Source organism: Streptomyces sp. NPDC026672, assembly GCF_040638185.1.
GTDB lineage: Bacteria > Actinomycetota > Actinomycetes > Streptomycetales > Streptomycetaceae > Streptomyces.
On record NZ_JBEZXS010000020.1, the window covers coordinates 55086 to 108568 of the forward strand.

Genomic DNA, 53483 nt, shown 5'->3' on the forward strand with positions numbered 1-53483 from the left:
GCCCGCGGAGATCGAACGTTTACTCACCCGCTGGCGGACCTCACGCGGCACCGGGACCCGGGTCTCCCGGACCGACCGCACGAGGACCCGTCGTCGCTGACGACCCCCTCACCGCGACCGTTCAGGCGTACCCCGGCCCGCTCGCGGTCCTCGGCCGGCCCGGTGGGCGTGGCCGGAACGCTACCGTCGGGTTCATGACTGACGCCCGCGAATTCCAGGACCTTCCGACCACCACCCTCGCCGACCTCCTCGGCCGCGCGCAGGTCATGGACATCGGCGTCCGGCCGCTGTGGGACCCGGTCCCGCGCGTGGCCGGTCCGGCGTTCACCGTGAGCTGCCCGCCCGGCGACAACCTGATGCTGCACGCCGCGATCCACCGCGCCGGACCCGGTTCGGTGATCGTCGTCGAGTCGGGCGACCTGGAGTACGCGCTGGCCGGCGGCAACGTGTGCGCGGTGGCCCAGCGGCGCGGGGTCGCCGGGTTCGTCCTCGACGGCACCATCCGCGACCTGCCCGAGGTGCGCGAGATGCGCTTCCCCGTGTTCGCGCGCGGCGCCGTCCCGATCCCGGGCGTGAAGAAGGCCGTACGCCCGCTGAACGAGCCGGTGCGCTGCGGGGGCGTGCGGATCGAGCCGGGGGACGTGGTGGTGGCCGACGAGGAGGGCGTCGTGGTGGTACCGGCGGCGCGCACGACGGAAACGGCGGCGTCGGCGCGCGCGGTCCTGGCGGAGGAGGCCGCCGAGACGCTCGACGCGTGGGAGTCGGCCCACCGGGCGCGCATCGACGGCATCCTCGCCGCGAGCGGCTTCGCGGACTGAACCGGCCGTGTGATGCTGCTCTTCCTCGACATCGACGGGACGCTGCTCCCGTTCGGGGCGGTGGAGCCGTACCGCGAGTACGAGCCCCTTCCCGGCCCGCCGCCCGACGCGGGCGCGCATCCGCTGCTGACCCGGATCGACCCGGCGCTCGGCCCCCGTCTCGCGGCGCTGGGCTGCGAGCTGGTGTGGGCGACGACCTGGATGGACGACGCGAACACGGTCGTCGCGCCGTGGCTCGGACTGCCGCCGCTGCCGGTCGTGGAGTGGCCGGACGAGGAGGCGCCACCGGCGCTGCTGCACTGGAAGACCCGGCCCCTCGTCGCCTGGGCCGCCGGCCGCCCGTTCGTCTGGATCGACGACGAACTCACCGAGGCGGACCGGGCCTGGGTCGCCGCCCACCACACCCCACCCGCCCTCCTGCACCGGGTGGAGCACCAGTACGGCATCACGGACACCGACGTCACGAACGTACGGGACTGGCTGCGGGCCCATACGGCACCGCGGAACCGGTGACCCGGCCGCCACCGGACGTACGAGGGGCGGGGTCTCCCGGGTCGGCTACGTGCGGTCCGTGACCGGTCCGGCCGTGTCGTCCGCGGGTGCGGCCGTCTTCGAGTGGAGGACCTCGCGGGCCTGTTCGGCGGCGCGGGCGATGCTCTCGGAGACGAAGTCGACGAAGCGGGCGATGTTCTCCAGGCGGGTGGCGGCCGGGGTGCCGGGGCCGAGGACGCCGACGCCCTGCCGCGCGGTGTCGCCGAGGTGGGCGGTGGCGCGGGCGCTGGCCATCGTGGACTGGTACATCACGTCGTCGTCGACGACGTAGCGCTCACGGCGGCGTTCGTCGCGTTCGCGGCGCACGAGGCCCTGGCTCTCCAGGAACGCGATGGCCTTGGAGACGGTCGCCGGGCTGACCTGGAGGCGCCCGACGAGTTCGGACGCGGTGAGGCTGCCCGCGTCGGTGGTGTAGAGGCAGACCAGCACCCGGGCCGTCATCCTCGGCAGGCCCGACTGCATGAAGACGGTGGTCAGCAGCTCCTCGTACGCGCGTACGGCCTCGGCGTCGCGCCCGTGGGGCTGCGGGGACGTGTCCGCGTCCCGGGGCGTGGCCCGCCTGCGGCGGTGGGCGCGGTGCTCGGTGGCGCGGTGGGCGAGGTCGGCGCGGTAGGCGGTGGGGCCGCCGTTGCGCAGCACCTCGCGGGTGATCGTCGAGGTCGGACGGTCGAGGCGTCTGGCGATCTCGGCGTAGGCGAGGCCGTCGGCCAGTCCCAGCGCGATCTGCTGGCGTTCCTGCTGGGTGAGCCTGCCTCCCGGCATCGCGGTCTCCTTCGTGGTGGTCCGTGGGTGACTCCAGCATAGCGTTCGACTTTCATCCATTGCAACGAACGACTTCCACGACTGTTGCGTTAGATTCAGACTCGTTGCAACGATTTATCGGTGTCTACCTGCACTGATGGAAGTTGCATGCAACGAAGTTGTTGCCGGATCTATGAACGCAACGTAGCGTTTCCTGTGTCGGAAACAACGAGCACCAGCGAGCACAGGAGAGTGCGATGCAGAAGTTCACCACCCCCGCCCCGATCTCCGCCGTCCTCGACATCCCCGCGGGACGCATCCGGTTCATCGCCGCCGACCGCACCGACACCGTGGTCGAGGTCCTGCCCGCGGACGCCTCGAAGGGCCGCGACGTGACGGCGGCCGAGCGGATCGAGGTCGTCCACGACGACGGCGTCCTGCGGATCGGCGCCCCGGCGGCGAAGAACCGCGTCCTCGGCCCCTCCGGGTCGGTCGAGGTGACGGTCCGGCTGCCCGCGGGCTCCCGCGTCGAGGCCAAGGCGGCCAGTGCCGAGTTCCGCGGCGTCGGCCGGCTCGGCGACGTCGCCTTCGAGGGCCAGCAGGCCACGGTCAAGCTCGACGAGGCCGACGGCGCCCTCCTCACCGTCCTCGCGGGCGACATCTCGGTCGGCCGCCTGGGCGGGTCCGCGGAGATCAGCACCCAGAAGGGCGACATCCGCGTTGCCGAGGCCGTACGCGGCACGGTCACGCTGCGCACCGAGCACGGCGAGATCTCGCTCGGCGCCGCCCACGGGGTCTCCGCCTCCCTGGACGCCGGCACCGCCCACGGCCGGATCCGCAACACGCTCAAGAACGCCGACGGCGCCGCCGCCGGCCTGACCGTCCGGGCGACCACCGCCTACGGCGACATCACCGCCCACAGCCTGTGAATCGGCGGCCGAACCCGTGGCTGAACCCGCAGCCGAAGCCGCTGCGGGTTCAGCCACCGCCGAAGCGGCAGCCGCAGCCGCGACCGAACCCGCGGCTCAATCCGTAGCCGAACCCGTAGCCCTCCGGCCGATCGCCGAGTACCAGCCCTTCACCCTGGCCATCGAAACCCTGCGCGGCCTGCTCCTCGGCACCGGCATCGGCCACAACGGCTGGCTCACCGTGGCCTGGTGCCTGTCCCTCACGATCCTCGGCCACCTCTGGACAACCAGGAAATTCACCCAGGCCCCGAGGTGACGAGCGGCAGCTGTCTTTGGAGATCTCTAGGGTGTGTGCGGCGGAAGTCCACTGGTCGGCCGGAGGTGCCATGTCCCTGCAGATGAAGTTGGCCGCGATAACGCTCGACTGCCCTGACCCGCTCACTCTGGCGGCGTTCTACCGGCAGGCCACCGGTCTCGAACCGCATCCGAAGTCGGACGCGGACTTCGCGGGTCTCAAGCGTGAGGACGGCCTCTTCATCGGATTCCAACGGGTCGACGACTACCGGGCCCCGCACTGGCCCGAGCAGACGGTCCCCCAACAACTGCACCTCTGCTTCGACGTCCCGGACCTGGACGAGGCCGAGGCCCGACTGCTGGAACTGGGGGCGAACAAACCCGACCACCAGCCTCACGACGCCACCAGAGCACGGGTACTCACCGACCCCGCCGGCCACCCTTTCTGCATCTGTCGAGCCTGACGCACCGGACTGGCGGCACGGCCCCTGCGGCAACCCCCCGATTGGGGCGAGCGGAAGGCCGGCATCGTCGGCCAGGCGTACATACGTTTTGGGAATCCGCCCCCAGGTCGTGGCCTGTGCCCGGTCGGTGGACGTACCGACATCAAGGTTTTCATCGGGCTGCAAGGTGTTCAGGAAGGTCCGGAACTCGTCATCGGTGAGGTCGGCGGCGAGCGCTCGCTTGAACGCGGCGAGCGCTGCCGGGTCGGCGGTGCGGAAGTTGGTCCGGAGCAGACCGAGTTCGGCCGGGTTCCCGACGAGCGTGGCAGCGAAGACTCCCGCGTCGACGTCCGCCATCTCCGGCTGGGCGTAGTAGTCGCTCACGTCCAGGTCGACGGGGCACCAGGCGGCGACGTAAGCGATCCGGTCGATCAGCTCGGGCCGGGCGTTGGCGACGGCGGTGGTCGTGATGCCGCCCCGGCTGTGGGCGACGAGGATGGTGGGCCCGTTCCGCTTGGCCCGTTCGAGGATTTCGATCACGCGGGCGACGTTCCGCGGCGAGTGCGTCGAGATCCTGAGGAGCCTGGTAGGTCGCGGGGAAGGTCGCCTCGAATCCGTGCCCCGGAAGGTCGACCGCGGCCGAGCGGTGCCCGAGTAAGGCGAGCTCGGCCTGCAGCGGTGCATCGGGAAGCGGCGGTAGAAGCGCCGTGACCGCCGTACCCCCACAAGACCGGAACTCTCCAGAACTTGCCTACACACGACCGGGACAGCCGCGCATGCCCACAGAAGAGCGGGGCTGCCTGCACATCGCAGAGACAGGACGGCCGAGGAGGTGGCGGGATGGGCCGGGGGTGTGGTGGGGTGCACTGTTGCAAGCGGGGTGCTTGCAATTGTTAGCGGGGGTGGGGCAAGGTGGAGACATGGCATCGCTCAACGTCGGCAATCTCGGTGAGTACCTGCGTGAGCAGCGGCGCAACGCGCAGCTCTCGCTCAGGCAGCTCGCCGACGCCGCCGGGGTGTCCAATCCGTATCTGAGCCAGATCGAGCGCGGGCTGCGCAAGCCGAGCGCCGAGGTGCTGCAACAGGTCGCCAAGGCCCTGCGCATCTCCGCGGAGACGCTGTACGTCCGGGCCGGCATCCTCGACGCGGAGCGCGAACTCGACGAGGTCGAGACGCGCGCCGTCATCCTCGCCGACCCCACGCTCAACGAGCGGCAGAAGCAGGTGCTGCTCCAGATCTACGAGTCCTTCCGCAAGGAGAACGGATTCGGCGGCGACGGTACGGAGACCTCCCGGCCCGACGACGACACCGCCGAGCCCGGCACCCGCACGGAGGCCGACGGCGCGGCACACGGCGTCACCACAACAGAACACGGCACCGGCTCCGGGCGCAGACCCGGCGTCGGCGCCTGACCCGGCGCCGTGGACCCCGCTCCGCGGCGGACGGCCGGTCCAACCGGACCAGGGCAGCCGGCCGGCCACCACGGACCACACACACCCTCAGCCGAACGTGAATCCGGGAGGACTCTCACCATGGACATCAGTAACGACCTGCGCAAGACCCTCAGCGACCCGACCCCGCTCTACTTCGCCGCCGGCACCGCCGACCTCGCCCTCCAGCAGGCCCGCAAGGTCCCCGCGCTGGTCGAGCAGCTGCGCTCCGAGGCCCCCGCCCGGATCGAGGCCGTGCGCCACACCGACCCGAAGGCCGTGCAGGAGCGGGCCGCCGCCCGCGCCAAGGAGGCGCAGCAGACCCTCCAGTCCAAGGTCAACGAGTTCTTCGGCACCATCGACGGCGACCTCAAGAAGCTCGGCGAGTCCGCCCAGGACCTCGCCCTGCGCGGGGTCGGCGTCGCCGCCGAGTACGCCGTCAAGGCCCGCGAGACGTACGAGAAGGTCGCCGAGCACGGCGAGCTGACCGTGCGGAGCTGGCGCGGCGAGGCCGCCGAGGGCATCGAGGACATCGCCGTCGCGGTCGAGCCCAAGGCGGAGCCGGTCGAGGTGAAGGAGGAGGCCAAGGCGGCGCCGAAGCCTGCCCCGACCGTCACCTCCACCCCGCCCGCCGCTTCCGTCCCCACCGCCGCTTCCGCCCCGACCGTCGCCCCCACCCCGGCCGATGTCGAGGCGGCTGACAGGCCCAGCGCGAAGAAGCCCCCGGTGCGCAAGCCCACCGCGAAGAAGACGACCCCGCCCGCCAAGTAGGGTGACGCGGATACGGAACGGGCCGGGCACCCTTGGGGTGCCCGGCCCGTTCTATGGGTACGGTGGCGGCGTAGGAGTCGGAGAGTACGGGCGGTGGACAGCATGCTGATGTTGGGCTTCACGGGCTTCCTGGGACTGTTGAAGATCGTCATGATGGCGCTCTCCGCGTTCGGGCTGGTCGACGCGGTGTTCCGCAGGGAGGACGCCTTCCGCGCGGCGGACAAGCAGAACAAGATCTTCTGGCTGATCATCCTGGCGATCGCGCTGGTGGTCAGCTACCTGTTCTCGATCCTGTCGATCCTGCCGATCGCCGGCGTGATCGCGAGCATCGTCTACATCGTGGACGTCCGCCCCGCCGTCAAGCAGGTCTCCGGCGGCAGCGGCTGGCGCCGCGGCCGGGGCGGCAGCAGCAGCGACGGCCCCTACGGCCCCTACAACGGCGGCCGCTGACCCCACCGCCCCGGGCTTACTGCCCGGCCGCCGACTGTCCGGCCGCCGCCCGAGGCAGCCTGGCGCTCGGCCCCGACCCGCCGCTCAGTCCCGGCCCGGCCCACTACCGGGCCCTGGTTCCCGGCCACTGCCCGGCCCCGCCCGTCCCGTCGCCGCCCGAGGCGGCCCGGCGCTCGTCCCGGCGTCCAGCCTGGCCCGCCGCTCAGTCCCGGCCTGGCCCGCTGCCCGGCCTGGTTCCCGGCCGCCGCCCGGCCCTGGCTGTCCGGTCGCCGCCCGAGGCGGCCCGGCGCTCGTCCCGGCGTCCAGCCTGGCCCCCCGCTCAGCCCCGGCCCGGCCCACTGCCTGGCCCTGGTTTCCGGCCACTGCCCGGCCGCCGCCCGGGGTGGCCCGGCGCTCAGTCCGGGCCCGGCCCACTGGCCCGGCCCCGGCCGTCCGGCCGCCGCCCGAGGCAGCCCGGCACTCAGCTCCGACCCGCCGCTCAGTCCCGGCCCGGCCCGCTGTCGGGCCCTGGCCCCCGGCCACTGCCTGGCGTCCAGCCCGCCTCGTCGCTCAGTCCCGTTCCGGTACGCGGTTCAGTAGGACCACCGCCACGTCGTCCGTCAGCTCGCCGCCGTTGAGTTCCCGGACCTCGTGCACCGCCGCGCGCAGCAGGTGCTCGCCGCGCATGCCCTGCGCGAGCTGCCGGCGGACCATCTCCAGCATCCCGTCCTCGCCCAGTCGCTCCCCGCCGATGCCGGTCCGCCCCTCGATCAGGCCGTCCGTGTACAGCATCAGGCCCCACTCGGCGCCCAGCTCCACCCGCATCCGCGGCCAGCGCGCGTCGGCGAGCAGACCGAGCGCGGGGCCGTTGTTGTCGTACGGCAGCAGCTCCGCGTCCCGGCCCGGCCGGGTGAGCAGCGGCGCCGGATGACCGGCCAGGTACAGGTCGGCGCGGTCGCCCTCCGGGGAGATGTCGACCGTGCACAGCGTCGCGAAGATCTCCTCGTCCGCGCGCTCGTGCTCCAGGACCTGCTGGAGCGTGGCGAGCAGCCGGTCCCCGCACAGTCCCGCCAGGGTCAGCGCGCGCCACGCGATCCGCAGCTCCACACCGAGCGCGGCCTCGTCGGGGCCGTGCCCGCAGACGTCGCCGATCATGGCGTGCACGGTGCCGTCGGGCGTGCGCACGGTGTCGTAGAAGTCGCCCCCGAGCAGCGCCCGCGAGCGGCCGGGCCGGTAGCGGGCGGCGAACCGCAGCGAGGAGCCTTCCAGCAGCGGCGTGGGCAGCAGCCCCCGCTCCAGCCGGCGGTTCTCCTGCGCGCGCACCCGGCCCTCGGCGAGACGCCGCTCCGCCGTGTCGGAACGTTTCCGCTCCACGGCGTAGCGAATTGCCCGGCTCAGCAGCCGTCCGTCCAGCTCATCGCGGAAGAGATAGTCCTGGGCGCCCACGCGCACGGCCTCGGCGCCCCGCTCGGCGTCGCCCGACGCGGTCAGCGCGAGCACGGCGTGCCGGGGCGCGAGCTCCAGCACGTGCTTGAGCACGGCCAGCTCGTCGTCGTCCCCGTCGTCGCCGCGCGCGGAGGCCGGCAGCGTGAGGTCGAGCAGGATGCAGTGCACGTCGTCGGTGAGCAGCCGCTCGGCCTCGGTGAGGTTGCGGGCGGTGCGCACGCGGATCTGCGTGCCGGACGGGTCCAGCAGCTCGGGCACCATCGGGGCACCGGCCGGGTCGTCCTCGATCAGCAGCAGCGTGAGCGTGACACCGGCTGCGCCGTGGTGGTGGGTGGCGACGTCCGTGCGGGGGGCCTCTTCCTTCTTGAGGGGGCCGCCGACTGCGGACGCGGCCTGCGCCTGACCACTCTCCACGGCCGGGATGGCTCTCTGCCGCGGTACGGGTACGGGCATCGTGACGGTTTCCTTCCCTCCCCCCGAGGGCACGGCGGGGCGAAGGACCTCGACCCACCGACGGGGACCATAGCGGTACTGGCCACCGCAACGGAATGGTGTGAGCCGCGTCGCTCCGACTCAGGCCACTGTCATATGCCGTTTGCCGCACCGCAGTTGGGCGGGCCGACGCTCGGGAGGGGATGACGAACGTCACGTCCGGCCCTGGTTTCGCGGAGGGTTGGCCGTGCGCTGGGTCACACCACCGCCGCTCCTGGGGGCGGGCTCAGGCGCCGGGCCGTACGGCACCGAGGATGGGCATGGTGCCCGCGCCCGTGATCGTCACCGTGCGCCCCGGCCGCGGGGCGTGCACGATCCTGCCGTCGCCCACGTACATCCCGACGTGGCTCGCGTCGTCGAAGTAGATGATCAGGTCGCCGGGCCGCATGTCCTCGACGGGGACGTGCCTGAGCCGCTTCCACTGCTCCTGCGAGGTGCGCGGCACGGGCTGTCCGGCGCTCGCCCACGCCTGCGAGGTCAGCCCCGAGCAGTCGTACGTCTTCGGGCCCTCCGCGCCCCATTCGTACGGCTTCCCGAGCTGGGCCGTGGCGTACGCGACCGCCTTCCTGCCCTCCGGGGTCTCCTCGTCCGCGGTCCCCTTCAGGATGCCGGTGCCGAGCCAGGCGGTCTGCGCGCGGCGGGCCGCCTCCTTCTCCAGCTCGGCGAGGCGCCGCTTCTGCCGCTCCGCCAGCCGGGACTCCAGCTTCTCGGCGGCCGCGATCCGGCCCTTGATCTCCTTGCTCGCGGCGGCCTTCGCCTTGCGGGTGGCCTCCAGCTCCTGCCACTGCGCGTCGGCGTCCGCGGCGTACTGCTCCAAGTCCTGCTGGGTGCGGGACAGTTCGTCGATCAGGCCCTTGGTGGCGCGGTGGCCCTCCAGGACGCGGCCGGCGCCGTCGAGGAAGTGCTGGGGGTCGTCGCTCAGCAGGAACGCGGCCTCGGGCGGGATGCCGCCCGTGCGGTACTGCCCCCGGGCGGCGGCGCCCGCGCGCTCCTTCAGCCCGGCGAGCTTCGCCTGGCCCTCGGCGACCTTCACGGCCAGCGCGGCGATCTCGCCGGACTGGGTGCCGACCTTTTCCTCGGCGGCGTTGTAGGCGTCGGTGGCCACGGCCGCGTCGTGGTACAGCGTGTCCAACTGCCGGCGGACCGCCTCCAGTTCCTCGTCCTCGGGGGTGGTCGGGGCCGGGTCGGCGGACGGGGCGGGAGGAGCGGAGGCGGAGGGGGGAGCGGAATCGGCCGGGGTCGGGGGCGGTGCCGGGCTCGCGAACGCCGTGCCGGGCGCCGCCAGGACGGTGACCGCGCAGACGACGGTCACGGCTGTCGCGATCAGGCCGCGTCTGCCCGTACGCATACGACTCCCCAACTGATGGTCCGTCAGAAATGTGTCGTGCCCGGAGGATCGTGCCATGTCACCGCGGAGAGCGACAGAGGGTGCCGCTCGCCGCCTATGTGACGAACGGCCCACGGAGATCGTTCCCCGGCGGTCGGCGACGGAAGGTGTCAGATGGTGCGGGGCGCCAACGCCCCCCAGGCCACGGTGACTTCGCCCTGCCGCCAGCGGGCGGGCGAGTCCGTCACCGGCCAGTCGGCCGTCAGCGACCGCACCGCGCGCTGCCAGCGCTGGCGGGCGCCGTAGGAGGCGTAGGGCGCGGCGGCGGCCCAGGCGCGGTCGAAGTCGCGCAGGAAGGCGTGCACCGGTTCGCCGGGTACGTTGCGGTGGATGAGCGCCTTGGGGAGGCGTTCGGCGAGGTCGGAGGGGCGCTCCAGGGAGCCGAGCCGGGTGGCGAAGGTGACCGTGCGCGGGCCCTCGGGGCCGAGCGCCACCCAGACGTGGCGGCGGCCGATCTCGTCGCAGGTCCCCTCGACGAGCAGGCCGCCGCGCGAGGTGCCGTCGGCCGGGGCGAGCCGGGCGCACAGCCGTTCCCAGACGGCCGCGACCTCGCTCTCGCCGTACTGGCGCAGGACGTTGGCGGCGCGCACCAGGTGCGGGCGCCGGGGGACGGGCAGTTCGAAGCCGCCGTGCCGGAAGACCAGCCCGTCGCGTTCGTACGGCCGTGCCGCGGCCACCCGGGCGGGTTCGATCTCGACGCCGACCACCCGGGTGCGCGGCGCGGCGGTCCGCAGTCGGCCGAGCAGTTCGACGGCCGTCCAGGGCGCGGCCCCGTACCCGAGGTCGACCGCGACGGCGTCACCGGCCCGGCGCAGCTCACCGCCGTGCGTGGCCACGATCCACCGGTCCATGCGGCGCAGCCGATTGGGGTTGGTGGTGCCCCGCGTCACCGTCCCCACGACGGGGGTGCCCCCGCGCGGGCGAAGCCGCGGGTGGGGGAGGGCGGCTTCGCGGGCTGACATGCCTACGAGGGTAGCCGGGCCGCGGGAGCCTACGCCGTTCCGCCTCGAACGGTTGAGCGAGAATCGGCAATGATTCGGTAAAGTCCCACTACTGGGAAATGGAGTTGACACCTCCGCTGTTGCACCACCTTGGAGGGCCCCGCACGTCCTCCGTCAGGCATGCCCGCAGTGAGGAGGAACGCCAGGTGAGCCAGTACGTGAGCAGGCTCGGGCGGCGTTCCCCGGCCGCCTCCGCCCGGCTGCGGCTGCACCGCAGGCCCCGCCGGGTGGCGATGCTCTCCGTGCACACCTCACCGCTCCACCAGCCCGGCACCGGCGACGCCGGCGGCATGAACGTCTACATCGTGGAGCTCGCGCAGCGCCTCGCCGCCATCAACATCGAGGTCGAGATCTTCACCCGCGCCACCTCGGGCGGCCTCCCCCCGACCGTCCAGCTGGCCCCCGGTGTCCTCGTCCGCCACGTCGACGCCGGCCCCTACGAGGGGCTAGCCAAGGAGGAGCTGCCGGCCCAGCTGTGCGCCTTCACGCACGGTGTGATGCAGGCGTGGGCCGGCCACCGCCCCGGTTACTACGACCTCGTCCACTCGCACTACTGGCTCTCCGGCCACGTGGGCTGGCTCGCCGCCCAGCGCTGGGGCGTCCCCCTGGTGCACGCCATGCACACCATGGCCAAGGTCAAGAACGCCAACCTGGCCGACGGCGACACCCCCGAGCCCGCCGCCCGTGTCATCGGCGAGACCCAGATCGTCGCCGCCGCCGACCGGCTGATCGCCAACACGGCGGAGGAGGCGGCCGAACTCGTCCGCCACTACGCCGCCGAGCCCGCCAAGGTCGCCGTCGTCCACCCCGGCGTGAACCTCGACCGCTTCCGCCCCGCCGACGGCCGCGCCGCCGCGCGCGCCCGGCTCGGTCTGCCGCAGGACGCGCTGATCCCGCTGTTCGCGGGCCGCATCCAGCCCCTCAAGGCCCCCGACGTGCTGCTGCGCGCCGTGGCCGTGCTGCTCGACGAGTGCCCGCAACTGCGCTCGCGCATCGTCGTACCGGTCGTCGGCGGCCCCAGCGGCAGCGGCCTCGCCAAGCCGGAAGGTCTGCAGAAGCTCGCCGCGCGCCTCGGTGTCGCGGACGTCGTGCGGTTCCGTCCGCCCGTCGGGCAGGCGCAGCTCGCGGACTGGTTCCGGGCCGCGTCCGTGCTGGTCATGCCGTCCTACAGCGAATCGTTCGGCCTGGTCGCCATAGAGGCGCAGGCGGCCGGCACCCCGGTCCTCGCGGCCTCGGTGGGCGGTCTGCCGGTGGCCGTGCGGGACGGGGAGACGGGGTTCCTCGTCCAGGGGCACGAGCCGGCCGCGTACGCGCGGGTGCTGCGGCGGTTCGCCGAGGACCCGTCGCTGTGCGCCACGATGGGCGGGGCCGCCGCGCGACACGCGGGGTCCTTCGGCTGGGACGCCGCTGCCGCCGCCACCGCCGACGTGTACGCGGCCGCGACCCAGTCCCACCGGCGTCGCGTACGCTCGGCCCATGGCTGATGCACAGCGGGCCGCGGCGCAGGTCATCGAGGACGTCCTCCGGGACGCCGAACTCGACTGGGAGAGCCCCGGGTCCGGCAGCTTCGTGGTGAAGCTCCCCGGGACCCGCAAGCTGTCGACGACGGTCTCCCTGATCGTCGGCCGCCACTCGCTGTCGCTGAACGCCTTCGTCATCCGCCACCCCGACGAGAACGAGGCGGCCGTCCACCGCTGGCTCCTGGAGCGCAACCTCAAGCTGTACGGCGTGGGGTACGCCGTCGACCCGCTCGGCGACATCTACGTCGCCTCCCGCCTCCCGCTGGCCTCCGTCACCCCCGAGGAGACCGACCGGCTGCTCGGCCAGGTGCTGGAGGCCGCCGACGGCAGCTTCAACACCCTCCTCGAACTCGGCTTCGCCTCCGCGATCCGCAAGGAGTACGCCTGGCGGGTGTCGCGCGGCGAGTCGACCCGCAACCTCGACGCGTTCACCCACCTGATCGAGCGCCCGTCCGATCCGGCGGCCGGCTGACCCCAGTACCCCCAGTACCCCCCCCGTACGACCCCTTCCCTGGGCGAGGGTTCTGATGGCATGCTCACCGCCAACGCACTCCTGAACGTCGTTCACATCCATGAAATCCGCATGGGAGGACGGGCGAATGAGCACACCGCGCCTCAGCAGACGGGCCCTGCTCGGCGGGGCCACGGCCGTCGCGCTCGGCGCGGCCACCGCACCCACCGCGACCGCCGCCGCAGCGGAAACCCCCACGATCTGGCGGGAGTTCACCCGGAACCCCTTCACCCACCCGCAGATCCCCTACGTCGGCCGGGCCGGACAGCGCGCCGGTACCGCGCGCCTGCCCCGCCACCGGGTCGTGGCCGACGTGACCGACTTCGGCGCCGTGGCCGACGGCACCACCGACTCGGCCCCCGCGATCAACCGTGCCGTCGCCGCAGCCGGACGGGCCGGCGGCGGCACGGTCACCATCCCGCCCGGCACCTTCCGGATCGACGACCTCATCCGCATCGGGCACTCGAACGTCGTCCTGCGCGGCGCCGGCAGCGGCCGCACCACCCTCTACGCGACGAAGAACCTCACCGAGCTGATCGGCCCCTACGGCTCCCGCTACGGCGGCGACAAGTCGTCCTGGTCCTGGGCCGGCGGCCTCATCTGGCTGGCCCCCAGGGCCCGTTGGAACTCCCTCGTCACCGCCATCCGCGAACGGGCCTGGCCCTTCGAGGGCTGGACCGGCAACACCCGCGACGAGTGGACCACCCTCACCACCGTCGAACCGGCCCGCCGCGGCTCCTGGACGGTCACCGTCGCCGACCCCACGCGGCTGCGCCCCGGCGCCCTCGTCCTGCTGCGCCTCGCCGACGACGCCGACCACACCCTCCTGGAGCACATGTCCGGCGGCGGCCCCGGCCCCGAGGCGTACGTCTGGGACGACAAGACCAAGCTGACCTCGTACGTCCCCTACGAGTGGCCCGTGCGCGTCACCCGCGTCCACGGCCGCCGCGTCACCCTCGAACGCCCGCTCCCGCTCGACGTACGCCCCGAATGGGACCCCCGGTTCACCACGCACGTACCGGAGTTGACCGGCTCCGGCGTCGAGGGGCTGACCCTGGAGGCCGTCGAGACCCCGCAGGCCCCGCACCTGCTCGACAAGGGCCACAACGGGGTCGTCCTCCAATGCGCCTACGACTGCTGGGTGGACGACGTCACCGTCCGCCACGTCGACAACGGCTTCGGCCTGGTCGCCGCCTCCGCCTGCACCCTGCGCCGCACCCGGGTCGCCGGACGCGGCTCGCACCACCCGTACTTCTGCCGCGAGGGTTCCCACGACAACCTGGTCGAGGACTTCACGATCGAGGACCGCACGGTCCCCGCACCGGCGAACACCCAGCTCCACGGCATCAACGTCGAGGGCCTGTCCTCGTACAATGTCTGGTCGCGCGGCGACATGCGCATGGGCACCTTCGACAGCCACCGCGGACTGCCCTTCGCCGACGTGCGCACCGACATCACCGTGCACAACAACGGCCGCCACGGCGGCGACGCGAGCGCCGGCCCGCTGTTCGGCGCGCGGTTCACCCACTGGAACATCCGGGTCACCAACGGACGCGCCGGCCTGATGAGACTCGACGGCCTCGCGCCCTACTCCGCGACCGTCGGCCTCAACACGGTCACCGAGTTCGACCAGATCGACGTCCCCGACTTCACCGGCGACCTGCACACCCGCCTGGAGCTGTACGGCACGACGGACGCCGTACGGCCCCGCAACCTCTACGAGGCGCAGCGCGGACTCCAGGGCCCCTCGGGGCCACGGCGGTCACGGTCGGCGCCGCTGTCCCGGTAGCGCCCCGGTGTCACCCCCACCAACTTCTTGAAGTGCCGGGTGAGATGGGCCTGGTCGAAGAACCCCGTCACCGCCGCCACCTCGCCCGGCGCCCTCCCCTCCAACAGCAGCCCGCGCGCCCGGCCGACCCGGCGGGACATCAGGTACTGGTGCGGGGCGATGCCGTAGGCCGCGCCGAACGCCCGTACCAGATGGGCGGGATGGGCGTTCAGCAGCTTCCCGGCCTCGGCCAGGCCGAGGCCGTCCGTGATCCGCTCGTCGAGGAGTTCGCGCAGCGCGCGGGCGAGCGCCGGACCGGTGCGGGGTGCCGACTCGTCGTCCCCGGCCCGCAGATGGGCGCGCAGCCGCTGCCCGATCAGCGTCAGCCTGCTCTCCGCCTCCAGCTCGTCCCCGGGACGCGCGAGCGCGCCGTGCAACTGGCCCACGCGCCGCCGCAGTACGGGATCGCGCAGGTCCGGGGTGTCGACCGCCGGGCCGATCAGGTCCTCGCCGAGGCGGGTGGCGTCGAGGTAGAGGACCCGCTTGCGGAAGCCGTGCGGGGTGGCCGGGGAGCCGTTGTGCGGCACGTGCGGCGGCAGCAGGGAGACCGTGTCGTGCGGGGTGCCGTGCTCGTGCCGGTCGAGGTCGTAGCGCACGGCCCCGTCGTCCACGATCAGCAGCGTCCACGCCTCGTGGACGTGCATCGGGTACGCGTACTCCGTGAAGTGCGCGTGGAACACCTCCACGACGCCCGGGACGTGCGGGCGCCAGGCGGAGACCTCCGGCTGCGCGGCCATGCAAAGAACGTACAAGACCCCGTCGCGGGCCGCCCGGCAGTCTCACGGCATGAGCACGCAGAGCACCGAGCCCGTCCGCTTCGATACGAAGATCGCCGTCCTGCTGCGCGCGGACCTGGCGTCCTGGCAGCGCCTGAACGTCACCGCGTTCCTGGTCAGCGGGCTGGGCACCGAGCTGCCCGAGGTGATCGGGGAGCCGTACGAGGACGGCGGCGGGGTGTCCTACCTGCCGATGTTCCGCCAGCCCGTGCTGGTCTTCGAGGGGACGAAGGAGGTCCTCGCCGCGGCGCACACCCGGGCCCTGTCACGCGCCCTGCCCCGCGCCGTCTTCACCTCCGACCTGTTCGCCACCGGCCACGACGAGGCCAACCGCGCGGCCGTCGCCGCCGTCCCGACGGCGGACCTGGACCTGGTCGGCCTCGCCGTGCACGGGCCGCGCAACGCGGTGGACAAGGTGCTGAAGGGGGCGCGGATGCATCCGTGAGCGGGGGGCATCGGGCGGTGACCGTGGCACCGGGGCGCTGACCGTGGCTCGTCGCTGACGTGACCGCGGACGGCGTTGGGCGCGTCACGGTGTCAGGCCGTACGGACCTCGGGCTCCGCGTCGGTGGTGGCGGGGCCGTCGGTCGCCGGGGCGGGCCGGTCGTCCGGGAGGCGGCGCATGAGCACCCCGTACCCGAGGGCCGCCACCGTACCGACCACCGCGCACGCCGCCCACAGCCACGCGGCGCCCCACCGGTCGATGACCACACCGGACATCAGCGGCGCGACCAGGGCGGCGACGGACCAGGACAGCGTGTACATGCCCTGGTAGCGGCCGCGCCCGTGGACCGGTGAGAGCCGCACCACCAGCCCGGTCTGGGTCGGCGCGTTGACGATCTCGGCGAGCGTCCACACGCACACCGTCAGCGCGAACACCCCGACCGACCCGGCGAACATGGTGAGTCCGAAGCCGTACCCCGCGAGCAGCGACGAGATCACGAGGAGCCGGCGCGGATCGCGGTGCTCGATGAAGCGGGTCACCGGGATCTGGAGGACGACGATCAGCGCGCCGTTCACGGCGATGGCCATGCCGTAGTCGGCGGGCGAGAACCCGGCGTGGCCCATCGCGACCGGGAGGCCGACCGAGCCCTGCTGGAAGACGAGCGCGACGAGGAACGACAGCCCGACGACGGCCATGTACCGCCCGTCGCGCAGCACGGTGCCGAGGCTCACCGCCGCGTCCTTCTCCCGTTCCTTGGCGACCCGCACGGGCCGGGACTCGGGCAGCTTGGCGAAGACGACGACCGCGCAGACCGCCGTCATCCCCGCCTCGATCAGGAACCCGGCGCGATAGCTGACCTCGGCGATGAACCCGGCGGCCATGGAGGAGACGGCGAACCCGAGGTTGATCGCCCAGTAGTTGAGCGAGAAGGCCCGCACCCGGTCCTCGGGACGCACGATGTCCGCCATCATCGCCTGCACGGCGGGCCGCGAGGCGTTGGAGGCCATGCCGACGAGGAACGCGACGGCGGCGATGGCGACGGGGTCGTGCACGAAGCCGAGCAGCGCGACCGAGGCGGCCGTGCCGGACTGCGCGACGAGCAGGGTGGGCCGCCGCCCGAGCCGGTCGGCCATCACCCCGCCGCCCAGCGAGGACACCACCCCGCCGAGCCCGTGCAGGGAGGCGACGAGACCGGCGTAGGAGGCGCTGTAGCCGCGGTCCAGGGTCAGGTACAGCGCCATGTACGTGGCGACGAACGCGCCGAGCCGGTTGACGAGGGTGCTGGTCCACAGCCACCAGAACTCACGGGGCAGTCCGGAGACGGTCTCGCGGGCGGCACGTCTCAGGGCGGCGGTCGGCATGGGTCCCCCACGGTCGGTGGTCGTGTGCGGCGGTCGTGTGCATGGCGGTCGTACCGTCATGTAAGCGGCTCAAGCGGTATCCGGACCTTACGGTGGTGGGTCGAGGGAGGGCCACTCAATTAACAGAAGCCGTCAACCGTCCGGCCTCCGGGCGCTCGCGCAGGCGCCCGAACGGGTGGATTACGCTCTGGGGCATGGCCGACGCACCGTACAAGCTGATCCTCCTCCGCCACGGCGAGAGCGAGTGGAACGCGAAGAACCTGTTCACCGGCTGGGTGGACGTCAACCTCAACGAGAAGGGCGAGAAGGAGGCGGTCCGCGGCGGTGAGCTGCTCAAGGACGCCGGCCTGCTGCCCGACGTGGTCCACACGTCCCTCCAGAAGCGCGCGATCCGCACCGCGCAGCTCGCGCTGGAGGCCGCGGACCGCCACTGGATCCCGGTCAGCCGCTCCTGGCGCCTGAACGAGCGCCACTACGGCGCCCTCCAGGGCAAGGACAAGGCCCAGACCCTCGCCGAGTTCGGCGAGGAGCAGTTCATGCTGTGGCGCCGGTCGTACGACACCCCGCCGCCGCCGCTGGACGTCGACGCCGAGTTCTCCCAGTTCTCCGACCCGCGCTACGCGACGCTCCCGCCGGAGCTGCGGCCCCGCACGGAGTGCCTGAAGGACGTCGTCGTCCGCATGCTGCCGTACTGGTTCGATGCGATCGTCCCGGACCTGCTGACCGGCCGCACCGTCCTGGTCGCCGCCCACGGCAACAGCCTGCGGGCGCTGGTCAAGCACCTGGACAACATCTCGGACGCCGACATCGCGGGCCTCAACATCCCGACGGGCATCCCCCTCTCCTACGAACTCAACCCCGACTTCACCCCGGTCACCCCCGGCGGCACGTACCTCGACCCGGACGCAGCGGCAGCAGCCATCGAGGCGGTCAAGAACCAGGGCAAGAAGAAGTAGGGTTCGTGATCATGCCCCCGACCTGCGCATACGGCGCGGGGCGGGGGCATTTTCATGCGTTGGAACCTCTCTGGAACCTCGGTCCGTGGGGTCCTGCGGCCGGAGGGCTCGGAGGGGCGCGTCAGGTCGTGCCGCGGCCCTCGCGTTCGGGGGATCCGTGTGGGTAGTCGGTGGGGAGCCATTCGCCGACGCTGAACAGGCGGCTGCGGAGCAGGTCGCTGTCGGGCTTCAGGAGGTGGCTCGGGGTGTGCTCGTCCAGGTCGAGCCAGGAGCGCACCACGCGATTGTCTTCGGGCTGGTTGAGGTTGGCGATGACACAGGTCAGTGCGCCCCGCAGGACGTGAGTGCCGGCGGCGGGGGTCCACACCCTGAGTGTGACGGGGGCGAACAGGGCGACCCGGGTGATGATGTACCGGGACTGCGGCACCGGGTCGTCCCAGTCGAGGTGGCTGTCCCCGAGGGGGTACGGCGGGCCGGTGATCGCCAGTCGTTCCAGCACGGTCCCGGGATCGTGCGCTTCGAGGGCGCACTGGGCCTCGCTGCACAGAAGCTCGAACGGGTTGCCGAGGAATCGGGCGAACAGGTCGAGAGATTTGTATCTGCGGATGAATGCCGCGAAGTGGCCCTCGCTGGCTATCCCGGGGACGTCGTCGGGGGTTTTGGTCATGGTGGGCGGGCTTGTCCTTCCGCCGTGCGAGGGTGCAGGTCACCTGTGAGTGCGGTGGGACGGGGGTGGCCTTCGGCGACTCCGACTGCGGCACCTTCTCACGCCTGATCGTTATGGGCAACGCTGCCGGGAAGGTACGGCTTGCCCCAGGAACGGACTTCCGCGGATCGGGGGACTGGTCGCGGCGGGCGAGTGCTCCAAGTCCACGAGAAGGCGTCGGACGGGGCTATTGGGTCAGAGTTGATCAAAGGGTGGTGCTTCCTTTTCTCTTGTCGTGGAGACTGTTCCGAACTGCCGTCACGTTGGGGGGACATGACCGTCGCCACGCTTCTGAGACCTGCCCTCGCCGCCGCGCTCCTGGCCTCGGTCACCGCCTGTGGCGCGTCGTCCGTGCCGCACGTCGCGGTGAGCACCGCGCCCGCCTCGGAGTCCGCCCAGACGCATGGTTCGGCAGTTCATGAGCCGGTTGCCGCCTCAATGCCCGATGTCACCGGCGGCAACGCCGGGAGGGCGTACGAGCAGATGGGCTCCGAGCTCGACATGACCTTCAAGGACGCGAGCGGACAGGGCCGTCCGGTGGATGATCCCGCCGAGTGGAAGATCTGTGGCTCCCAGCCGCGCCCGTACCAGCAGATCACCGATTACCCGGTGGTCTTCTACGTGGTGAAGGTTCCGGAGAACTGCAAGGACACGACGTCGAAGTGATCCGTCCGGGGGAGTGCATGATCCTGCACGTCAGTGCCTGTAACAACATGCGTCACAGCACGGGGGGATCGACGTGAGGCGTCGATGGGTGAAGGTTCTGGCGATCACGGTGGTGGTGCTCGCCGCGCTGTTCACGACCGCCGACCGGATAGCCGTGCACTTCGCGGACAAGGAGGCCGCGCAACTCGCGAAGGAGAAGTACGGCTACGCGAACACCACCGACGGCTACATGGACGTGGCGATCGAGGGCTTCCCCTTTCTGACCCAGGCGGTCCGCGGCGACTTCGGTCACGTCACGCTGACCGCGGGAAAGTTCTACATCGACACCACGAGCAACACACAGGGCGGCTATCTCAACATCGCCCGTCTCCGCCTCGACCTGCGCGGTGTGAACGTCACGTCGTTGGCAGCGCGCAGCGCTGACGCCAATCTGGCCACCGGCACCCTGACGCTGTCGTACAAGGACCTGTCCGGCGTGGTGACACGGTTGTCGGGCAACGGCGGCCCGCTGCGGGTCTCCCAGGCCCCGGGATCGGACGGCCAGGCGGCACGCGTCAGGGTCTCGGGCACGGTGGGCGGTACGGCGTTGAACAGCACGGGGACGCTCCTGGCGCAGGGGACGGAGCTCACCCTGACCGTTCCCGGCGCCGAACGGGCCGGCTCCGTCTGGCGGGTCGACCTCCCGGCGGGCGTCGGCTTCACCGCAGCACGGGCCACCCCGGACGGCGTCGACATCAGCCTTGTCGGCCACCAGGTGACCCTGGGCTCGTCACGCTACGGCCGGTGAGAGCGAGGACGCCGCAGAGCAACCCGACTCCTCAAGGCCCCGAACCCGATCGCCAGTCGGCGTCGCCGTCATGAACGGAAGCCGGCCCCGTACTCGGCATGGCCGCATGCGAAGTCGTCCGGACGTTCCGTTCTCAGCACCTCGTATCTGGCGGCGAAGACGTCCATGGCCTCGTGGAGCGAACAGCCCAGGTGGTCGCGGAGTGTCTTGATGGCGAGGATGATCTGGCGGCTGAGGATCTGGTCGTCGGCAACGTCGACTGCGGCGCCTTCGTTCATGGCTGCGATCGAAGCCGGTCGGCGGCTCATGGGCAACGAGGTTTGCCGCCGATGGTGGACTCGTCGGGCGGAACGGCTATGAGCTGTTGGCGCGTTGGGAGGCATCCCAGGACTGGCGTTGCCAGAACAGGACGAGGAACAGGGCCAGGACGAGGTCGTCGGACAGGGGCTCGGTCTCGTCGCGCAGGCGCGCGCGAATGGGGCGGGTGCCCAGCCGGTCGTAGGAGATCTCGAGCGGGCCGAGGGTGCGCACACGGCTGCCGGCTCCGTCGTATCCCAGCTCGTACGGCCCGAGCCGCAGCAGACGGGTGCCGAACCTGCTGCCCTCACAGCTCCATCGACCCACGGTGCGCGGCAGGCTGGACCACTTGCGGTAGGTGATGTCAACGTCGCCCACGGAGCGCAGGGTTGTGCCGAACCGCTGGTACTCCAGCGTCCACGGCCCCAGGGCACGCGGCGTACTGTCCAGCCACTCCCGTCGACCGTAGGACACCTCCACGTCGCCGATACTGCGCAGCAGCCCTTTCCTGTACGTCAGCTCGATGTCCATACCGCACCTCATGTACAGGTTATCCCGAATGCGGCCCACCGTCAGAGCGGCCATGACCTGCGGAATCGGGCTCTTCGTGTACCGCTCGTACAGCGGAGACCCGGCCTGTCTACATGCTCATCACGAACCATTGCCCGGTCGACGAACCGCGCAGATACAGGTGCCGTCCTCGCCCGACAGAGGACGCGTACCGCTTGAGCGGCGTGCCGTCGGGACAGGTGAGTCGGGCTTCTTCGATCAGTATGGCTTCGTGTTCCGTCATACGGCAGCGGTGAATCCGGTCGCCCTGCCGATTCCCGCCGAGGAACACGATCTCCTCCCCACGCACGGCCATCCCCGAGGGCGCGGTCACGGGCGACTCACGGATGCGGATCCGCCCGTTCACACGGACCTCCAGCAGCGGGAAGGTCGGGTAGTAGCAGGCCCGGGCCACACCGTCGTCGACGTTGAGGGCATACACCGTATCGATGTGTTCGACGCCCTCGGGAGCCGAGTACCGCCACTCCTGACGGCCACCGCTGTCCCAGCGCACGAGGCCGGCGGAACTGATCGGATCGGTATAGACGCCTTCGTCGAAGTAGGCGCTCCATACGTGGTTGTGTCGGTCCGCCATCATGAACTCGATCGCGGTCCCCATCTCGAAGGCACGTCGAGGTCGGCCGTCCCGGCCGTATATCAGCGCATTGAGCTGTGTTCCGGGTCCTGGTCCATGTCCCTGAAGGATCAACCGCCCGTTGGGCAAGGTGTCCACGCGGCTGACCCGGACACTCACGTCGTGCAGGGTCTGCTCCCGTACGGCGCCGCGGTTGTCGACGACGAGAAGGGCGTCGTAGGGGTATGCGCGGGGCCGGGGGTGGAGCCTGCCGTGTGAACGCGGTCCGAGTTCCGCGTCGGGGCAGATCAGCCAGAGGGCCCGGCCCCAGGCGTCCACCGTGGTCGCCAGGACCCTCCGGTGGTCGTACCGCGGAGGCAACAGTGCGTGGGGACGCAGCGCCACCTGTCTCAAGGGATCACATCACGGGCGAAGGAACCTGACGCACCCATGATCGGCCAGGCTCGTGCCGCACTGGTCCCGCCGGGTGGAGTCAGTCGCAGGAGTCGCAGACCCCCGTTGCCGGGAGTTGCATGAAGCAGGTGGGGCAGACCTGTGGGGGCTTTTCCGTTTGGGCCTGGCGGCGGTCCAGGGCCGCCTGGTGTCTGGGGGAGAGGGCGGGGACCCCGCCGCCGGGCGGGAGCGTCGCGCCGAAGCGGCGGTAGCAGGCCAGCCGGGCCTCGGCCGCGTGGTGTTCGCGGGCCAGTGCGTCCTCCACCGGCGGCTGCCCGGCGACCGCCAGGACTTCCTTGTAACCGTCGCCGACCATGCCGTCGTCGCTGCGGACCACCAGCGCGGTCAGCTGCGGATCACCGCGGCGGTGCGCCTCGTGCACCACACGGCTGAGCACGGAGCCGATCCAGTTGTGCAGAAGTGCCCTGGTACGGATGCCCGTTCGCGCCTGGACCTCCTCGCCCAGCTCCTTGTAGGTGATCACGGCGTGATAGGTGCGGGCCACGCCCACGAGGACCGTGTACGCCTCGTCCGCCCACGCCTCCCGGGCCTGCTGTGCCGACGGCGCCGCCGCCGACCTCGTGGACGCCGTCGAGAGCGCCCCCGCGGACGAACCGTCCTCCGGAGCCGGTACCGCGTTCGTGGATGCCATGTCGTCCCGTCTCCCCCCTGGCACCATGACCGACCGTCACGGCGCCCCTTCCGCATCCTCCCCCACCCCGCCGTCCCCGTACCCGGAACGTCACGGACGCGCGTCGGCGCGTGAGCGAACGGGGCGCGCGGTGTCTCCGGGAGTTCCCGTGTGTCATCGAGTTGTGCGCGATTGATCACCGTTGTGTGTCGGAGAGGGGATCGATAGAACCTGCCCGGGACGCGGTCCGTAGCTGGGGGTGCGACCGCTTCGGAGCTGCCGGGGCGGGCCACCGAACCGATCACCGATCCGACCCCGGGGGTTATCTCGATGTTCCGAACTCGCGCTCGTGTCACCTCGCTCGCCGCTCTCGCCGCCGCCGGCATGCTCCTGCTGTCCGCCTGCAACGGCAGCGACGACGCCGCGGGTGCCGCCGCCACCTCGGGTGCCCCGGCGGCCTCCGCCTCGGCGCCGGCCGCCGCGGGCGCGGGTGCCGCCGCCGCGGGTCTGTCCTTCCAGAGCGGTACCGCCCAGCAGAACAACGCCAAGCCCAACACCGGTGACCTCGCGGCGAACGCCGCGCCCGCGGCCGCCGCCGCGGCGAAGAAGCCCGTGGCCCGCAGCTGGGTGCAGCTGTCCGCGGGCAAGGCCGGCGCGCTCGACCCCGTGGTGATCAACGGCAGCGGCTTCACCCTGTACCGCTTCGACAAGGACACCGCCAAGCCGTCGAAGTCCAACTGCTTCGACGCCTGCGCCACCACCTGGCCGCCCTACCTGGTCGCCAAGGGCGGCAAGGTCTTCATCGACGGCATCCAGAAGTCGGCGATCGGGTTCCTGCCGCGGGACGGCGCCTTCCAGGTGACGATCGGCGGCTGGCCGGTCTACCTGTTCAGCAAGGACACCAAGCCCGGTGACACCAACGGGCAGGGCGTGGGCGGCACGTGGTTCGGCGTGACGCCGGACGGCCAGAAGGCCGGTCAGGGCGCCGCGGCCGGCAACGGCGACACCCCGCAGGTGGCCAACGCGACCAGCGCCACGTTCTTCGACGCCAAGAACTTCGCCGACCCGGCCGAGGGCATCACCGGCCCGGGCTGCAAGCCGGTCCGCTTCTCCGGCTCGCTCCAGATCAGCGGCGCCGCGAAGATCTGGGACGGCCCGAACTGCACCGGGCGGTCGCTTGAGGTCGAGGGTGACGTCAACAACCTGGCCGCGATCGGCTTCCCGTCGGTGAAGTCCATCCGCTTCCTCGGCTGAAGCTGACGCCGTACGCACGGAGGGCCCCGGTGACCATGTCACCGGGGCCCTCCGCCGTCGTACGACGGAACGGGCGTCAGCCGCACTGGCAGGGGCCGCCCGACTGGCAGCCGCAGCCGCAGCCGGAACCGCAGCCGCAGGCGCCGACGAGCGGGAGGCTCGTGAGCTCGGCGGGTGCCTCGCTCGGGCGCTCCTGTGTCGGGTCGGGCGTCGTGCCGGGGGATTCGGCCATGGGTCCTCCTCGTGGCCTGGGGGCTCGAACGTGGTGCTTCCACCCATTCCACGCCCACGGGGCCGGGCGCATCAAGGGCGCACAGATGCGTCCCCACCCAACCGCACCCCCTGCGACCCCATCAAAAAGCTACAAAAGCCATCAAGTCGTAGATGGTCGACGGGGTTCCGGTGCGAGACCCGCCGGCCCCCGGAGGGGTTACGCTCCCTCGACCCCCGTCACCGGCTGGATGTCCGGCTGGAGCTCGTCGGCGTGCTCACCCGTGACCAGGTAGACGACGCGCTTGGCGACCGCCACCGCGTGGTCGGCGTAACGCTCGTAGTAGCGGCCGAGCAGGGTCACGTCGACCGCCGTCTCGATGCCGTGCTTCCAGCGGTGGTCCATCAGGTGCTGGAAGAGCGTGCGGTGCAGCAGGTCCATCTCGTCGTCGTCGCTCTCCAGCTGGAGCGCGAGGTCGACGTCCTTGGTGATGATGACCTCGGCCGCCTTCGCCATCAGACGCTGCGCGAGCTGCCCCATCTCCAGGATCGTGGCGTGCAGGTCGTGGGGGATCGCCCGCTCGGGGAAGCGCAGCCGCGCGAGCTTCGCCACGTGCTGGGCGAGGTCGCCGGAACGCTCCAGGTCGGCCGACATCCGCAGCGACGTCACGACGATCCGCAGATCGGTGGCGACCGGCTGCTGCCGGGCCAGCAGGGCTATCGCGCGGGCCTCCAGGTCGTGCTGGAGTTCGTCGACCCTCTGGTCGCCCTCGATGACGGCCTCGGCCAGCTTCAGGTCGGAGTCGAGGATCGCCGTCGTGGCGCGTCCGATCGCCGACCCGACCAGCCGGGCCATCTCCACCAGACCGTCATTGATCGAATCGAGTTCCTCGTGGTACGCGTCCCGCATCTGGGTTCCCTCTCCTACGTGTCGTTCCGGGTTCCGGGGGCCGGGGCCCGTGGCGAAACCAGCGGTGCGAACCCCACGCTGCCACGTTCCGGCCCGTACGCGTCCGTTTCTGCCACCCCAAATGAATCAATACTGGCTCCAAGGTGAACTCTGGGCGACGAGTGTGAAAGCTCGCACTTCGACGGCTGTGGGGATGTCCTGGCCCATGCCTAACCTGGGTGCATGGACGTGAACGCGGCGGTCGCCGCAGCGGCAGCGATCGCCGGGGTGCTCACCGGCGTCATCGCCGTGCTGGCGTTCCGCTGGAGCGAGCGGGAGCAGAAGCGCCCCACGCGCACCTCCCTGCACACGGACCCGGTGCTGCCGCCCGGCGTGGACACCGTGCTCTCCGTGCTCCGTTCCTCCGCCGTCGTCCTCGACGAGGCCGACGCCGTCGTCAAGGCGAGTTCCGCCGCGTACGCCCTCGGACTGGTCCGGGGCGGCAAACTGGCCGTCGAGCCCATGCTCCAGATGGCCCGGGACACCCGCAGGGACGGCGAGATACGCCAGGTGGAACTCGACCTCCCGCGCCGCGGGACCGGCCGGGGCGAGGCCCTCGCCGTGTCCGCCCGCGTCGCGCCCCTCGGCTCCCGGCTGGTGCTCCTGCTCGTGGAGGACCTGACCGAGGCCCGGCGGATCGAGGCGGTGCGGCGCGACTTCGTCGCGAACGTCAGCCATGAACTCAAGACCCCCGTCGGCGCGCTCTCCCTCCTGTCCGAGGCCGTCATGGACGCCTCGGACGACCCGGAGGCCGTGGAGCGCTTCGCCGGACGCATGCAGATAGAGGCCACGCGCCTGACCAACCTGGTCCAGGAGCTCATCGACCTCTCCCGGGTGCAGAACGACGACCCGCTGGAGGACGCCGAGCCGGTGCGCGTGGACGAACTCGTCGCCGAGGCCGTCGACCGCTGCCGCCACCAGGCCGGCACCAAGCAGATCACCATGGCCGCCGGCGGCACCGCCGACCTGCACGTCTGGGGCAACCGCGGCCAGCTCGCCGCCGCCCTGGGCAACCTCGTCGAGAACGCCGTCAACTACTCCCCGGCCCGCACCCGCGTCGGCATAGCGGCGCGACGGGTCGGAGCGAGCGGCGGCGACATGATCGAGCTGGCCGTGACCGACCAGGGCATCGGCATCTCGGAGAAGGACAAGGAGCGCATCTTCGAGCGCTTCTACCGCGTCGACCCGGCCCGCTCACGGGCCACCGGTGGCACCGGCCTGGGTCTCGCGATCGTCAAGCACGTGGCCGCCTCGCACGGCGGGGAGGTCACGGTGTGGAGCGCCGAAGGCCAGGGCTCCACGTTCACTCTGCGGCTGCCGGAGGCAGGCGCGGCCCGCGACCGCGCTCAGCAGCATCCCGACCTCGACGAGGAGGACGGGCAGATCACCTCCACTTCCCCCGACTCAACCGCGTACGAAACGCTTCCCGCCCCGGAGGTCCTTCCGTGACCCGAGTGCTCGTCGTCGAGGACGAGGAGTCCTTCTCCGACGCCCTGTCGTACATGCTCCGCAAAGAGGGCTTCGAGGTCGCCGTCGCGGCCACGGGCCCCGACGGACTCGACGAGTTCGAGCGCAACGGCGCCGACCTCGTCCTCCTCGACCTGATGCTGCCGGGCCTGCCCGGCACGGAGGTCTGCCGCCAGCTGCGCGGCCGCTCCAACGTCCCGGTGATCATGGTCACCGCCAAGGACAGCGAGATCGACAAGGTCGTCGGCCTGGAAATAGGGGCCGACGACTACGTCACCAAGCCGTTCTCCTCGCGCGAACTCGTCGCCCGCATCCGCGCGGTGCTCCGTCGGCGCGGCGAGCCGGAGGAGGTCACCCCGGCGGCGCTGGAGGCCGGCCCGGTCCGGATGGACGTCGACCGGCACGTGGTCACCGTCTCCGGCTCCAAGGTCGACCTGCCGCTCAAGGAGTTCGACCTCCTGGAGATGCTGCTGCGCAACGCGGGCCGCGTGCTGACCCGTATGCAGCTCATCGACCGGGTCTGGGGCGCCGACTACGTGGGCGACACCAAGACCCTCGACGTCCACGTCAAGCGCCTGCGCGCCAAGATCGAGCCGGACCCGGGTGCCCCGCGCTACCTGGTGACGGTGCGCGGTCTCGGCTACAAGTTCGAGCCGTAGACCGGCCCGGCGACACGGCGAAGGGCGGCTTCCTCGCGGGGGAGCCGCCCTTCGTGTGTGCCGTGGACAGGTCTGTGCCGTACGTCCGCTCAGCCGGCCGGGGTGACCGACGCCGAGGCCGAGTCGCTCGGGGTGGTGCCGGGCGTCGTCGAGGCGGCGTCGCTCGGGGTGCCCGACGGGGTCGCCTCGCCGGAGGGGCTGCCGGACGGCTTGTCGCTCGCGTTCGCGCCCGCGCCTCCGGTGGCCGGCGGCGAGGGCACCTCGCTCGGGCCCCAGGACGCGAAGTAGCTCTCGGCCGGGACGACGAACGCGCGCAGGCTCACGTCACCGGTCTTGCTGAAGGTGAAGGTGATCTTCTGCGCGTTGCCGTCCTGGACGGCCTCGCGGCTGCTCGCCAGCACGGCCGAGGCGTTGTCCTTGCCGCCGAGGATCAGCCGGCCGCCGGCCGGGACCGTCAGCGACTGGCCCTCGGCCGGGCTCAGCGTGGCCGACTTGTTGGTGCCGGCGACGGTGATCGACTGGAGCGTCTGATCGGTCGTGCCGCTGTTGAAGAGGGTCGCGGAGATCACCGCCGGGCCCGTGGACTGGAGGTCGGGCTGGGTGACGACGATGGCGTTCTGCACCTTGATGTCGCCGACGCTGGTCGCCGCGTTGTCCGGCTTGATCTCCAGGGTCTGGGCGTCGTTGCCGGCGGCGCACGCGGCGAGCGAGACGATCGAGAACCCGAGGGCGGAGGCGGCGAGGACGCCGCGTCGAATGCTGCTGCTCACGGCGGCGGCAACTCCTTGAACGCAGGGGCGACCCCTGATAAAGCCGCCCTAAGTGTCTGTCAGCGGCCTTAGGTTACCGAGCCGTTCCCGAGCGCCCGCACCCGACCCTCCCGAAGCCCCGCGCGTCCCTCCCCGAGGGGTACCCAGCGGCGCGCAGGTGACACCCCCGTCACTTTGGCCCCGCACCCGTCCGCCATTCACATAAGCGGGTCCGCAAAATTTCCGTGAAGGAAAACCCGGGCCGTCACAGAATTGATCACACGTCGTTCAGGTGGCCGTCCGTGATCAATTCCGGAAACACCCCGCACCCGCCTCGGGCACACCGAACGGAGTAGCGGAACTCGCACGCCCGGCGGGGGACAAAACGGGATGTTCGACCACTTGGAGGGGGCTCCGGACGTGTGTAACGTACGCGTTTCCCCCTGCCCGGAGAGCCGCTCCGACCTGCGGATACCTGCCTCCGCCGCCCTGTCGAAGCACGTTCCTGTCCGTGTTGTCAAGCCCTGAGATATGCCCTGACCTGCGAAAACGCCATTCAGAAGACGCCGTATCCGTGTTACCCTGGATAGCCACGGAAGGGGTACCTGTCACATGACGTTCAAGGTTGGCGACACCGTGGTCTATCCCCATCACGGGGCCGCGCTGATCGAGGCCATCGAAACTCGCCAGATCAAAGGCGTGGACAAGACCTACTTGGTGCTGAAGGTCGCCCAGGGTGACCTGACGGTACGTGTGCCAGCGGACAATGCGGAGTTCGTCGGCGTGCGTGATGTGGTCGGTCAGGACGGGCTGGACCGGGTCTTCGAGGTGCTGCGCGCGCCGTACGCCGAGGAGCCCACGAACTGGTCGCGTCGATACAAGGCAAATCTGGAGAAGCTCGCCTCCGGCGATGTCATCAAGGTCGCGGAAGTCGTGCGTGACCTGTGGCGTCGTGAGCGCGAGCGTGGACTCTCCGCCGGTGAGAAGCGCATGCTCGCCAAGGCCCGCCAGATCCTGGTGAGCGAGCTCGCCCTCGCGGAGAACACCAACGAGGACAAGGCCGAGGCCCTGCTCGACGAGGTTCTCGCGTCCTGACACGAAGCAGGTGACGCCCGCTCGGTTCAGCACACTGAAATGCCGCGGTGCCCGATGACAGTTCCCCTGTCGCCGGGCGCTGCGGCATGTTCGTCCCCGGACACATGCCCGACGAACGGACCCGGAAGTCCTACGCCCACGGAGGGCATCCCCCGATACTTGGTGTGCCGGGCCCGGGCAGCCGACTCGACCGGTGTCACGGAAGGGTTCCGGTCAAGGCGTCGCGCCCGGCACTCCTCCAGGCCATACCCACGTAGGCCGAGCACACAAACCTGACAGGAACCGATGTCTGACGTACCGCCTCCCGCGCCGTCCGCCCCAGCGGCCCCAGGCGCCCCCCGCGCAGCCGCCACCCCCACCGCGGCCGTGATTCCGGCCGCCGGACGGGGCGTGCGGCTCGGCCCGGGCGCCCCCAAGGCGCTGCGCGCGCTGAACGGCACGCCCATGCTGATCCACGCCGTGCGCGCCCTCGCCGCCTCCCGCGCCGTCTCCCTCGTGGTCGTCGTCGCCCCGCCCGACGGCGCCCCCGAGGTCAAGTCGCTGCTCGACGCGCACGCGCTCCCCGAGCGGACCGACTTCCTCGTCGTCCCCGGCGGCGAGACCCGCCAGGAATCCGTCAGGCTCGGCCTCGACGCCCTGCCCCCCGAGTACGGCATCGTCCTCGTCCACGACGCGGCCCGCCCCCTCGTCCCGGTCGACACGGTCGACGCCGTCATCGACGCCGTGCGCGAGGGCGCCCCCGCCGTCGTCCCCGCCCTGCCCCTCGCCGACACCGTCAAGGAGGTCGAGCCCGCCCCCGGCCACCCCGAACCCGTGCTCGGCACCCCCGAACGGGCCCGGCTGCGCGCCGTCCAGACCCCCCAGGGCTTCGACCGGGCCGTCCTCGTGCGCGCCCACGAGACCGTCACCGACGACGTCACCGACGACGCGAGCATGGTCGAGCAACTCGGACAACCGGTCGTCTGCGTCCCCGGACACGAGGAGGCGTTCAAGGTCACCCGCCCCCTCGACCTCGTGCTCGCCGAGGCCGTCCTCGCCCGCAGGAGGCTCAACGATGGCTTCTGAGACGACCCCGGAGACCCCCGAGATCCCGGAGACCGCCGAGAGGCCCGGGGTTCCCGAGATCCCCCTCCCGCAGGTCGGCATCGGCACCGACGTCCACGGCTTCGAAGAGGGCCGCGACCTGTGGTGCGCCGGCCTCAAGTGGGAGGGCGAGGGCACCGGCCTCGCCGGCCACTCAGACGCCGACGTCGTCGCCCACGCGGCGTGCAACGCCCTGTTCTCCGCGGCCGGCCTCGGCGACCTCGGACAGCACTTCGGCACCGGCCGCCCCGAGTGGTCCGGCGCCTCCGGCGTCACCCTCCTCACCGAGGCCGCCCGGATCGTGCGCGAGGCCGGCTTCCGCATCGGCAACGTCGCCGTCCAGGTCGTCGGACCCCGCCCCAGGATCGGCAGACGCCGAGACGAGGCGCAGAAGATCCTCTCCGAGGCCGCCGGCGCCCCCGTCTCCGTCTCCGGCGCCACCACCGACGGGCTCGGCTTCCCCGGCCGCGGCGAGGGACTGATGGCCGTCGCCACCGCGCTCGTCGTGCGGGTGCGCTGAGGGCGTGCGAGGGTACCGGCAGAGCCCCAGCGCGTGAGGAGGCGCCCATGTCCGCCGTACTGTCCGACCGGCTCAAGACCCTGCTCGACGGCCCCGTCTTCCTGGTCGTCGGCACCATCCAGCCCGACGGCAGCCCGCAGATGTCCCCGGTGTGGGTCAAACGGGACGGCGACGAGCTCCTCTTCTCCACCACGGTCGACCGCCGCAAGAAGTCCAACCTCGACCGCGACCACCGGGTCACCGCGGTCGTCACCGACCCCGACTCCCCCTACGAGTACGCCGAGATCCGCGGCACCGTCGACACCACCACCGACGGCGCCACGGACCTCATCGACGAACTCAGCCTGAAATACACCGGCAAGAGGTACGCCGAGTTCAACCCGGCCTCCGCCCGCGACGCCCAGCGGGTGATCGTCCGCATCACACCCCGCAAGGTCGTCGGCAGCCTCTGAGGAGTCCGGCCGGGGCCAAGCGCGCACGGCACCGCCCCGCGCCCACTACCCTGGAGACGTGACCATTCGCCTGTACGACACCAACGCCCGGCAGATCCGTGACTTCACCCCGCTGCTGCCGGGCTGTGTCTCGATCTACCTGTGTGGCGCCACCGTGCAGGCCGCACCCCACATCGGACACATCCGCTCGGGCCTCAACTTCGACATCATGCGCCGCTGGTTCGCCCACCGCGGCTACGACGTGACGTTCATCCGCAACGTCACCGACATCGACGACAAGATCATCACCAAGGCCCGCGAACAGGGCCGCCCCTGGTGGTCCATCGGCTACGAGAACGAGCGCGCCTTCAACGACGGCTACCAGCAACTCGGCTGCCTGCCGCCCACCTACGAGCCCCGCGCCACCGGCCACGTGTCCGAGATGGTCGAGATGATGCGCGGACTCATCGAACGCGGACACGCCTACGAGGCCGACGGCAACGTCTACTTCGACGTCCGCTCCTTCCCCGGCTACCTCCAGCTGTCCCGCCAGGAACTGGACAACCTGCTCCAGCCCTCCGCCGACAACGAGACCGGCAAGCGGGACCCGCGCGACTTCGCCATGTGGAAGGCCGCCAAGCCCGGCGAACCCACCTGGCCCACCCCCTGGGGACCCGGCCGCCCCGGCTGGCACCTGGAATGCTCGGCCATGGCGCACAAGTACCTGGGCAGCGCCTTCGACATCCACGGCGGCGGACTCGACCTGATCTTCCCGCACCACGAGAACGAGATCGCCCAGGCCAAGGCGTACGGCGACGAATTCGCCCGCTACTGGGTGCACAACGCCTGGGTCACCATGGCCGGCGACAAGATGTCCAAGTCGCTCGGCAACTCCGTCCTCGTCTCCGAGATGGTCAAGCAGTGGCGCCCCATCGTCCTGCGCTACTACCTCGGCACCCCGCACTACCGCTCGATGATCGAATACAGCGAGGAGTCCCTGCGCGAGGCCGAGTCCGCGTTCGCGCGCATCGAGGGCTTCGTACAGCGCGTGGTCGAGAAGGCCGGCGGAGTCGTCGAACCCGCCCCCGAGGTCCCGCCCGCCTTCGCCGAAGCCATGGACGACGACCTCGGTGTCCCACAGGCCCTCGCCGTCGTCCACACCACCGTCCGGCAGGGCAACTCCGCCCTCGGCGCCGACGACAAGGAAGCCGCCGTCGCCCGCCTCGCCGAAGTACGCGCCATGCTCGGCGTGCTCGGCCTCGACCCCCTCGACCCGCACTGGGCCGGCGACGGCGCCGACCGCGGCGAGGACCTGCACGGCGTCGTCGACAGTCTCGTCCGCCTCGTCCTCGACCAGCGCGAGTCCGCCCGCGCCCGCAAGGACTGGGCCACCGCCGACGCCATCCGCGACCAGCTCAACCAGTCCGGACTCGCCATCGAGGACGGTCCCCAGGGCCCCCGCTGGAGCCTCGGCCCCCGCTGAGCACCCCGGCCAACACAAGATCGATTGTGCCGCCCGGCCCTCCGGGCGGCACACTGCATAGACGTCCGCACACACACTTCGATGGAGAACAGGTAAGCCATGGCCGCGAACAACCGCCGCATGTCCGGCAAGAAGGGCGCGCAGGTCGGCAGCGGCGGCCAGCGGCGCCGGGGCCTCGAAGGCAAGGGCCCCACCCCGCCCGCCGAGATGCGCAAGGGCCACGCCAAGCAGCGCGCCGCCGCCTCCAAGGTCCGCCGCGCCCAGGGCCGCCCGCCACAGCGCCGCGGCGGCGGCAGGTCCTCCTCCGAACTCGTCGTCGGCCGCAACCCCGTCGTCGAGGCGCTGCGCGAGGGCGTCCCCGCCTCCACGCTCTACGTCCAGCAGTTCATCGACAACGACGAACGCGTCCGCGAAGCGCTCCAGCTCGCGGCCGAGCGCGGCGGCATCAACCTCATGGAGGCCCCGCGCCCCGAGCTCGACCGCATGACGAACGGCCTCAACCACCAGGGCCTCGTCCTCCAGGTCCCGCCCTACGAGTACGCGCACCCCGAGGACCTCGCCGAAGCCGCCCACGACGAGGGCGAGGACCCGCTGATCGTCGCCCTCGACGGCGTCACCGACCCGCGCAACCTCGGCGCCGTCGTCCGCTCCGTCTCCGCCTTCGGCGGCCACGGTGTCGTCGTGCCCGAGCGCCGCGCCGCCGGCATGACCGCCGGCGCCTGGAAGACCTCGGCCGGCACCGCCGCCCGCACCCCCGTCGCCCGCGCCACCAACCTGACGCGCGCGCTGGAGGCCTACAAGAAGGCCGGGATCACCGTCGTCGGGCTCGCCGCCGACGGAGAGGCCGAACTCGGCGACCTGGACGCCCTCCAGGGACCCGTCGTCATCGTGGTCGGCAGCGAGGGCAAGGGACTGTCCCGACTCGTCGGCGAGACCTGCGACGTCCGGGTCCGCATCCCGATGCCGGGCGGCGCCGAATCCCTCAACGCCGGTGTCGCCGCCGGCATCGTGCTGTACGAGGCGGCCCGACAGCGCGGATGAACGCACGTGCGTCAGTTCTCCCGCACGGGGACATTCGGGCGTCCCGGACAACCTTGACGGGGTCCGGACAGATCCGACGGGTCAAAGCAGTGTCCTAACTCCGTGTCACTCGGTTAGATGAGTGTGGACACCAGAACACCCCGCACACCCACGGGGGACCGCTCGTCGGGATTCGACGACGCTCCCGCGCTGAGCATGGTGAAGGTGCCGAGCGATCCGGCGCAGGTCATCGTCAACCACGCGAGTTTCCGCGTGCAGTTGGGCGCCTCCGCGAGGCGGACCCAACCCCCGCGCCTCGCCGGGCACTTGAGCGCCACCGACGACACCGCCCGCTTCCCCGTCAGCGGCCCGGCGGGCCGGGGCGCACCCCGCAGGCGACCCGTCGTGTGGACCGGCCGGTCCGCCCCCGACGACACCGGCGCCCACCGGCTCCTCCAAGCCGTGCGGGGCGGCAGCGTCCGCCACACCGACGAACCGACCGCCGAACCGGGATCCACCCAGGTCATCCCGCGCATCGGCGCGGACTACGACCGTCCGCGCACGAACCACGACCGCGCAGACACCGGCCACGGCGGCCACCTCGGCCACGACGACCTCGACCGCACCGTCGAAACCCCCGTCGTCCTCGGCCACCAGCGCACCGCGGGATCCGGCGAGACCCGGCTGCTGCCTCCCCTGCGCACCACGGGCAGCGCCTACGACGAATCCGTCTGGGCCGACGACGAGTTCGACGACCCCTACCCACCGGACCACCCACGACCCGGCCGCCGCCACGCCGACGACGACTCCCGGCACGCCTACTACCCCGGCCGCCGACTGAACCTCGGCGTCGTCCTCCTCCCACTGCGCATCTTCCTCGGCTTCATCTCCATCTACGCCGGCATGGGCAAACTCTGCGACCCCGTCTACTTCGACGGCGGCAAACGCGGCTCCATGGTCACCTGGCTCAACACGCTCCACCCTTGGGAAGTCGCCGAACCGCTGCGCCAGTTCGCCCTCCACCACCCCGTCGGCTCCGGACTCGTCATCGCCTTCCTCCAGGTCGTCGTCGGCGTCCTGACCGTCCTCGGCTGCTGGCAGCGCGTCGCCGCCGTCGTCGGAGCCCTGCTCTCCGCCGCGCTCATCGTCACCGTCAGCTGGAAGACCGTCCCCGTCTACGACGCGCCCGACATCATCTACCTCGCCGCCTGGTCCCCCCTGATCATCGCCGGCGCCCCCGTCTACTCCGTCGACGGCCGCCTCGCAGGCAGCGCCTGGCGCACCCTCGGACCCCGCTCCGACATCTGGGAACTGCGACGTTACGTCCTGCGCCGCGGCGCCCTCGTCACCGCCGTCACCGTCGGCCTCACCCTGCTCATCGGCGCGCTGCTCGGCGGCGCGGTCCGCGACTCCAGCCGCGTCGTCGTCCCCGGCCCCGGCGAGGCCCCGCGCAACAACCTGCCCGGCTCACCGCTCCCGGGGGAGCCCGGCCGGCGCACCGGCACCACACCGCCGTCGTCCGGCGCGCCCTCCGGCGACGCCACGGCCGGGGCCGACCCGTCAGGCGAGGCGACCACCCCCGACGCGGCCCACTCGTCGGGCACGGCGACCGGAGGCACGCCCAGCCAGACCCAGGGCACCACGGCGGGCCAGGCCCCGCCGCAGCGCACCGCCCCGGTGAACCAGGCCCCGAGCACCTCGGCGGGCCCGACGTCCGGCGGCGGCACCTCGGGCGGCGGCGCGGGCGACACCGGCACCACCGGCAGCCCCTCCGGCGGCTCGTCCTCCACGGGCCAGCCGGGCCTGGTGGGCGGCCTGCTCGGCTAGCCACCCGCACCCGGCGCAACAGGAAGGGGTCCCGCACACAGAGTGCGGGACCCCTTCTCGCTTCACTGGAGCCCCCTGTCGGATTCGAACCGACGACCCTTCCCTTACAAGGGGAATGCTCTGGCCATCTGAGCTAAGGGGGCACGCGCATCACAAAACCCTGCGCGAAAGCAGCACCACTGTACACAGAGCCTGTTTCCCCGAGCCACGAAGTTCCGCACTTCACCCGGAATCAGGACTGCGCGTAACCAACCGTGCACCCGTTCGTTGATCGATCTGACGTGCTGTTCCGAAGTCGGGGCATGGGGGGCGAACATGGGCGGGGAGACGTCCGCGGTTTTGAGTGGTGAGGACGCGCAGCGCATCAAGCGTGAGGTCCTCGGCATCGGGGGCCGTCGTAAGCACCACAAGCGCGAAGCGACGCGGTTGCGGTCCCATGCCAAGGAGCCGGACTGTCATCACCGGCTGTACCGCTTTCGCTTCTATCCGACCGTGGAGCAGGCCGATCAGCTGACGCGGACGTTCGGCGCCTGCCGGTGGGTCTACAACGAGGGACTGGCGCTGCGGTCGGGTGCGTGGGAGCGGTATCGGGTCCGGGTCGGTTTCGCGGAGACGTGCCGGGCTCTGACGGGGTGGAAGCGGGTGGCGGGGACGGCGTGGTTGAAGGAGGTGTCGTCGACGGTTCTTCAGCAGTCGCTGCGCCATCTGGACCAGGCGTTCGGGCGCTTCTTCAAGGGGGAGGCGAACCGGCCGCGGCCGAAGAGGAAGGGGCGTTCGAGGGACACGGCGACATATGTGCGTACGGGGTTCAAGTGGGTCGAGGATCCGGGGCGGCCGGGTACGGGGTCGATCACGTTGGCCAAGCAGTCGGTGCCGCTTGATGTCCGCTGGTCGAGGGCGTTGCCGGCGGGGATCGTTCCGGTGCGGTTGTCGGTGACCAGGGATCGGGCGGGTCGGTTTTTTGTGTCCGTGCTGGTGGAGGAGCGGATGGCTCCCTTGCCGGAGGTGTTCGAGCCGGGTTCGCGGGCTCCGAAGGCGGTCGGGCTGGATCTCGGGCTGGCGTCGCTGGTGACGTTGGACGACGGGGTGAAGGTTGATCATCCGCGTTTGTTGAAGAAGTACGCGGAGAAACTGGCGCGGTTGCAGCGGGAGTTGCACAAGAAGGTGAGGGGTTCCAGGAACAGGGAGAAGGTCAGGCGGAAGATCGCGCGTGTGTACGCGCTGATCGGTGATGTGCGGAGAGACCTGCTGGACCGGTTGACCACCGGCCTCGTGCGCGAGAACCAAGTGCTCGTGGTGGAGGACCTGTCCGTGGCGACTCTCTTGCGTGCGGGGCGCGGCGTGGGGAGGCGGCGGAAGGCGAAGCTGAATCGGGCGATCCTTGATGCCGCCTGGGGTGAGCTGCTGCGGCTGCTGCGATACAAGTGTGAGTGGTACGGCCGGACCCTGGTGATCGTCGATCGTTTCTTTCCGTCGACTCGCCGTTGCTCGGCGTGTCATGCGATGGGGCCGAGGATGGATGTCTCGGTGCGGCAGTGGACGTGTGCTGGGTGCGGTGTGCTCCATGATCGGGACGTGAACGCGGCCGTGAACCTGAGGGACGAGGGGATGCGGCTGTACTGGCTGGTGGCGGCCGGCCTCCCGCCGGGGAGGAAGGTCCCGGCAGTGATCAGGTCGTCCGAGCTGGAGGGGTGTGTGCCGGCCGCGTAGGCGGTCGGTGGGGTACGGACCGACGGGCCGTCGGCCGGAATGCCTGTGGAGTCCGTGTGAGACCGGTCAGGCGCAGCCTTCCAGGGGTGTGTGTGGCAGGCGGTGGGCGATGAAGCAGGAAGCTGTGATCAAGGTCAAAAGTGCGTCGCTCTGCCTGGTCGGGGCAAGGTCAAAAGTGAGTTGCTCTGCCTGGTCGGGGCAAGGTCGAAAGACAGTCGCTCTGGCGTGGTGAGAATTTTCGTGAAGTTCACATGGGTTCAAGTGCTGACAGGCGGGCGAACGGGAGGTACCGTCTCGATCCAGTTCACCTGTGTGGACTACACCAACACCTTCCTACTCGGATCGTCCGGCACGTTCCTGCCGGTAGAAGGGGCACATCACCATGGCCACAGTCACGTTCGACAAGGCGACCCGGATCTACCCGGGTTCCACGAAGCCCGCCGTCGACGGTCTCGACATCGCGATCGAGGACGGCGAGTTCCTCGTCCTGGTCGGTCCCTCGGGTTGTGGCAAGTCCACCTCCCTGCGCATGCTCGCCGGTCTGGAGGACGTCAACGGCGGTGCCATCCGCATCGGTGACCGCGACGTCACCCACCTCCCGCCGAAGGACCGGGACATCGCCATGGTGTTCCAGAACTACGCGCTGTACCCGCACATGAGCGTCGCCGACAACATGGGCTTCGCGCTCAAGATCGCCGGTGTCAACAAGGCGGAGATCCGGCAGAAGGTCGAGGAGGCCGCGAAGATCCTCGACCTCACCGAGTACCTCGACCGCAAGCCGAAGGCCCTCTCCGGTGGTCAGCGTCAGCGTGTCGCGATGGGCCGCGCCATCGTGCGTGAGCCGCAGGTCTTCCTCATGGACGAGCCGCTGTCCAACCTGGACGCCAAGCTCCGTGTCTCGACCCGTACGCAGATCGCGTCGCTCCAGCGCCGTCTGGGCATCACCACGGTCTACGTCACCCACGACCAGGTCGAGGCCATGACGATGGGCGACCGCGTGGCGGTCCTCAAGGACGGTCTGCTCCAGCAGGTCGACTCGCCGCGGAACATGTACGACCGCCCGGCCAACCTCTTCGTCGCCGGCTTCATCGGCTCCCCGGCCATGAACCTGGTCGAGGTCCCGATCACCGACGGTGGTGTGAAGTTCGGCAACAGCGTCGTCCCCGTCAACCGCGAGGCGCTGAAGGCCGCCGCGGACAAGGGTGACACCACCGTGACGGTCGGTGTCCGCCCCGAGCACTTCGACGTCGTCGAGCACAACGGCGGTGCCGCCTCGGCGCTGACGAAGGACACCGAGGACGCCCCGGCCGGTCTGGCCGTCTCCGTCAACGTGGTGGAGGAGCTCGGCGCCGACGGTTACGTGTACGGCACGGCCGAGGTCGGCGGCGAGACGAAGGACCTGGTCGTCCGGGTGAACGGCCGTCAGGTGCCGGAGAAGGGCGCCCGGCTGCACGTCGTCCCGCGTGCGGGTGAGACCCACGTGTTCTCCACCTCCACGGGCGAGCGTCTCTCCGACTGATCCGTCTCCCCGGTCGGCGCGTCTCTCCGGCCGGTTCACCCGGGTTGACGAAAACAGGGCCCCGCAGACAGCTGCGGGGCCCTTCCCGTGTTCCGGCCGGCATCGGGCAATCCGGACCTTTTCGAGGGGCGTGCGTCAACCCCGTACCCGGAAAAGAGCGATCTCTCATCCCCCGAACCGGTGACTAAATGTCGCCAAATCATTACCGGGCGCTACTCTGCCTGGCGTGAAGCACTCCATGCACTCCACCACTCCACAGACGCGACGCGGTCGTCGGGGCCCTGCCCGCCGGATCGGCCGCACCCTCGCCCTCGTCCTGCCCGTCGTCATGGTGCTCTCCGGGACCCTGGCGGTCACCCGGGTCAACTGGTCGGGGAGCACCTCGGGCTCGGTGCTCGCCGCCTCGGACGTCTCCTCGGACGTCTCCTCGGCCGCCCGTCCGGCGCGCACGGTGACCCGTGCCCCGCAGGACGTGCTGCGCGACCAGCTGATGGCCGAGCTCCAGGAGAAGAACCCGGGCGCGGTCCTCACCCACCTCCAGCAGGCGGTGAACGGGCATCCGGCGCTCGCCCAGCACTGCTCGTCCATCGCGAAGTCCCTGGGCCGTGCCGCGGTCCGGTTGTACGGGGCGTCGCGCGCCCAGTCGTACGCCCGCCCGGTGTGTGACACGTCCTTCGCGTCGGGTGTGCTGGCGGGACACGGCTGAGAGCGCGGCCATGGCGGCGGCCAAGGGGCGTGAAAGGGGCGCCGCGTACAGTTCGGTCATGACCGATCCGAGCGCCGCGTCGCGCCCCACTCAAGCCGTCGTCCTGGCCGGTGGCCAGGGTTCCCGGCTGCGCCCGTACACCGACGACCGGCCGAAGCCGATGGTCGAGATTCCCGGCACGGGCACTCCGATCATCGGCCATCAGCTGACCTGGCTCGCCGAGGAGGGTGTCACCGACGTCGTGGTCTCCTGCGGTCATCTGGCCGAGGTGCTGGAGAAGTGGCTGGCGACGGCCGATCTGCCCGTCCGTGTCAGTACCGCCGTGGAGCCCGAGCCGCTGGGCCGGGGCGGCGGTCTGAAGTACGCGGCGGCCCACCTCCCGCATCCGGAGCGGCCCTGGTACGCGACGAACGGTGACATCTGGACCCGTTTCTCGCTGCGGGACATGGCCGACTTCCACACCGAGCGGGACGCGGTCGCCACGCTGGCGCTGGCCCGGCCGCGTATTCCGTGGGGTGCCGTGCAGACGGACGGGTTCGGGCACATCACCGACTTCATCGAGGCCCCGCCGTCGACGTTCGAGATCAACGCGGGTGTGTACGTCTTCTCGGCCGGGTTCGCCGATCTGTTGCCGGAGCGCGGTGACCACGAGCGCACCACGTTCCCGCACCTGGCGCGGGAGCGGCGGCTGGCCGGGTTCCCGATCCCGCACGGTTCGTACTGGCGGGCGATCGACACGGCGAAGGATCTGACGGAGGCGGCGAAGGAGTTGGCGGCGCTGGGCCGCTGAGTGCTCCGCCGGACGGGTCGTGGTGTCCTGCCGGCCGTCTGTGGCGCCGTCGTTGCTCTCGGCGGGAGCGGGTGGAACGGGCGACGGCTGAGGCCACCCGCGGGTGCGGGTGGCCTCAGCCGTGGTGGTGGGGTCAGCGCTTGTCGAGCAGGGTGGCCAGGACGCCGCGCAGGACGGCCTCGGGGTCGGTGGCCGCCTCCGTGGCGCGCCAGGCCACGAAGCCGTCCGGGCGGACGAGGACGGCGCCGGCGGGGGTGGTGCCGTGGACCTCGGTCCAGGGGGCGGAGTTCTCGTCGGGGACGAGGTCGGTGCCGATGCGGTAGGAGTCGAGGCGTACGCCGTCGGTCTCGGCGATGCGGCGGGCGGCCCGGTGCCAGCCGGTGTCGGCGGAGTCGTCGCTGAGCAGGACGAGGGAGCGTTCGTACAGGTCGAGCGTGGAGAGCCGTTCGGGGCCCCGGTGCAGCCACATGTGGGGGGCGCGGCTGCCGGGGGCGCCGTTCAGGTCCAGGCCCTCGGGGACGACGGGCCGGTCGGTGGGGGCGTCGACGACGGCGCCCTGGGGGTAGCGGTAGCCGAGGACGACGTTGAGGATGCCGCCGCGTTTGCCGCCGCCGACGCCGGGTGCGGGGGCGAAGCCGGGGTGGCTGTGTTCGACGGAGCGTGCGGAGGCGCGGGCGCTGGTGGCGAGGGCGATGGGACGGCGCTCGGCGTCGTAGGTGTCCAGGAGGCCGGGGCCGGCCCAGCCGTCGAGGACGGCGGCGAGCTTCCAGGCGAGGTTGTGGGCGTCCTGGATGCCGGTGTTGGAGCCGAAGGCGCCGGTGGGGGACATTTCGTGGGCGGAGTCGCCGGTGAGGAAGACGCGGTCGGCGGCGTAGCGGTCGGCGACTCGTTCGGCGGCGCGCCAGGACGCCTTGCCGGTGATCTCGACGTCGAGGTCGGGGGCGCCGATGGCGCGGCGGATGTGGCGTTGGAGGCGTTCCTCGGTGAACTCGTCGAGGGTTTCGCCCTGTTCGGGGTGCCAGGGGGCGTGGAAGACCCAGCGCTCCTTGTTGTCGACGGGGAGCAGTGCGCCGTCGGCTTCCTCGTCGGTGAGGTAGCAGCAGATGAAGCGGCGGTCGCCCACGATGTCGGCGAGGAGTTTGGAGCGGAAGGTGACGCTGACGTTGGCGAACAGGTCGCCGGGGCCGCTCTGGCCGATGCCGAGGGCGGTGCGCACGGAGCTGCGGGGGCCGTCGGCGGCGACGAGGTAGTCGGCGTGGATGGTGTAGCAGGTGTCGGTGTCGCGGTCGAGGACGGTGGCGTGGACTCCGTCGGCGTCCTGTTCGAAGCCTTCCAGTTGGTGGGAGTAGCGCAGGTCGCCGCCGAGTTCGCGGGCGCCGTCGAGGAGGACGGGTTCGAGGTCGTTCTGGCTGCACAGGCACCAGCCGGTGGGGCTGAAGCGGGCGAGTCCGCCGCCGGGGTCGATGTCCTTGAAGAGCCATTCGCCGGCGTCGCCGACGAGGGTGGGGGTCTGGAGGATGCCGTGGTTGTCGGCGAGGAGTGAGGCGGCTTCCTTGATGCCGGGTTCGAGGCCGGCGACGCGGAGGAGTTCCATGGTGCGGACGTTGTTGCCGCGTCCGCGGGGGTGGTGCGAGGTCCCGGAGTGCCGTTCGACGAGGGTGTGGCGCACGCCGAGTCGGCCGAGGAACACGGACATGGACAGGCCCACCAGGGAGCCGCCCACGATGAGGACGGGGACCCGATGGTCGGCTTTGTGGTGCATGGGAGCCTCCAGAGGCGGGGTGTGCGCGTGTGGGGCGCATGAGACTTTCCATGCCCTGCGGGAGGGGCGGCCGGGGGGTCAATCACCCGCGTGGTGCGGCAATCACCCGCGTGGTTCATACGACTCGCGGTCCGGTGGGGAGCGGCACAGGATCAAGGAACGCTGACGTCGCGTCACTCGCGGCCGGCGTTGGTCCTGCCCCCCGCGAAGGAGATGTCCGCCAGATGACCACTACGTCCGAACGTGTTTCAGAAGCACTGACGCGACAGGTGTCGAAGGTCTCCCAGTCCGTGTTCGACGGTTCCCGCCTCAGGGTGGTCCTGTTGGTCGACGTGTACGACGGAGCCCAGCAGCAGTTCCTGGAGGCGTACGAGCAACTGGGCAGCCAGGTCGCGTCCGTTCCCGGGCATGTCAGCGATCAACTCTGCCAGTCCATCGAGAATCCGTCCCAGTGGCTCATCACGAGCGAGTGGGAGAGTGCTCCGCCGTTCCTCGCGTGGGTGAACAGCGAGGATCACGTGCGGATGGTGCGGCCGCTGCACAGCTGTGTCCGTGACACGCGGTCCCTGCGTTTCCATGTCGTCCGGGAGACGGGCAACGCGGTGCGGGGGTCGGCGGACCGTCGGCTCCAGGTGGAGCCGCGCATCGGTGACGGGGTGATCCGGCACGCGCTGACGTTCACGGTGAAGCCGGGCAGTGAGCCGCAGGTCGCGCAGATCCTGGCGAACTATGAGTCGCCGGAGGCGCGGGTCGACGACACGACGAAGTTGTGCCGTACGTCGCTGTTCATGCACGGCAACCGGGTCGTGCGCGCGATCGAGGTGCGTGGTGACCTGCTGGCGGCGCTGCGGCATGTGGCGCGGCAGCCGGAGGTGCAGGCGGTAGAGGAGGCCATCAACCCGTATCTGGAGCAGGACCGGGACTTCAAGGATCAGGAGTCGGCGCGGGTGTTCTTCACCCGGGCGGCGCTGCCCGCGGTGCACCACATGACGGCGGCGGAGTTGCCGGAGGTGGAGCGGCAGGCCCTGTACTACCCGGCCAAGCCGGGGAAGGGGATGCGGCTGGCGGAGTTGCTGGCGCAGCAGGACGAGGCGGTGGCGGAGGTCGCGGACGGTCCGGTGCTGCGCAGCACGATCTTCCAGCGTGACGACGTGGTCGTGCGTCTGGTGGATCTGCGGGAGGCGATGGGTGCGCGGGAGTTGCCGGAGACGGCGTCGGCCGAGCTGAAGTCGCTGCTGTACGGGGGTGCGGTCCGGATGGATCTCCTCACCGATCGTCGTTCGCAGGACGCGTGAGCCGGCGGGTTCGTACGTCCATCGTCCTGGAGCAGGATCCAGCAGCACACAACGGAGGTGTGTCGTGATCAAACCCCGTCCCAGAATCGTCGACCTGTGCGAGGTCGAGCCCAACGTCCGGCGTGGCGGTGATCTGCGCGCCATGCTCACCCCGGCCACGGTGGGGTCCACCAGTGGCTTCATGGGGGTGGCGATCGTGCAGCCCGGTGACCGCATCGGGGAGCACTACCACCCGTACTCGGAGGAGTTCGTGTATGTCGTCTGTGGCCGTCTGGAGGTTGATCTGGACGGTGAGGCGCATTCGTTGCGGCCGGAGCAGGGGCTGATGATCCCGGCCCACGTGCGGCACCGGTTCCGCAATGTGGGTGAGGAGGAGGCGCGGATCGTCTTCCATCTGGGTCCGCTGGCGCCGCGGCCGCAGTTGGGTCACGTGGACACGGAGGAGACCGAGGTGATCGGTGCGGCGTCCGTGATCACGGAGCCGGTGGGGGCGGGGCACGTGCCCGACCGGGGTCAGGTTCCTTCATGACCCGGCGGGTGGCGGTCACCGGTATAGGCATCGTGGCTCCGGGTGGTATCGGGGTGCCGGCGTTCTGGGATCTGCTGGCGGCCGGCCGTACGGCGACGCGGGGCATCACGTTCTTCGATCCGTCGGGTCTGCGTTCGCGGATCGCGGCCGAGTGCGACTTCGACCCGGTGGAGCACGGGCTGGACGAGCGTGAGGTCGAGCGGGCGGACAGGTACATCCAGTTCGCGCTGGTGGCCGGGGACGAGGCGGTGCGGGACTCGGGTCTCGATCTGGGGCGGGAGGACCCGTGGCGGGTCGGGGTGTCCTTGGGTACGGCGGTCGGCGGCACCACCCGGCTGGAGCACGACTACGTCCTGGTGAGCCATGGCGGGGAGCGCTGGGACGTGGATCATCGGCGGGCGGAGCCGCAGCTGCACCGGGCGTTTTCGCCGAGCACGCTGGCCTCCGCGGTGGCGGAACGTTTCGGCGCCCAGGGTCCGGTGCAGACGGTCTCGACCGGCTGCACCTCCGGGCTCGACGCGGTGGGCTACGCCTTCCACGCCGTCGAGGAGGGCCGGGCGGACATATGCATAACGGGAGCCTCGGACTCGCCGATCTCGCCGATCACGATGGCGTGCTTCGACGCGATCAAGGCGACGTCCCCGAACAACGACGACCCCGCGCACGCCTCGCGGCCCTTCGACAACAACCGTGACGGGTTCGTCATGGGCGAGGGCGGAGCGGTGCTGGTCCTGGAGGAGCTGGAGCACGCCCGGGCTCGCGGCGCGCACGTGTACTGCGAGCTGAGCGGCTACGCCACCTACGGCAACGCCTACCACATGACCGGCTTGACCAGCGAGGGACTGGAGATGGCCCGGGCGATCGAGGTCGCCCTCGACCACTCCAGGCTCGACCCGACGGCCATCGACTACGTCAACGCGCACGGCTCCGGCACCCGGCAGAACGACCGCCACGAGACGGCCGCCGTGAAGCGGGCCCTGGGTCGGCACGCGTACGACACGCCCATGAGCTCCATCAAGTCGATGGTGGGCCACTCGCTGGGGGCCATCGGCGCGATCGAGGTCGTCGCCTGTGTGCTGGCCCTGGCCAAGCAGGTCGTACCGCCGACCGCCAACTACGAGACGCCCGACCCCGAGTGCGACCTGGACTACGTCCCGCGCGTGGCCCGTGAGCGCAGGCTGAACAGCGTGCTCTCGGTGGGCAGTGGGTTCGGCGGTTTCCAGTCCGCGGTGATCCTTAGCCGTCCGAGGGAGAGGCCCCGATGAGCGCAGTCCATGAACCGCGCGCGGCCGTCACCGGTATCGGTGTGGTCGCGCCCAACGGAACCAGCACCGACACCTTCTGGAAGGCCACCCAGGAGGGGCTGAGCGTCCTCGACCGGATCTCGCGCGAGGGCTGTGCGGACCTGCCGCTGAAGGTGGCGGGCGAGGTGCGGGCCTTCGATCCGGCGGACGTGGTCGAGGAGCGCTTCCTCGTGCAGACCGACCGCTTCACGCACTACGCGATGGCGGCGGCGGACCTCGCGCTGGAGGACGCCCGGCTGGGGCGGGCCGACACCGAGGCGGCGCCGTTCTCCATCGGCGTGGTCACCGCGGCCGGTTCCGGCGGCGGCGAGTTCGGCCAGCGCGAGCTCCAGCGACTGTGGGGCAAGGGCAGCCGGTACGTCGGGCCGTACCAGTCCATCGCCTGGTTCTACGCGGCCTCCACCGGCCAGATCTCCATTCGCCGCGGCCTCAAGGGGCCGTGCTCGGTGGTCGCCGCCGACGAGGCCGGCGGTCTGGACGCGCTCGCCCACGCGGCGCGGGCGGTGCGGCGCGGCACCGACGCGATCGTGGCGGGGTCGACGGAGGCACCGCTGGCTCCGTACTCGATGGTCTGCCAGCTCGGTTACGAGGAGCTGAGCACGGTCGCCGAGCCCGACCGGGCCTACCGTCCCTTCACGGACGACGCCTGCGGGTTCGTACCGGCCGAGGGCGGCGCCATGGTCGTGGTGGAGGCCGAGGACGTGGCCCGCGCGAGGGGCGCCACCGTGCGGGCCTTCGTCGCGGGGCACGCGGCGACGTTCACCGGCGCCTCACGCTGGGCGGAGTCCCGGGAGGGGCTCGCGCAGGCGATCCGGGGCGCCCTCGACGAGGCCGGCTGCGCGCCCGAGGAGGTCGACGTGGTCTTCGCGGACGCCCTGGGCATCGCGGAGGCCGACCGGGCGGAGGCGCTGGCGATCGCCGACGCGCTGGGCCCGTGTGCGCGGCGGGTGCCGGTGACGGCGCCGAAGACCGGCTTCGGCCGGGGCTACTGCGCGGCGCCCGTGCTGGACACCGCGGCGGCGGTCCTCGCGATGGAGCACGGTCTGGTACCGCCCACCCCGAACGTCGTCGACGTCCGGTCCGACCTCGGTCTCGACCTCGTGACCGCCCGCGCCCGCGCCGCCGACCTGCGCACCGCGCTGGTCCTCAGCCGGGGGCTCATGGGGTCGAACTCGGCGCTGGTGCTGCGGCACGCGGCGTCGTAGGCGCCGCCCGCGCCTGAAGGAATCCGACGCCCTCGTGACGAGGCCCGTCCCGCACCGTCTGGAGCAAAGGAGAGGAACGCATGAGTGCTCCGATCACCGTGGAAGAGCTGTCCGCGCTCATGAAGCAGGCCGCCGGGGTCACCGTCACCCCGCAGGACCTGGAGCAGCAGTACGACTCCGGATTCGACGCCCTGGGCGTCGACTCGCTGGGGCTGCTCGGCATCGTCGGGGAACTGGAGAACCGGCACGGTATGCCGATGCCGCCGGACGCGGAGCGCTGCAAGACGCCCCGGCAGTTCCTTGACCTCGTCAACAGCACCCTGATGGCAGGAGCCTGACATGGCCGGACACACACAGAACGAGATCACCGTCGCCGCGCCGCTGAACCTGGTGTGGGACATGACCAACGACCTGGAGAACTGGCCGCGGCTGTTCAGCGAGTACGCCTCCGTCGAGGTGCTCTCGCGGGAGGGCGCGAAGACCACGTTCCGGCTGACGATGCACCCGGACGAGAACGGCACCGTGTGGAGCTGGGTGTCGGAGCGCGAGCCGGACCGCGACACGCTCACCGTCAAGGCGCGCCGGGTGGAGACCGGGCCGTTCGCGTTCATGGACATCCGGTGGGAGTACGAGGAGGTCCCCGCCGGCACGCGGATGGTGTGGACGCAGGACTTCGCGATGAAGCCGGACGCCCCGGTCGACGACGACTGGATGACCGACAACATCAACAAGAACTCCAAGGTCCAGATGGCGCTGATCCGGGACCGCGTCGAGCAGGCCGCCGCCGGCGACCGCCGCGCGGCGGCACCGGCCCGCTGAGCCGGGGGAGGGACGCATCCGATGCACCAGGCACTGATCGTCGCCCGCATGGCCCCGGGCTCCGCCCCCGACATCGCGAAGGTGTTCGAGGAGTCCGACCGGGGTGAACTGCCCCACCTCGTCGGGGTGGTCCGGCGCAGCCTGTTCCAGTTCGGCGATGTGTACATGCACCTCGTCGAGTCGGAGCGGGAGCCGGGGCCGGCCATCGCGAAGGTGACCGGGCACCCGGAGTTCCGGGACATCAGCGAGCGGCTGTCGGCGTACGTGAGCGCGTACGACCCGCAGACCTGGCGTTCCCCCAAGGACGCCATGGCGCAGCGCTTCTACCTGTGGGAGCGCGACTGAGGCGTCGTCCACCGACGAGGCCACCGGCCGCCGGGCCCCCGATGGAGCGGGCGAGGCGGCCGGTGGCCTGTGCGGGGCGTGCGGGTCAGCCGGGGACGTGGCAGTCGAACGCGTGCAGATAGGGGTTGACCGGGCCGACCCGGTCGATGACCAGGCCCGCGGCGGTGAGCCGGGCGGTCATGCTGGCGGTGGTGTGCTTGGCGCCGCCTACGTTCAGCAGGAGCAGCAGGTCCATGGCGGTGCTGAAGCGCATCGAGGGGGTGTCGTCGACGAGGTTCTCGATGACGACGACCCGGGCCCCGGGACCGCCGGCCCGGGTGACGTTGCGCAGCAGCCGGGCGGTCGACTCGTCGTCCCACTCCAGGATGTTCTTGATGACGTAGACGTCGGCCTCGACCGGCACGGCGGCGCGGACGTCGCCGGGCACGATGCGGGCACGGTCGGCGAGGTCGCCGCCGGGGCGCAGCCGGGGCACGGCGTTCTCGACGACGCGGGGCAGGTCGAGCAGACTGCCGTGCATCGAGGGGTACTTGTCGAGCAGGCAGGCCACGACGTGGCCCTGGCCGCCGCCGAGGTCGGCGACGGACGAGGCGCCGGACAGGTCGAGCAGGGCGGCGACGTCGCGGGCGGACTGCTCGCTGGAGGTCGTCATCGCCCGGTTGAAGACGTCGGCGGACTCGGGGGCGTCCTCGTTGAGGTACGGGAAGAACTCCTTGCCGTACAGGTCCTGTACGACGTTGCCGCCGGTGCGCACCGCCGTGTCGAGCCGGGGCCAGGCGTCCCAGGTCCAGGGCTCGGTGCACCACAGGGCGATGTCGCGCAGGCTGTGCGGGTCGTCCGCGCGCAGCAGGCGGGACATCTCGGTGTGCGCGAAGGTGCCGTCGGGCCGCTCGGCGAAGACGCCGTGGCAGGCGAGGGCGCGCAGCAGCCGGCGCAGCGGCCCGGCCTCGGTCTTCACCGCGGCGGCGAGGTCGTCGGTGGTCAGGGGGGTCTCGCCGAGGGCGTCGGGGACGCCGAGCCGGGCCGCGGCGCGGACGGCGGCGGCACAGGCCGCGCCGAACACCAGCTCGCGCAGCCGCATGGGCGCGGGCGGGGACGGGGGGTCTGCCTGCGGGAGCGGTGCCGAGGGGGTGGGGGACTGAACGGTCGTCATGTGCCGCCTTCCTTGCTGGACGTGGGGCCGGTCAGCACATACCGCTGGGCCTGGAGGCCCGGCAGGAGTTGCCGGTGAAGGTGTTGCCCTTGCCGGTGTCGGTGTTGACCAGGTCGGCGGGGGAGTTGTTCGACAGGGTGTTGCCGCTGACGCGGTTCCGCTCGCTGGTGACGCCGACCATGCTCTTGAACAGGACGATGCCGCCGGACAGCGGGGACCTGCCGGAGTGGTCGGTGACCCGGTTGCGGGTGACGAGGGTGTCCTCGGCGCCGGTCAGGACGATGCCGGAGCCCTGGAGGGCGGGCAGCCGGTCGGTGGCGGGGCAGGACTTGTTGTTCCGGGTGATCCGGTTGTCCCGGACGGTCAGGGCGCCGGCGCGCGGCTTGTTCTCGTCGCCGACGACGAAGACGCCCGCGCAGTTCCCGGTGGCGTAGTTGCCGGAGACGGTGAGGTCGCGCAGCCGGCGGACGGTGAGCCCGATCCGGTTGTCCTCCATCCGGTTGCGCTCGACGACCGTGCCGCCGGTGTCGAGGGCGCCGGCCTCCTCCTTGATGGTGTTGGCGAGGAACACGCCCGCGTCGCCGTTGCCGCTGACGTAGTTGCCGCGGATCACACCGCGCAGCGAGCGCTCCTGGGAGATGCCCCACACGCTGTTCTTCACGGCGTGCACACCGCGCACGGTCATACGGTCGGTGGCCATGCCGAACACGCCGGCGCGGGCGAAGCCCGTGACGGTGAGGTCGGCGACGGTGACGCCCTCGACCTCGTGCTCCTTGGTGCCGATGACGCAGATGCCGTTGCCGCCCGCGGCGCAGGTGGTGGCCGCCTTGGTGGCGGAGGGTTCGAGGACGGTCCCGCGGCCCGTGCCGCGCAGGGTCACCCGGGGGGTGCTGATGGTGACCGACTCCCGGTAGGTGCCGGGGGCGACGAGGACGGTGTCGCCGGGCCGTGCGGCGTCGACGGCCTTCTGGATGGACTCGCCGGGGTGGACCACGCGGGTCGTGTGGGCGGCGGGCGCGGGCGCGGCGCCGAGCCCGGCGCCGAGGAGCGCGGCCGTGCACGCCAGATACGCGATATGACATTTCTTCATATCGCGTACGCTAATTCCGGTTTGCTCCCGGGCGCGTCGGATGGGCCGTCCGGCGGCGTGTCATCCCCGCAGCGCCAGCCCGACCTCCCGCCGGTCCGCCGCCGGGGCCCGGCCCTGCTCGACGTCCCACAGACAGCTCTGGAGCACCCGCCCCAGCGTCCACGCGCGGGCCCGCTCCCGGTCCAGGCCGAGCGCCGCGGTCAGGATGTCGAAGCGGCGCCGGGTCTCGGCCGGGTCGTACCGGTTGACCAGGGCCGGGAGCAGTTCGAAGCCGGGGTCGCCGGCGAGCGGCTTGGGGTCGATGGCCAGCCATGCGGCGCGGCCGGCGCCGAGGACGTTGGCGTGGTGCAGGTCCCAGTGCAGCAGCCGGTCGCCGGGCTCGGCCGCCACCTCGCGCACGGCGGCGGCGCAGTCCCGCAGCAGCCGCCGGTCCGCCGGGTCGGACACGCGCGGCAGCGCCTCGGCCAGCCGCCCCGGCCAGGCCCGCGCGAGGGTGCCGAGGGTGCGCAGGCCGGGCGGGGCGGGGACGGCGGTCAGCCGGGCCAGCAGCTCCCCGATCACCCGTACGGCCCCCAGGGTGTCCGGGACGCCGGCGAGCGAGCGGGTCGCGTCGAGGCGTTCGAGCAGCAGGGTGCAGGTCGGCCCGTCGTGCTCCAGCAGGCGTACGGCACCGTCCCCGGCCCAGGCGCGCAGCGCGAGCGGTTCGCCCGCGCTCTCCCCGTTCAGCGGCTGGAGCTTCAGCGCGGCCGGGGTGCCGTCGGCGGTGACCACCGGGAGGACCAGCGCGCACATGCCGTGCATCGCCGGGCCGTCCCTCCGCAGCCGCCACCGGCGCAGGAACGTAGCGGCCCGCGCGGGCAGCGACGCGGCGAAGGCGGCCCCGGCCGCCCCGTCGGACCCGCGCAGGGAGGCCGTCAGTTCGGCAGGCACCTCGATCACCTTCCCGACGATACTGACCTGTGTGACCGGGGACGGCGGAATGCGGCGCGGGCTGCGGGCGGCGGCGGGGTACGCGCGCGGTGCTCCGGGGACGTACGTGTGGCTGTTCGTCCTGTTCGTCACCACCGTCGCCCTGCACCACATGTCCCCCGAGTTCGAGCGGGAGTTCCTGCGGCAGCGCTCCACCAACATCCACGAGCTGTCGCAGAACCCGCTGCGGGTGCTGATCGCCAGCGCCATGTGGATCGACGGCGGCCACTGGCTGCCGTACGCCTTCCTCTACACCGTCTTCCACGCCCAGGCCGAACGCTGGCTGGGCACCGGGCGCTGGCTGCTGGTGTGCGCGGCCGCGCACGTCCTCGCCACGCTGCTGAGCGAGGGCGCCCTGCTGGTGGCGATCCGCGACGGCATGGCCCCCTACTCGGCGGTCGACACCCTCGACATCGGCGTGAGCTACGCGCTCGCCGGGGTCATCGGCGTCCTCTCCTACCGCCTCGCCCCGCCCTGGCGGTACGCGTACCTGCTGGTCGTGCTCGTCGTGTACGGGGTGCCGCTCGCCGCCGGCCGCACCTTCACCGACCTGGGGCACATGGTGTCGGTCCTGGTGGGGCTCGCCTGCCGTCCGCTGGTCGCGGGACGCGGAAAAGCATGGAATCCGAAGGAGACACTGGCCGCTCCCAGGGGTAACGTCCGGCCATGAGCAGCTCGGCGCGCGGCACCGTCAACGGCGGGATCTCCTTCTGGTACGCGGACGACGGCCTCCCGGCGGCGCGGGAGCCCCTGACCGGCGACGCGTCCGCCGACGTCGTGATCGTCGGCGGCGGTTACACCGGCCTGTGGAGCGCGTACTACCTGAAGAAGGCCGCGCCCTCCCTGCGGATCACCGTCCTGGAGCAGAAGTTCTGCGGCTACGGCGCCTCCGGGCGCAACGGCGGCTGGCTCTACAACGGCGTCGCGGGCCGCGACCGGTACGCGCGGCTGCACGGCCACGAGGCCGCCGTACGGCTCCAGAAGGCGATGAACGACACCGTCGCCGAGGTCGTCTCCGTCACCGCGGCCGAGGGCATCGACGCCGACGTGCACCGCGGCGGTGTCCTCGAAGTCGCCACCACACCCGCCCAGCTGGCCCGGCTGAAGGCGTTCCACGCGCACGAGCTGGCGTACGGCGAGGAGGACCGCGAGCTCCACGGCGCCCGCGGGACGCGCGAGCGCATCCGCGTCGCCGGCGCGGTCGGCTCCAGCTGGACCCCGCACGGCGCCCGGCTGCACCCGGCGAAGCTGGTCAAGGGCCTCGCGGCGGCCGTCGAGGCGCTGGGTGTCACGATCCACGAGTCGACGCCGGTCACCGAGATCCGCCCCCGGTACGCCGTCACCCCCTACGGCACCGTCCGCGCCCCCCACGTGCTGCGCTGCACCGAGGGCTTCACCGCCTCCCTCAAGGGCCACCGGCGCACCTGGCTGCCCATGAACTCCTCGATGATCGCCACCGAGCCGCTGACCGACGCGCAGTGGGCCGAGGTCGGCTGGACGGGCCGGGAGACCCTGGGCGACATGGCGCACGCCTACATGTACGCGCAGCGCACCGCCGACGGCCGGATCGCGCTCGGCGGACGCGGGGTGCCCTACCGCTTCGGCTCGCGCACCGACAACGACGGCCGCACCCAGGAGGCGACGGTCGCGGCGCTGCGGGACATCCTGGTCCGCTTTTTCCCCGCCCTCGCGTCCGTGCGGATCGAGCACGCCTGGTCCGGGGTGCTCGGCGTGCCCCGCGACTGGTGCGCGAGCGTCACCCTCGACCGCTCCACCGGGCTCGGCTGGGCGGGCGGCTACGTCGGCTCCGGCGTGGCCACCGCCAACCTCGCCGCCCGTACCCTGCGCGACCTGGTCCTGCTCGACTCCGGACAGGGCGACCGCACCGAGCTGACCGAGCTGCCGTGGGTGGACCACAAGGTCCGCAGATGGGAGCCCGAACCGCTGCGCTGGCTCGGCGTCCGGGGCATGTACGCCACCTACCGCGCCGCCGACGAACGCGAGCGGCGCGCCCACGGCGCCGACTCGTCCCGGCTGGCCCGGCTCGCCGACCGGGTGGCGGGACGGCACTGACCGGCACCCGGCCCGACCCGGCACCCGACCCGGCGCCGACCCGGCGCGGTGCCGGTGGTTAGCCTCGGCCCATGATTCGTACCGCGACGCCCGCCGACGTCCCCGTGCTGCACGCCCTGATCCGTGAACTCGCCGCCTACGAGAAGGCGCCCGGTGAGGCACGGGCCACCGAGGAGCAGCTGCGCGAGGCGCTGTTCGGCGCGCGGCCGGCCGTCTTCGCGCACGTCGCCGTCGACGACACGGGCGACACGGGCGACACGGATGAGGGGGCCGGCGGGGCCGGCGCAGCAGGCGGGGACGGTGTGCCGGTCGGCTTCGCCCTGTGGTTCCTGAACTTCTCGACCTGGCGCGGTGCCCACGGCATCCACCTGGAGGACCTCTACGTGCGCCCGTCGGCCCGCGGTGGCGGGCACGGCCGCGCCCTGCTGACCGAGCTGGCCCGGATCTGCGTGGCGCGCGGCTACGAGCGGCTGGAGTGGTCGGTCCTCGACTGGAACGAGCCCGCGATCGGCTTCTACGAGGCCCTGGGCGCCCGTCCGCAGCTCGGCTGGACCGGATACCGGCTGACGGACGGGGCGCTCGCCGCGCTGGGCGGCTCAGCTCACTGACTCGGGCACGGGCGCCTGCGCCGGCAGCCCCCGCGGCGGTGCCTTCTGCGTGACCATCAGGCCGGCGACCAGGGCGGCGAGCAGCAT

The 53483-nt window shown here is 71.6% G+C and carries 58 protein-coding genes, 1 tRNA gene and 2 pseudogenes (2 of these 61 cut by a window edge); 40 read left to right on the forward strand and 21 right to left on the reverse strand.

What is annotated here, in order from left to right:
* The 3 genes from AB0F77_RS23275 to AB0F77_RS23285 form a co-directional block, all read left to right on the forward strand.
* A protein-coding gene (locus AB0F77_RS23275; protein ID WP_361951782.1) for an aminoglycoside phosphotransferase family protein crosses the window boundary here: on the forward strand, nt 1-100 show its end. 1070 nt of this gene lie to the left of the window's left edge; the window shows 100 of its 1170 coding nt (coding positions 1071-1170); its start codon lies beyond the left edge, outside the window; its stop codon occupies nt 98-100.
* Between the two features lie 94 nt (nt 101-194).
* Nucleotides 195-818, forward strand: a complete 624-nt coding sequence (locus tag AB0F77_RS23280) for an RraA family protein (protein ID WP_361951785.1) — start codon at nt 195-197, stop codon at nt 816-818.
* Between the two features lie 12 nt (nt 819-830).
* Nucleotides 831-1331 carry an HAD domain-containing protein gene (locus AB0F77_RS23285; protein ID WP_361951788.1) on the forward strand — a complete coding sequence of 167 codons (501 nt, stop codon included), beginning with the start codon at nt 831-833 and terminating at the stop codon, nt 1329-1331.
* Between the two features lie 45 nt (nt 1332-1376).
* Here AB0F77_RS23285 and AB0F77_RS23290 read toward each other — a convergent pair whose 3' ends face one another.
* A complete protein-coding gene (locus AB0F77_RS23290) occupies nt 1377-2132 on the reverse strand; it encodes a helix-turn-helix domain-containing protein (protein ID WP_361951791.1) in 756 nt (251 codons plus the stop codon).
* Between the two features lie 236 nt (nt 2133-2368).
* Here AB0F77_RS23290 and AB0F77_RS23295 point away from each other — a divergent pair, with 236 nt between their 5' ends.
* The 3 genes and pseudogenes from AB0F77_RS23295 (at nt 2369) to AB0F77_RS23305 (ending at nt 3777) form a co-directional block, all read left to right on the forward strand.
* On the forward strand, nt 2369-3040 hold the full coding sequence (locus tag AB0F77_RS23295) for a DUF4097 family beta strand repeat-containing protein (protein ID WP_361951794.1): 672 nt from the start codon (nt 2369-2371) through the stop codon (nt 3038-3040).
* A gap of 124 nt (nt 3041-3164) precedes the next feature.
* Nucleotides 3165-3335 (forward strand): annotated as a pseudogene (locus tag AB0F77_RS23300) (ABC transporter permease); the annotation flags it as partial.
* 70 nt (nt 3336-3405) lie between these two features.
* A complete protein-coding gene (locus AB0F77_RS23305) occupies nt 3406-3777 on the forward strand; it encodes a VOC family protein (RefSeq protein ID WP_361951797.1) in 372 nt (123 codons plus the stop codon).
* 63 nt (nt 3778-3840) lie between these two features.
* Here the strand turns inward: AB0F77_RS23305 and AB0F77_RS23310 are convergent.
* A pseudogene (locus tag AB0F77_RS23310) lies at nt 3841-4432 on the reverse strand (alpha/beta fold hydrolase); the annotation flags it as partial.
* Nucleotides 4433-4676: 244 nt separating this feature from the next.
* Here AB0F77_RS23310 and AB0F77_RS23315 point away from each other — a divergent pair.
* The 3 genes from AB0F77_RS23315 (at nt 4677) to AB0F77_RS23325 (ending at nt 6407) form a co-directional block, all read left to right on the forward strand.
* Nucleotides 4677-5168, forward strand: coding sequence for a helix-turn-helix transcriptional regulator (locus AB0F77_RS23315; protein WP_361951800.1), 492 nt, complete (start codon nt 4677-4679; stop codon nt 5166-5168).
* 120 nt (nt 5169-5288) lie between these two features.
* A complete protein-coding gene (locus AB0F77_RS23320; protein WP_361951803.1) occupies nt 5289-5957 on the forward strand; it encodes a hypothetical protein in 669 nt (222 codons plus the stop codon).
* Between the two features lie 102 nt (nt 5958-6059).
* Complete coding sequence (locus tag AB0F77_RS23325) at nt 6060-6407, forward strand: DUF2516 family protein (RefSeq protein ID WP_361952062.1); 348 nt, start codon at nt 6060-6062, stop codon at nt 6405-6407.
* Nucleotides 6408-6956: 549 nt separating this feature from the next.
* On the opposite strand, the gene AB0F77_RS23330 is transcribed toward AB0F77_RS23325, so the two are convergent.
* The 3 genes from AB0F77_RS23330 to AB0F77_RS23340 form a co-directional block, all read right to left on the reverse strand.
* Nucleotides 6957-8285 (reverse strand): fused response regulator/phosphatase, encoded by a 1329-nt coding sequence (locus AB0F77_RS23330; RefSeq protein WP_361951806.1) that lies wholly within the window; start codon nt 8283-8285, stop codon nt 6957-6959.
* A 265-nt stretch (nt 8286-8550) separates the two neighbouring features.
* Nucleotides 8551-9672, reverse strand: coding sequence for an NlpC/P60 family protein (locus tag AB0F77_RS23335; RefSeq protein ID WP_361951809.1), 1122 nt, complete (start codon nt 9670-9672; stop codon nt 8551-8553).
* A 149-nt stretch (nt 9673-9821) separates the two neighbouring features.
* Complete coding sequence (locus tag AB0F77_RS23340) at nt 9822-10562, reverse strand: class I SAM-dependent methyltransferase (protein ID WP_361952065.1); 741 nt, start codon at nt 10560-10562, stop codon at nt 9822-9824.
* Between the two features lie 296 nt (nt 10563-10858).
* On the opposite strand from AB0F77_RS23340, the gene mshA reads away from it, so the two are divergent.
* From mshA to AB0F77_RS23355, 3 genes are all read left to right on the forward strand, one after another.
* Entirely contained in the window at nt 10859-12196 is a 1338-nt protein-coding gene (gene mshA / locus AB0F77_RS23345) for a D-inositol-3-phosphate glycosyltransferase (protein WP_361951812.1), read from the forward strand.
* Nucleotides 12189-12704, forward strand: a complete 516-nt coding sequence (locus AB0F77_RS23350) for a YbjN domain-containing protein (RefSeq protein WP_361951815.1) — start codon at nt 12189-12191, stop codon at nt 12702-12704. The genes mshA and AB0F77_RS23350 overlap by 8 nt, the downstream gene beginning before the upstream one ends.
* 127 nt (nt 12705-12831) lie before the next feature.
* Nucleotides 12832-14532, forward strand: coding sequence for a glycosyl hydrolase family 28-related protein (locus tag AB0F77_RS23355; RefSeq protein WP_361951818.1), 1701 nt, complete (start codon nt 12832-12834; stop codon nt 14530-14532).
* Here AB0F77_RS23355 and AB0F77_RS23360 read toward each other — a convergent pair.
* Nucleotides 14460-15308 carry an AraC family transcriptional regulator gene (locus tag AB0F77_RS23360; RefSeq protein WP_361951821.1) on the reverse strand — a complete coding sequence of 283 codons (849 nt, stop codon included), beginning with the start codon at nt 15306-15308 and terminating at the stop codon, nt 14460-14462. The genes AB0F77_RS23355 and AB0F77_RS23360 overlap by 73 nt on opposite strands.
* Here AB0F77_RS23360 and AB0F77_RS23365 point away from each other — a divergent pair.
* On the forward strand, nt 15307-15792 hold the full coding sequence (locus AB0F77_RS23365; RefSeq protein WP_361951824.1) for a DUF2000 domain-containing protein: 486 nt from the start codon (nt 15307-15309) through the stop codon (nt 15790-15792). The genes AB0F77_RS23360 and AB0F77_RS23365 overlap by 2 nt on opposite strands.
* Before the next feature lie 92 nt (nt 15793-15884).
* Here AB0F77_RS23365 and AB0F77_RS23370 read toward each other — a convergent pair whose 3' ends face one another.
* A complete protein-coding gene (locus tag AB0F77_RS23370; RefSeq protein ID WP_361951827.1) occupies nt 15885-17153 on the reverse strand; it encodes an MFS transporter in 1269 nt (422 codons plus the stop codon).
* Between the two features lie 194 nt (nt 17154-17347).
* Between AB0F77_RS23370 and AB0F77_RS23375 the strand changes: the two genes are divergently transcribed.
* Nucleotides 17348-18109, forward strand: a complete 762-nt coding sequence (locus AB0F77_RS23375; RefSeq protein ID WP_361951830.1) for a phosphoglyceromutase — start codon at nt 17348-17350, stop codon at nt 18107-18109.
* 121 nt (nt 18110-18230) lie between these two features.
* Here the strand turns inward: AB0F77_RS23375 and AB0F77_RS23380 are convergent, their stop codons facing one another.
* Complete coding sequence (locus tag AB0F77_RS23380; protein WP_361951833.1) at nt 18231-18776, reverse strand: hypothetical protein; 546 nt, start codon at nt 18774-18776, stop codon at nt 18231-18233.
* Between the two features lie 312 nt (nt 18777-19088).
* Here AB0F77_RS23380 and AB0F77_RS23385 point away from each other — a divergent pair, with 312 nt between their 5' ends.
* Together AB0F77_RS23385 and AB0F77_RS23390 are read left to right on the forward strand one after the other, a co-directional pair.
* Nucleotides 19089-19481 carry a hypothetical protein gene (locus AB0F77_RS23385; RefSeq protein ID WP_361951837.1) on the forward strand — a complete coding sequence of 131 codons (393 nt, stop codon included), beginning with the start codon at nt 19089-19091 and terminating at the stop codon, nt 19479-19481.
* An 88-nt stretch (nt 19482-19569) separates the two neighbouring features.
* Entirely contained in the window at nt 19570-20268 is a 699-nt protein-coding gene (locus AB0F77_RS23390) for a DUF2993 domain-containing protein (RefSeq protein ID WP_361951840.1), read from the forward strand.
* A 68-nt stretch (nt 20269-20336) separates the two neighbouring features.
* On the opposite strand, the gene AB0F77_RS23395 is transcribed toward AB0F77_RS23390, so the two are convergent.
* From AB0F77_RS23395 to AB0F77_RS23410, 4 genes are all read right to left on the reverse strand, one after another.
* The gene (locus AB0F77_RS23395) at nt 20337-20546 is read right to left on the reverse strand and encodes a hypothetical protein (RefSeq protein WP_361951843.1); all 210 of its coding nucleotides are present in this window, start codon (nt 20544-20546) and stop codon (nt 20337-20339) included.
* A 76-nt stretch (nt 20547-20622) separates the two neighbouring features.
* The gene (locus AB0F77_RS23400) at nt 20623-21096 is read right to left on the reverse strand and encodes a hypothetical protein (protein WP_361951846.1); all 474 of its coding nucleotides are present in this window, start codon (nt 21094-21096) and stop codon (nt 20623-20625) included.
* Between the two features lie 109 nt (nt 21097-21205).
* On the reverse strand, nt 21206-21733 hold the full coding sequence (locus AB0F77_RS23405) for a hypothetical protein (protein ID WP_361951849.1): 528 nt from the start codon (nt 21731-21733) through the stop codon (nt 21206-21208).
* A 448-nt stretch (nt 21734-22181) separates the two neighbouring features.
* Nucleotides 22182-22793 carry a hypothetical protein gene (locus tag AB0F77_RS23410; protein ID WP_361951852.1) on the reverse strand — a complete coding sequence of 204 codons (612 nt, stop codon included), beginning with the start codon at nt 22791-22793 and terminating at the stop codon, nt 22182-22184.
* A 309-nt stretch (nt 22794-23102) separates the two neighbouring features.
* Between AB0F77_RS23410 and AB0F77_RS23415 the strand changes: the two genes are divergently transcribed.
* Nucleotides 23103-24026, forward strand: a complete 924-nt coding sequence (locus tag AB0F77_RS23415) for a hypothetical protein (protein ID WP_361951855.1) — start codon at nt 23103-23105, stop codon at nt 24024-24026.
* Nucleotides 24027-24102: 76 nt separating this feature from the next.
* Here AB0F77_RS23415 and AB0F77_RS23420 read toward each other — a convergent pair whose 3' ends face one another.
* Both AB0F77_RS23420 and phoU read right to left on the reverse strand, forming a co-directional pair.
* A complete protein-coding gene (locus AB0F77_RS23420; RefSeq protein ID WP_361951858.1) occupies nt 24103-24258 on the reverse strand; it encodes a hypothetical protein in 156 nt (51 codons plus the stop codon).
* Between the two features lie 198 nt (nt 24259-24456).
* Nucleotides 24457-25146 (reverse strand): phosphate signaling complex protein PhoU, encoded by a 690-nt coding sequence (gene phoU, locus AB0F77_RS23425; protein ID WP_361951861.1) that lies wholly within the window; start codon nt 25144-25146, stop codon nt 24457-24459.
* Between the two features lie 222 nt (nt 25147-25368).
* Between phoU and AB0F77_RS23430 the strand changes: the two genes are divergently transcribed.
* Together AB0F77_RS23430 and AB0F77_RS23435 are read left to right on the forward strand one after the other, a co-directional pair.
* Nucleotides 25369-26634, forward strand: coding sequence for an ATP-binding protein (locus AB0F77_RS23430; protein WP_361951864.1), 1266 nt, complete (start codon nt 25369-25371; stop codon nt 26632-26634).
* Nucleotides 26631-27311 carry a response regulator transcription factor gene (locus AB0F77_RS23435; RefSeq protein WP_010358452.1) on the forward strand — a complete coding sequence of 227 codons (681 nt, stop codon included), beginning with the start codon at nt 26631-26633 and terminating at the stop codon, nt 27309-27311. Before AB0F77_RS23430 ends, AB0F77_RS23435 begins: the two co-directional genes overlap by 4 nt.
* Nucleotides 27312-27400: 89 nt before the next feature.
* Here the strand turns inward: AB0F77_RS23435 and AB0F77_RS23440 are convergent, their stop codons facing one another.
* Nucleotides 27401-28081 carry a DUF461 domain-containing protein gene (locus tag AB0F77_RS23440; protein WP_361951867.1) on the reverse strand — a complete coding sequence of 227 codons (681 nt, stop codon included), beginning with the start codon at nt 28079-28081 and terminating at the stop codon, nt 27401-27403.
* Between the two features lie 591 nt (nt 28082-28672).
* Between AB0F77_RS23440 and AB0F77_RS23445 the strand changes: the two genes are divergently transcribed.
* The 7 genes from AB0F77_RS23445 (at nt 28673) to AB0F77_RS23475 (ending at nt 35519) form a co-directional block, all read left to right on the forward strand.
* Entirely contained in the window at nt 28673-29155 is a 483-nt protein-coding gene (locus tag AB0F77_RS23445) for a CarD family transcriptional regulator (RefSeq protein ID WP_003953493.1), read from the forward strand.
* 285 nt (nt 29156-29440) lie between these two features.
* Nucleotides 29441-30220, forward strand: a complete 780-nt coding sequence (gene ispD, locus AB0F77_RS23450; RefSeq protein WP_361951870.1) for a 2-C-methyl-D-erythritol 4-phosphate cytidylyltransferase — start codon at nt 29441-29443, stop codon at nt 30218-30220.
* Nucleotides 30210-30758 carry a 2-C-methyl-D-erythritol 2,4-cyclodiphosphate synthase gene (gene ispF / locus AB0F77_RS23455; RefSeq protein ID WP_361951873.1) on the forward strand — a complete coding sequence of 183 codons (549 nt, stop codon included), beginning with the start codon at nt 30210-30212 and terminating at the stop codon, nt 30756-30758. The genes ispD and ispF overlap by 11 nt, the downstream gene beginning before the upstream one ends.
* Nucleotides 30759-30805: 47 nt before the next feature.
* Nucleotides 30806-31210: a PPOX class F420-dependent oxidoreductase gene (locus tag AB0F77_RS23460; RefSeq protein WP_361951876.1), complete on the forward strand. Its 405-nt coding sequence runs from the start codon at nt 30806-30808 to the stop codon at nt 31208-31210.
* A 58-nt stretch (nt 31211-31268) separates the two neighbouring features.
* Nucleotides 31269-32672, forward strand: coding sequence for a cysteine--tRNA ligase (gene cysS / locus AB0F77_RS23465; protein WP_361951879.1), 1404 nt, complete (start codon nt 31269-31271; stop codon nt 32670-32672).
* Nucleotides 32673-32771: 99 nt separating this feature from the next.
* Nucleotides 32772-33713: a 23S rRNA (guanosine(2251)-2'-O)-methyltransferase RlmB gene (gene rlmB / locus AB0F77_RS23470; RefSeq protein WP_361951882.1), complete on the forward strand. Its 942-nt coding sequence runs from the start codon at nt 32772-32774 to the stop codon at nt 33711-33713.
* 117 nt (nt 33714-33830) lie between these two features.
* A complete protein-coding gene (locus AB0F77_RS23475; RefSeq protein ID WP_361951885.1) occupies nt 33831-35519 on the forward strand; it encodes a DoxX family membrane protein in 1689 nt (562 codons plus the stop codon).
* Between the two features lie 66 nt (nt 35520-35585).
* Here the strand turns inward: AB0F77_RS23475 and AB0F77_RS23480 are convergent.
* A tRNA-Thr gene (locus tag AB0F77_RS23480) sits at nt 35586-35662 on the reverse strand.
* 172 nt (nt 35663-35834) lie between these two features.
* Here AB0F77_RS23480 and AB0F77_RS23485 point away from each other — a divergent pair.
* The 4 genes from AB0F77_RS23485 (at nt 35835) to AB0F77_RS23500 (ending at nt 40244) form a co-directional block, all read left to right on the forward strand.
* Nucleotides 35835-37229, forward strand: a complete 1395-nt coding sequence (locus tag AB0F77_RS23485) for an RNA-guided endonuclease TnpB family protein (protein ID WP_361951888.1) — start codon at nt 35835-35837, stop codon at nt 37227-37229.
* Between the two features lie 382 nt (nt 37230-37611).
* Nucleotides 37612-38748, forward strand: coding sequence for a sn-glycerol-3-phosphate ABC transporter ATP-binding protein UgpC (ugpC, locus tag AB0F77_RS23490; protein ID WP_361951891.1), 1137 nt, complete (start codon nt 37612-37614; stop codon nt 38746-38748).
* A gap of 238 nt (nt 38749-38986) precedes the next feature.
* Nucleotides 38987-39454 (forward strand): hypothetical protein, encoded by a 468-nt coding sequence (locus AB0F77_RS23495; RefSeq protein WP_361952068.1) that lies wholly within the window; start codon nt 38987-38989, stop codon nt 39452-39454.
* Nucleotides 39455-39512: 58 nt separating this feature from the next.
* On the forward strand, nt 39513-40244 hold the full coding sequence (locus AB0F77_RS23500) for a nucleotidyltransferase family protein (protein WP_361951894.1): 732 nt from the start codon (nt 39513-39515) through the stop codon (nt 40242-40244).
* 133 nt (nt 40245-40377) lie between these two features.
* On the opposite strand, the gene AB0F77_RS23505 is transcribed toward AB0F77_RS23500, so the two are convergent.
* Complete coding sequence (locus tag AB0F77_RS23505; protein ID WP_361951897.1) at nt 40378-42006, reverse strand: FAD-dependent monooxygenase; 1629 nt, start codon at nt 42004-42006, stop codon at nt 40378-40380.
* 224 nt (nt 42007-42230) lie between these two features.
* Here AB0F77_RS23505 and AB0F77_RS23510 point away from each other — a divergent pair, with 224 nt between their 5' ends.
* From AB0F77_RS23510 to AB0F77_RS23540, 7 genes are all read left to right on the forward strand, one after another.
* Complete coding sequence (locus tag AB0F77_RS23510; protein WP_361951900.1) at nt 42231-43301, forward strand: SchA/CurD-like domain-containing protein; 1071 nt, start codon at nt 42231-42233, stop codon at nt 43299-43301.
* A gap of 64 nt (nt 43302-43365) precedes the next feature.
* The gene (locus tag AB0F77_RS23515; protein ID WP_361951903.1) at nt 43366-43830 is read left to right on the forward strand and encodes a cupin domain-containing protein; all 465 of its coding nucleotides are present in this window, start codon (nt 43366-43368) and stop codon (nt 43828-43830) included.
* On the forward strand, nt 43827-45095 hold the full coding sequence (locus AB0F77_RS23520) for a beta-ketoacyl-[acyl-carrier-protein] synthase family protein (protein ID WP_361951905.1): 1269 nt from the start codon (nt 43827-43829) through the stop codon (nt 45093-45095). Before AB0F77_RS23515 ends, AB0F77_RS23520 begins: the two co-directional genes overlap by 4 nt.
* Nucleotides 45092-46339 (forward strand): ketosynthase chain-length factor, encoded by a 1248-nt coding sequence (locus AB0F77_RS23525; protein WP_361951908.1) that lies wholly within the window; start codon nt 45092-45094, stop codon nt 46337-46339. Before AB0F77_RS23520 ends, AB0F77_RS23525 begins: the two co-directional genes overlap by 4 nt.
* Before the next feature lie 80 nt (nt 46340-46419).
* On the forward strand, nt 46420-46677 hold the full coding sequence (locus AB0F77_RS23530) for an acyl carrier protein (RefSeq protein WP_361951911.1): 258 nt from the start codon (nt 46420-46422) through the stop codon (nt 46675-46677).
* A gap of 1 nt (nt 46678) precedes the next feature.
* Nucleotides 46679-47158 (forward strand): SRPBCC family protein, encoded by a 480-nt coding sequence (locus AB0F77_RS23535; protein ID WP_361951914.1) that lies wholly within the window; start codon nt 46679-46681, stop codon nt 47156-47158.
* Between the two features lie 21 nt (nt 47159-47179).
* On the forward strand, nt 47180-47503 hold the full coding sequence (locus AB0F77_RS23540; protein WP_361951917.1) for a TcmI family type II polyketide cyclase: 324 nt from the start codon (nt 47180-47182) through the stop codon (nt 47501-47503).
* Between the two features lie 85 nt (nt 47504-47588).
* Here the strand turns inward: AB0F77_RS23540 and AB0F77_RS23545 are convergent, their stop codons facing one another.
* The 3 genes from AB0F77_RS23545 to AB0F77_RS23555 all read right to left on the reverse strand — a co-directional run bounded on the left by AB0F77_RS23545 (nt 47589) and on the right by AB0F77_RS23555 (nt 50685).
* Nucleotides 47589-48584 carry a methyltransferase gene (locus AB0F77_RS23545; protein ID WP_361952071.1) on the reverse strand — a complete coding sequence of 332 codons (996 nt, stop codon included), beginning with the start codon at nt 48582-48584 and terminating at the stop codon, nt 47589-47591.
* Between the two features lie 103 nt (nt 48585-48687).
* The gene (locus AB0F77_RS23550) at nt 48688-49746 is read right to left on the reverse strand and encodes a right-handed parallel beta-helix repeat-containing protein (RefSeq protein WP_361951920.1); all 1059 of its coding nucleotides are present in this window, start codon (nt 49744-49746) and stop codon (nt 48688-48690) included.
* Nucleotides 49747-49806: 60 nt separating this feature from the next.
* Entirely contained in the window at nt 49807-50685 is an 879-nt protein-coding gene (locus AB0F77_RS23555) for an aminoglycoside phosphotransferase family protein (protein ID WP_361951923.1), read from the reverse strand.
* A gap of 40 nt (nt 50686-50725) precedes the next feature.
* On the opposite strand from AB0F77_RS23555, the gene AB0F77_RS23560 reads away from it, so the two are divergent.
* The 3 genes from AB0F77_RS23560 (at nt 50726) to AB0F77_RS23570 (ending at nt 53396) form a co-directional block, all read left to right on the forward strand.
* On the forward strand, nt 50726-51385 hold the full coding sequence (locus tag AB0F77_RS23560; protein WP_361952074.1) for a rhomboid-like protein: 660 nt from the start codon (nt 50726-50728) through the stop codon (nt 51383-51385).
* Nucleotides 51382-52788, forward strand: a complete 1407-nt coding sequence (locus AB0F77_RS23565; RefSeq protein WP_361951926.1) for an FAD-dependent oxidoreductase — start codon at nt 51382-51384, stop codon at nt 52786-52788. The genes AB0F77_RS23560 and AB0F77_RS23565 overlap by 4 nt, the downstream gene beginning before the upstream one ends.
* A 71-nt stretch (nt 52789-52859) precedes the next feature.
* The gene (locus AB0F77_RS23570; protein ID WP_361951929.1) at nt 52860-53396 is read left to right on the forward strand and encodes a GNAT family N-acetyltransferase; all 537 of its coding nucleotides are present in this window, start codon (nt 52860-52862) and stop codon (nt 53394-53396) included.
* Here AB0F77_RS23570 and AB0F77_RS23575 read toward each other — a convergent pair.
* Nucleotides 53385-53483, reverse strand: partial view of an MFS transporter gene (locus AB0F77_RS23575; RefSeq protein WP_361951932.1) — the 3' portion only. Its footprint extends 1407 nt past the window's final position; the window shows 99 of its 1506 coding nt (coding positions 1408-1506); its start codon lies off the right edge, out of view — the gene reads right to left on this strand; it ends in the stop codon at nt 53385-53387. The two genes, AB0F77_RS23570 and AB0F77_RS23575, sit on opposite strands and share 12 nt — an antisense overlap.

Excerpts from the sequence above, each read along its gene's own strand:
- AB0F77_RS23280 (WP_361951785.1), top strand. The coding sequence starts at position 195 with ATGACTGACGCCCGCGAATTCCAGGACCTTCCGACCACCACCCTCGCC.
- AB0F77_RS23285 (WP_361951788.1), top strand. The coding sequence starts at position 831 with ATGCTGCTCTTCCTCGACATCGACGGGACGCTGCTCCCGTTCGGGGCG.
- AB0F77_RS23290 (WP_361951791.1), bottom strand. The coding sequence starts at position 2,132 with ATGCCGGGAGGCAGGCTCACCCAGCAGGAACGCCAGCAGATCGCGCTG.
- AB0F77_RS23295 (WP_361951794.1), top strand. The coding sequence starts at position 2,369 with ATGCAGAAGTTCACCACCCCCGCCCCGATCTCCGCCGTCCTCGACATC.
- AB0F77_RS23305 (WP_361951797.1), top strand. The coding sequence starts at position 3,406 with ATGTCCCTGCAGATGAAGTTGGCCGCGATAACGCTCGACTGCCCTGAC.
- AB0F77_RS23315 (WP_361951800.1), top strand. The coding sequence starts at position 4,677 with ATGGCATCGCTCAACGTCGGCAATCTCGGTGAGTACCTGCGTGAGCAG.
- AB0F77_RS23320 (WP_361951803.1), top strand. The coding sequence starts at position 5,289 with ATGGACATCAGTAACGACCTGCGCAAGACCCTCAGCGACCCGACCCCG.
- AB0F77_RS23325 (WP_361952062.1), top strand. The coding sequence starts at position 6,060 with ATGCTGATGTTGGGCTTCACGGGCTTCCTGGGACTGTTGAAGATCGTC.
- AB0F77_RS23330 (WP_361951806.1), bottom strand. The coding sequence starts at position 8,285 with ATGCCCGTACCCGTACCGCGGCAGAGAGCCATCCCGGCCGTGGAGAGT.
- AB0F77_RS23335 (WP_361951809.1), bottom strand. The coding sequence starts at position 9,672 with ATGCGTACGGGCAGACGCGGCCTGATCGCGACAGCCGTGACCGTCGTC.
- AB0F77_RS23340 (WP_361952065.1), bottom strand. The coding sequence starts at position 10,562 with ATGGACCGGTGGATCGTGGCCACGCACGGCGGTGAGCTGCGCCGGGCC.
- AB0F77_RS23350 (WP_361951815.1), top strand. The coding sequence starts at position 12,189 with ATGGCTGATGCACAGCGGGCCGCGGCGCAGGTCATCGAGGACGTCCTC.
- AB0F77_RS23355 (WP_361951818.1), top strand. The coding sequence starts at position 12,832 with ATGAGCACACCGCGCCTCAGCAGACGGGCCCTGCTCGGCGGGGCCACG.
- AB0F77_RS23365 (WP_361951824.1), top strand. The coding sequence starts at position 15,307 with ATGCAAAGAACGTACAAGACCCCGTCGCGGGCCGCCCGGCAGTCTCAC.
- AB0F77_RS23360 (WP_361951821.1), bottom strand. The coding sequence starts at position 15,308 with ATGGCCGCGCAGCCGGAGGTCTCCGCCTGGCGCCCGCACGTCCCGGGC.
- AB0F77_RS23370 (WP_361951827.1), bottom strand. The coding sequence starts at position 17,153 with ATGCCGACCGCCGCCCTGAGACGTGCCGCCCGCGAGACCGTCTCCGGA.
- AB0F77_RS23375 (WP_361951830.1), top strand. The coding sequence starts at position 17,348 with ATGGCCGACGCACCGTACAAGCTGATCCTCCTCCGCCACGGCGAGAGC.
- AB0F77_RS23380 (WP_361951833.1), bottom strand. The coding sequence starts at position 18,776 with ATGACCAAAACCCCCGACGACGTCCCCGGGATAGCCAGCGAGGGCCAC.
- AB0F77_RS23385 (WP_361951837.1), top strand. The coding sequence starts at position 19,089 with ATGACCGTCGCCACGCTTCTGAGACCTGCCCTCGCCGCCGCGCTCCTG.
- AB0F77_RS23395 (WP_361951843.1), bottom strand. The coding sequence starts at position 20,546 with ATGAACGAAGGCGCCGCAGTCGACGTTGCCGACGACCAGATCCTCAGC.
- AB0F77_RS23400 (WP_361951846.1), bottom strand. The coding sequence starts at position 21,096 with ATGGACATCGAGCTGACGTACAGGAAAGGGCTGCTGCGCAGTATCGGC.
- AB0F77_RS23405 (WP_361951849.1), bottom strand. The coding sequence starts at position 21,733 with ATGGGGACCGCGATCGAGTTCATGATGGCGGACCGACACAACCACGTA.
- AB0F77_RS23410 (WP_361951852.1), bottom strand. The coding sequence starts at position 22,793 with ATGGCATCCACGAACGCGGTACCGGCTCCGGAGGACGGTTCGTCCGCG.
- AB0F77_RS23415 (WP_361951855.1), top strand. The coding sequence starts at position 23,103 with ATGTTCCGAACTCGCGCTCGTGTCACCTCGCTCGCCGCTCTCGCCGCC.
- AB0F77_RS23420 (WP_361951858.1), bottom strand. The coding sequence starts at position 24,258 with ATGGCCGAATCCCCCGGCACGACGCCCGACCCGACACAGGAGCGCCCG.
- phoU (WP_361951861.1), bottom strand. The coding sequence starts at position 25,146 with ATGCGGGACGCGTACCACGAGGAACTCGATTCGATCAATGACGGTCTG.
- AB0F77_RS23430 (WP_361951864.1), top strand. The coding sequence starts at position 25,369 with ATGGACGTGAACGCGGCGGTCGCCGCAGCGGCAGCGATCGCCGGGGTG.
- AB0F77_RS23445 (WP_003953493.1), top strand. The coding sequence starts at position 28,673 with ATGACGTTCAAGGTTGGCGACACCGTGGTCTATCCCCATCACGGGGCC.
- ispD (WP_361951870.1), top strand. The coding sequence starts at position 29,441 with ATGTCTGACGTACCGCCTCCCGCGCCGTCCGCCCCAGCGGCCCCAGGC.
- ispF (WP_361951873.1), top strand. The coding sequence starts at position 30,210 with ATGGCTTCTGAGACGACCCCGGAGACCCCCGAGATCCCGGAGACCGCC.
- AB0F77_RS23460 (WP_361951876.1), top strand. The coding sequence starts at position 30,806 with ATGTCCGCCGTACTGTCCGACCGGCTCAAGACCCTGCTCGACGGCCCC.
- rlmB (WP_361951882.1), top strand. The coding sequence starts at position 32,772 with ATGGCCGCGAACAACCGCCGCATGTCCGGCAAGAAGGGCGCGCAGGTC.
- AB0F77_RS23475 (WP_361951885.1), top strand. The coding sequence starts at position 33,831 with ATGAGTGTGGACACCAGAACACCCCGCACACCCACGGGGGACCGCTCG.
- AB0F77_RS23485 (WP_361951888.1), top strand. The coding sequence starts at position 35,835 with ATGGGCGGGGAGACGTCCGCGGTTTTGAGTGGTGAGGACGCGCAGCGC.
- ugpC (WP_361951891.1), top strand. The coding sequence starts at position 37,612 with ATGGCCACAGTCACGTTCGACAAGGCGACCCGGATCTACCCGGGTTCC.
- AB0F77_RS23495 (WP_361952068.1), top strand. The coding sequence starts at position 38,987 with ATGCACTCCACCACTCCACAGACGCGACGCGGTCGTCGGGGCCCTGCC.
- AB0F77_RS23500 (WP_361951894.1), top strand. The coding sequence starts at position 39,513 with ATGACCGATCCGAGCGCCGCGTCGCGCCCCACTCAAGCCGTCGTCCTG.
- AB0F77_RS23505 (WP_361951897.1), bottom strand. The coding sequence starts at position 42,006 with ATGCACCACAAAGCCGACCATCGGGTCCCCGTCCTCATCGTGGGCGGC.
- AB0F77_RS23510 (WP_361951900.1), top strand. The coding sequence starts at position 42,231 with ATGACCACTACGTCCGAACGTGTTTCAGAAGCACTGACGCGACAGGTG.
- AB0F77_RS23520 (WP_361951905.1), top strand. The coding sequence starts at position 43,827 with ATGACCCGGCGGGTGGCGGTCACCGGTATAGGCATCGTGGCTCCGGGT.
- AB0F77_RS23525 (WP_361951908.1), top strand. The coding sequence starts at position 45,092 with ATGAGCGCAGTCCATGAACCGCGCGCGGCCGTCACCGGTATCGGTGTG.
- AB0F77_RS23530 (WP_361951911.1), top strand. The coding sequence starts at position 46,420 with ATGAGTGCTCCGATCACCGTGGAAGAGCTGTCCGCGCTCATGAAGCAG.
- AB0F77_RS23535 (WP_361951914.1), top strand. The coding sequence starts at position 46,679 with ATGGCCGGACACACACAGAACGAGATCACCGTCGCCGCGCCGCTGAAC.
- AB0F77_RS23540 (WP_361951917.1), top strand. The coding sequence starts at position 47,180 with ATGCACCAGGCACTGATCGTCGCCCGCATGGCCCCGGGCTCCGCCCCC.
- AB0F77_RS23545 (WP_361952071.1), bottom strand. The coding sequence starts at position 48,584 with ATGCGGCTGCGCGAGCTGGTGTTCGGCGCGGCCTGTGCCGCCGCCGTC.
- AB0F77_RS23550 (WP_361951920.1), bottom strand. The coding sequence starts at position 49,746 with ATGAAGAAATGTCATATCGCGTATCTGGCGTGCACGGCCGCGCTCCTC.
- AB0F77_RS23560 (WP_361952074.1), top strand. The coding sequence starts at position 50,726 with ATGCGGCGCGGGCTGCGGGCGGCGGCGGGGTACGCGCGCGGTGCTCCG.
- AB0F77_RS23565 (WP_361951926.1), top strand. The coding sequence starts at position 51,382 with ATGAGCAGCTCGGCGCGCGGCACCGTCAACGGCGGGATCTCCTTCTGG.
- AB0F77_RS23570 (WP_361951929.1), top strand. The coding sequence starts at position 52,860 with ATGATTCGTACCGCGACGCCCGCCGACGTCCCCGTGCTGCACGCCCTG.